We start from the raw sequence: 56,080 nt of genomic DNA, 5'->3' as shown, positions 1-56,080 counted from the left end.
GCACCACAGCCGCGGCCCATGCGGCGGACCTCGTGCTGGGCATTGAAAACCGCAACCGCATCCGCATCTCTACCGAAGGTATTGCCACGCTGGCCTTCCCCGCGGTGCTGCACAGCAACGATGAGGAAACTGACCGCTCGGCGTTGGCCTCCGCAATCTCTCTCCTGGTGGACTCCACTAGCCCAACACCGGAGGTGCTACAGGAGATCGCTGCCGACGCCGAAGAGGGCCAGGACTCCGATCTCGAGGACATCGCCCACCGCTTGGCGGTCTTCGCCGGCGACGGCGAGGACGGCGAGGAAACCCTCCAGGTACCGGTGGAGGAGACCCCGCGCAAGGAGGACCCGAGCCCTGCACCGGGCTTCGGCGGCCGCGGTTATTCTGGCTCCGGGATCATCGTGCTCGGTGTGCTGGCTACCCTCTTCGTCGTGGCGATGGCCGCACTCAGCGTGTGGATTCTCTCCCAGGTAGGTAATGAGAAAACTTCCCCCGTGGTGACGAAGAGCGAATCCACGACGGAAACGACCTTCCCCAACGTGCCGCCGGTGATCCTGAAAGACGTAAAGACCACCTCCGTTCCGGAGGGCAAGGAAGTATCTGGTTCATGGTCCACGAAAAAGGCAGACACTGGACTCCTGCTCAGCGTTGACAAGCCCACGCAACTCCGCGCGCTACCGCTTCAGCAGAGCAAGTCCACGGGCGCCAAGTACGAGGTCTATGGCGTTAATACCAAGGATTTTGACCCCACGGATCCTGACTCCGGCAAGCTGACCGAGCTCGCACACGGCACCTTGACGAGCGCACGCCAAGACATCGAGCTCAAGGAGAAGCCCGTGGCCTTCGACGGCGCCCTCATCGTTTTCACCGACATGCCCAAGTCCGGCTCCGTCACACTGAAGGAGGCCACCCTGGTGGGTATCCCGACTAACTAACCCACCACCTCACGCATTCCCCCAGACCTCGATCCCGAAACTCCCTGCTCGCTGACTCAGACGCACCACGCGCTTGACGACGCCCACCTGCAGGTTTCGGGTTCTAGGTCTGGGGCTTTATTGTTCTTGCGATTTCTTCCCTTTACAGATCAGACACGGAGCGTATAATTATTGTTGTCACATCAACAATCTAGAGAAACCTAGAAGAAACGAGGAACCCATGACTATCACCGCAGGAACCTACACACTGGACGCAGCACACACCACCATCGGCTTCGTCGCCCGCCACGCCATGATCACCAAGGTGCGTGGCAACTTCACCGAGTTCGAGGGCACCCTGAAGGTGGGAGAGAACATTAACGAGTCCGCAGCTACCGCCACGGTGAAGACCGCGTCCATCGATACCAACAACGCCGACCGCGATGCGCACGTGAAGAACGAGGACTTTTTCGACGTTGAGAAGTTCCCGGAGATGACCTTCACCGCAACCAAGTTCGACGTGAACGAGGCAGGCGAGGGCATGGTCACCGGTGACCTCACCATCAAGGGCACCACCAAGTCCGTTGACTTCAAGGTAGAGGAGACGGGCGTGGCCGAGGATCCCTTCGGTAACACCCGCCTGGGCTTCGCGGCTAAGACCTCCATTAACCGCCTCGACTTCGACATCGACTTCAACGCTCCGCTGAAGACCGGCGGCGTGCTGGTCTCCGAGGAGATCAAGATTGAGCTCGAGGTCTCTGCCATCAAGCAGTAAGCCATCAAGCGCGAAACCTCGCCGTAGGAAGTAGTTCTAAGTTGTTGCCCGTAGTGCCCATTCCGGTACTGCGGGCAACAACTTTTTAACAACTAAAGGCCCAAAACCGAGTAATAAACAACTCTGAAACAACTCCCAAACAACTTGAACAACGCTCTGGACTGCATGTTCTAGATTAATTCTGAGTCAGAAGCTGCCATATTAGCCAATAGTTGTTTATTAGTTGTTGCGGAGTTGTTTGAAACAACTCTGCTACACTACGGGACCATGAGAGAGGACGAACTCGAATTCATCATCCAGGCACTGCGCTCGATTGAAGCCGGCGCAACCGCCGATAGCCTGGAATCCGAAATTCTCGATTTTAAAGAGGATCCCGCCGTCCACCCTCGAAATCGCAATCCAGACGCGTCCCTTGTTGAATTCCTCATCGATGAAGCCGTGTGCTTTTCCAATGCCGATAACGGGAACGCTTTCATTGTGCTTGGAGTCGCAGACAAGAAATCTGGACCAGAGGCATTTACAGGCACCCAACGGGAATTGGACTGGCTCATAAGAAAGATCTTTGAAGGAACACAGCCCAACATCCACATCGAAGCAGAGGAGCTGGAGTGGTGCGGAGCCCGGCTCATCGTCTTACGCGTTCCCCGTGGCATCACGCTGTATCAACGCCCAAAGGGACAGGCGAGCAAGCGAGTTGACACTCGCTGCGTACCACTCACCGAGCATCAACGCCGCGCACTCTTCTTTGAACGCGCCAACCCGGATTACACTGCTCACCCCTCCCGGCGAGGGCTTGAGGAACTCGATATGACGGCCGTCGATCAGGCCCGACACCTCCTAGCCCAAGCGAGGGCAATGTCCGGTTCCCAGGAGCCTGTTCCCGCGACGGCCCGCAAACTCTTGGGAGAATTAGGACTGCTGGATGGCTCACTAAAGCCCACATACGCGGCCGAAATCCTTTTCATGCCTCCGGTATCCCAGCAGGTTACAGTTCGGCACCTCCTCCGTCTTGTCCCTGGCGGTGAGCCGAGAACAACAGAAATCTCTGCGCCCCTCATCACCACATACTTGCGGTTGAAAGAGCTAATTCGAGTCAATGCCCAGCAAGAAGTGGAGCGGATCGCCCTTGCCACGGGTCAAGAAGTATCGATCAAGGCTTTCCCAGACACCGCTGTCGACGAGCTTGTCTCTAATGCCTTAGCCCATCGCGACTGGGACGCATCGGCTGCAGTAGTCATCGACCAATCTCCCATAGCCTTCTCTGTATGGTCTCCCGGTGGTCTTCCCACAGGTGTACAACGCGATCGGGTTCTCACAACACAATCAATTCCCCGAAATCCCCGCCTTATGACGGCGTTAAGGATGCTGGGGTTAGCAGAGGAATCCTCCCGTGGATTCGACCGCATGTGGGCATCCATGCTGTCGAGTGGTCGCCATATTCCGGAACTTCGCGCCGAGGAATCCTTCGTCGAAGTTACTTTGTCCTCTGGGCGCGTTGACACCGCGTTCGTTAAGTCCTTGACCGAACTCAAAGGTGCTTTCGGCGCTGAGCCTTTCGACAGCGTCAATGGTCTCATCATTGCCCGTCACCTTATGGACAACCAGATCCTGCTGTGTCACACTGCTGCCCAACTCATGCAAGTCAGCGAAGATCAGGCTGCAGACACCCTACGGTGGTATGAGAGCCTCGGTTTCGTAGAACAACTACGTGAAGCGCGAGAGTGGATACTTACCACCAAGGCACGATCACTGATGGGGCTTCACATAGAGGGACACATTGCAGCAACGTCCGTTCAGGATTGGATCCTGGCTCAACTCAAAGAAGGAGCTGCGCTGAATACGCGTAAAGTCGCCGAAGAACTGGGAGTAGACCGGGCAATTGTCACAGGAATACTGCGCCACCTAAGAACTATAGGCCAAGCGCGCATCGATCCTGATGGCCCACAGCGCGGCCCCAACACGCGGTGGATTCTTTCATGACCACCCTGTGATACACACCGCAGCGAGGTTTAAGATGTAGCGCATGACTACCGCAAACCTCACCCATGCAGAAGCTTCCGCCCGCAGCGCCGCGCTGCGTTTGAGCACCTACGAGCTGCACCTCGACGTCACGAGTGCGCCAACCGACGCCGACTCTTACGAGGTCACCTCGCGCATTACGTTCACCACCACCGAGCACGAGACCTTCGTGGATTACTTGGGCAAGGCCGTGCATACAGTGCACGTCAACGGCGAGGAGGTGGAGAACACCTTCGACGGCGGACGGGTTTACCTGAGCAACCTTCCAGTGGGGGAGGAGCTCACCGTGGAGATCACCGGCTCCTCCTATTACTCCCGCACTGGCCAGGGTCTGCACCGCATGCACGACCAGGCCGATGACACCACCTACCTCTACTCGCACCTCGAGCCATCTGATGCCCGCCGCATCTTCCCCTGCTTTGACCAGCCGGATCTCAAGGCCAGCTACGAGGTGCACCTCACCGGCCCGGAAGGCTGGCAGCTGCTCAGTAACCAACCGGAGGTCAGCCGCGAGAAGACCGAGGGTGGGGAAGTAGCGCACTTTGCCCCGACCCCGCTGCTGTCGACGTACTTGACGGCGTTTGCGGCGGGGCCGTACGTCGCCAAGCACAGCACTTGGACTGCACCCGATGACTCCCTCACCGTGGAATTGCGCGCCTTCGCCCGCGCCTCCATGGCGGAGTACCTGGATGATGAAATCCTGCAGGTCACCGCACAAGGCATGGACTTCTTCCACAACAACTTTGGCTATCCCTACCCGTGGGGCAAGTATGATTCCATCTTCGTTCCGGAGTACAACCTGGGTGCCATGGAGAACCCCGGCCTCGTAACCTTTACGGAGCATTACCTCTTCCGTTCCGCCGCCACCCGCGCGCAGCATGCCGGGCGCACGAATACGATCCTGCACGAGATGTCGCACATGTGGTTCGGTGACCTGGTCACGCCGCAGTGGTGGGATGACCTGTGGCTCAAGGAATCCTTCGCGGAGTTCATGGGCGCGGATTCCTCAGTCCACGCCACCGACTACACCGAGGCATGGGTCAACTTCGCCGGCCAGCGAAAGAACTGGGCCTACCTGCAGGATCAGTTGCCCACCACACACCCGATCAAGGCCGAGATCCCGGACGTGGATGCCGCGCGTCAGAACTTCGACGGCATTACGTATGCCAAGGGTGCTGCAGTGCTCAAGCAGCTGGTGCACTACGTGGGCCGGGAGAATTTCTATGCCGGCGCGCGTGACTACTTCCAGGAGCACGCCTTTGCTGTCGCCACCTTCGAGGATCTCCTTAAGGCCCTGAAGAAGCACACCGACCGCGACCTCGACGCTTGGTCCACAGCCTGGCTGCGCACGTGGGGCCCGGATACGCTGACCCCGGAGTTACACGCGGACGGCGATAGGATTCACGAGTTAGCTATCGCTGTCGAGGCGGAGGACACCACGCGCCCGCACCGCCTCAACGTGGCGCTGTTCGATAACTCGCTGAAGAAGTACGCCACCCTCGACGTCGATCTGGAGGGCGAGCGCACTATCCTCGACGAGGCTTCTGGGCTTCAGGCACCGGCGTTGTTGCTGCTGAACGACGGCGACCACACCTACGCCAAGGTCCGCTTCGATGAGACCTCCTTGAAGACCATTCGCGCGCGCTTGTCTGAAGTTCCGGATGAGCTCTCCCGAGCGGTCATCTGGACCTCCCTGTGGAACCTCACCCGCGATGGCGAGTGGCCGGTGCGCTCCTACCTCGACACCGTGCTGAAGCACGCTCCGGCGGAGTCCAACCCGACGCTTCTGACCACGGCCTTTGCCAATGCCCGCTATGCCATCGACCACTTCGTTAGCCAGGAAGAACGCGAGGAGATTCGCTCCGATTATGCCGAGCGGCTGTGGGAGGTGCTGCAAGACGCCCCGGCTGGTTCCGACGCGCAGCTCACCTTCGCCCGAGCCGCCATTCAGGCGCTCGCGGCCACCCCGGAGGAATCCGGCACGCAGCGCCTGCGTGCGCTTTACGACGACTCCCTCGACGGCCTCGCCCTCGACCCGGATATTCGCTGGGCCATCCTCCGCGCCTTGGCCGCCCGCGATGCCATCAGCACCGAGGAGCTGGAGGCTGAGAAGGAGCGCGATAACACGCTCACCGGTGCCGCCGCCTACCTAGGCGCCTCCCACGCCTTCCCATCTGCCGAGCTCAAGCGCGAAGTCTTTGACCTCGTGCGCACGCCGGGCACGTACTCCAACGCGGAGGTGGATTCCCTGCTCGCAGCGTTCAACGCACCGCGCTCAGCCCACCTCACCGAAGCCTTTGCCCAGGAGTATTTCGATTCTCTGGCGAAGCTCTGGACGGAGCATCCCATCGAGATTGCCAACCGCCTCGTGCGCGGTCTTTACCCAGATCTCGCGATGGCCGACGCCGCCACCAGCGAATTCCTGAGCAAAGATCGTCCGCGCGCGCTGCGCCGCGTGCTGCTGGAATGCCAGGATGCACTGCGTCGTGCGTACCGTGTCCGTGCCGTGCAGTAAGCACGGCACGTTAAACGCGGCACGTGAGACGCTTCGCGTAGCGGATAGCAGAATCTTCCCGTAAACTCGCAACCACATCAACGGGGGGACAATCACAAACCATCGGCTTCGGCCGGGGACTGTGTTGACCCACTTGTCATTGCTCAAGTTTCCGGGGGGATTCTTAGTGTCAGCACAGCCGACCGATCGTGAACTCGTCGACGCCTTCATTGGTGGAGATACCAAGGCCTTTTCGGCAATCGTCGAAAAGCACCGCGCGCGCCTGACCGCCATGGCGCGACGCTATACGCGCAACGATGATGATGCGCAGGACATTGTGCAGGAGGCCCTGCTCAAGGCCAGCTGCAACATGGCCTCCTACCGGCACGATGCCACCCTGAGCACATGGCTGCACCGGCTGGTAATGAACTCCGGCTATGACTTCCTCAACCATCGATCGAACCGGGAGAACGCTTCCCTGGACGCGGAAATCATTGAGGATGACCGCAACTATGCACTCGCGCATAACCCCAGCGAGAACCTGGCGGAGCGCATCACGGTGGCTCAAGCGATGGAAACCTTGCGCCAGGACCAGCGCGAGGCGCTCTACCTCACCGACGTGGCTGGTTATCCCATCGATACCGTGGCCAAGGTGCAGGGTGTTGCGCCGGGCACGGTGAAGTCGCGCCGAGCCCGGGCTCGGCAAGTGTTGCGTGCGGCGATAGACTGAGGGCGAGTAGAATCTGAGTCTTACTTAAAAAGAATCGTTTCAAGGGAGTTTTTAGTGACTATCCACGATGTCGCCATCGTCGGCTCCGGCCCCGCCGGCTACACCGCAGCGCTCTACGCAGCACGCGCCGAACTCAATCCCATCGTCTTCGAGGGCTTTGAATACGGTGGCGAACTCATGAACACCACCGAGGTGGAGAACTACCCGGGCTTCCAGAAGGGCATCATGGGCCCTGAGCTCATGGAAGAGATGCGCGCTCAAGCCATCCGCTTCGGTGCCGACCTTCGCATGGAAGTTGTAGATTCCATCGAGCTCGAAGGCGAGGTGAAGAAGCTACACGTGGGCGACGAGGTTTATGAAGCCCGCGCTGTCATCCTCGCTACCGGTGCCGCTCCGCGCTACCTGGGTATTCCGGGCGAATCTGAGCTGACCGGCCGCGGCGTGTCGGCGTGTGCCACCTGCGATGGCTTCTTCTTTAAGGACCACAACATCGCCGTCGTCGGCGGTGGCGATTCCGCCATGGAAGAGGCCACCTTCCTCACCAAGTTCGCCGAGACCGTCACCATTATTCACCGCTCGGAGAACTTCCGCGCCTCCAAGATCATGCTGGAGCGCGCCAAGGAGAACCCAAAGATCAAGTGGCTGACCAACACCACCGTCGAGCGCGTCCTGGAGAAGGACGGCAAGGTCGGTGCCCTCGAAGTCAAGAACGTGCTGACCGGTGAGACCAGCGAGCTGGATTTGACCGCCATGTTCGTAGCCATTGGCCACGACCCGCGCTCCGGCTTCCTCAACGGCCAGGTAGAGACCGATGAGGCTGGCTACGTGGTGGTACAGCAGCCCTCCACTAAGACCTCGCTGCCAGGTGTCTTTGCCTGTGGTGACTTGGTGGATGACCACTACCAGCAGGCCATCACCGCTGCGGGCTCCGGCTGCCGCGCGGCCATTGATGCGGAACATTTCCTGGCTGAGAACCGTTAGTAATCACATGAGCAACATTAAAAACGTCACTACTGATTCCTTCCGCGCTGACGTCGTAGAGGCAGGCAAGCCAGTCGTCGTGGACTTCTGGGCCGAATGGTGTGGTCCGTGTAAGAAGCTGTCCCCGATCCTTGAGGAGGTCGCCGAAGAACTCGGTGAGGACGTCTCCGTAGTCAAGGTCAACGTGGATGAAGAACGCACTTTGGGTGCCATGTTCCAGATCATGTCCATCCCATCTGTGCTGATTTTCAAGGACGGCGAGAAGGTCGATGAGTTCGTTGGCTTGCGTTCCAAGGCCGACATCGTGGCGCAGGTAAAGAAACAGCTCTAACTGGTATTCTTTAACTCGTTGTTGGCGCACTGTAGTGCGCCTCCTTGATCACGAAAGGGGTAGGTGTGAACCGCGTTTTACGTGTAGGTGACCAGAGCGTTCGGGTCGCCGAAGCACGCGCAACCCTTGCCCGCCTCGGCCTGATGACTGACTACCAGGGGACGTTGTCCGACTGGAAGAAGCAAAAGTACTCCGAAGCCGATAAGCACTTTGATAGCGAGCTAGCGGAAGTACTTAAGGCCTTCCAGCAATCACGCGGCATTGTGCCCAGCGGCGATATCGATGAACTCACTTTGCGTGAACTGCGCCAAGCCTCCTACACCTTGGGTGCGCGCGTGCTGGCCTATGAGCCTGGCAACGTGCAGGTGGGCGACGATGTCTCCCAGTTGCAGCAACAGCTCCAGGAGCTCGGCTTCTACCAGGAGCGCATCGACGGCAATTTCGGTGCCCGCACCTATGCAGCGCTGGCGGAATACCAATTGAACTCTGGACTGCGCAGTGACGGAATTTGTGGCCCGGAGACCATCAACGCGCTCAACCTACTGGGTCGGCGCATCACCGGCGGATCAGCGCACAACATCCAAGAGCGCGAGCGCGTCCGCAACGCAGGGCCCCAATTGGCCGGCAAGCGCGTTGTCATCGATCCCAGCCTGGGTGGTTTCAACAAGGGCCGTACGGTCAAGGGCCGCTTTGGTGACATCACTGAGGAAGAGATCCTCTGGGATTTGGCCGAGCGAGTTGCTGGCCGCATGATTGCCGCCGGCATGGAGACCATCATCTCCCGCCCGCGTACCGATGATCCCTCTATTCATGATCGCGCCGACATTGCCAATGCCTTTGGCGCTGACTTGGTCATTTCGCTCGCCTGCGACGAGTACCCCACAGAGAAGGCCAATGGCGTAGCCACCTTCTACTTCGGTTCTGAGTCCGGTAACTCCTCGCTCATTGGTGAAACGCTCTCCGGCTTCATCCAGCGAGAGATCGTTGCCCGCACCGAGCTGGGCAACTGCCGCAACCACGGCCGCACGTGGGCGCTGCTGCGCCTGACCCAGATGCCGGTGGTGCAGGTCGTGCTGGGCTACCTAACCAGCCCCAAGGACGTGACTATTCTGACCAACCCGGATCGCCGCGATGACATCGCCGAGGCCATCGTCGTCTCCGTCAAGCGCCTGTACCTTCTTGACGATGACACTGCCGTCACCGGCACCTACCGCTTCGACGAGCTGCTGCGCGCGGAGCGCTCTTCCTAACGGGCTTAGGGGAACCATCCTGTATCTAGGCTAGGGCGCGGGCGAGGAGGTCCTCCACGGCGGCAGCCGTCAGCAGATCGAAAGCTGGGGGCAGCTCGAGTCGCAGGCGCGGGGTAATGGGGTGATCACGCTCCACCCTGAAACCGGCGGATTCCAGCGTTTCCACCGGTAGTAGGCCAATACGGCCGGGCTTAGCCCGCAGGAGATTCTCGGCGGCGCGAGCATCGCGGTAGCCAAAGGCCTCAACGGCGCTAGCTTCGCGGGAGGTGAGGTGCATGATGGTGGCATCGAGAAGCACCGCCTCCAGGCCCTTCGCCGCGCGGTGCGATTTCACGAAAAGCGAGGACACCAGCACGGCGTCCTCCGAGACGGGGGAGGTGGGTAGCTTCGCGGCACCGGGGGCAAGGTCGGGCGGGCAGAAGAACACTGTGGCCTCATCACCCACGGTAAAACCGCACTCGCCACAGCGCAGCAGCGTGGCGCTGATCCATGCTTCCTTCTCGAAAACAGGATCAGCGACCGTGGTCTTCAGCTCCCAGAAGATGGATCGGGCCGCCAAGGGGTTGATGGCAACACCTTCCTTGACGGCCTGAACGAGCATGGTCAGCTAGCTGCTTTCCTTGCCCTCAATGAGGGCCAGAATACGCTCAAAGTCTTCCTGGTCGCCGAATTCGACGACCATCTTGCCTTTGCGCTTGCCCATGGTGACGGTGACCTTGGTGTCGAAGCGATCGGCCAAGCGCTCAGCGGAATCAGTAAAGAATTGCGGCTGCGGGGCGGCAGGTTTCTTGGTTGGCTCGGCCGGCTTGCCGTCACGCTTGTACAGGGTGACGGCTTCCTCCGTGGCGCGTACGGACAGGCCCTCGGCCACAATGCGGTTGGCAATGAGCTCCATGGCTTCAGCATCCGGCAGGCCCAGTAGCGCGCGGGCATGGCCACCGGACAAGGTGCCAGCGGCAACGCGCTTCTGCACATTGACCGGCAGCTTGAGCAAGCGGATCATGTTGGTGACTTGAGGGCGGGAGCGGCCGATGCGATCAGCCAGCTCGTTCTGGGTCACGCCGAATTCTTCCAGCAGCTGCTGGTAGGCGTGAGCCTCTTCCAGCGGGTTGAGCTGTACGCGGTGGATATTCTCCAAAAGCGCGTCCCGCAGGAGGTCATCATCCTTGGTATCGCGCACAATGGCCGGGATGGTGGCCAGGCCCGCCTTGGAGGAGGCACGCCAGCGGCGCTCACCCATGATGAGCTCGAAGCCACCCTCCTCAGCGGGGCGCACAACGACCGGTTGCAGCAGGCCAAACTCCTTGATGGAGTGGACCAGCTCCGCCAGCTCATCCTCGTCGAAGACAGTACGTGGCTGCTTCGGGTTGGGCATGATATCCCCGACGGAGATCTCGCGGTACGTCGCACCAATCACCGAAGGCTTGGCCTGCCGCTTCTTCGAGCCAGAAGACTGCTGGATGGTGGGCGCTCCCTGCACCTTTTTCGGCGCAGATCCGTGAGCCCCGCCTGTCGAAGCGCCAAGGATAATGTCGGCCGCCGAATCCCCCAGGCGCGGTTTGCGGGAGGGCGCACCCGGGCCGGATGGAATGAGCGCGGCTAGGCCCTTGCCTAGGCCGCCCTGGCGCTGCTCCGGCTTCTGCTCTGCCTTCTTATCTGCCACGGTGTCCTATCCTTCCAATTCCGCGAAAATCTCTGGGCTCACGCCAATGGCACCCGTGGTGGGGTGCGGTGTGTAGTCTCCGCGCTTATCCAACTCGCGCGCGGCGGCGGAGTAGGCGCGAGCACCCGTCGACGACGGATCATAAGCGATAACTGTCTTACCATAGCCCGGCGCCTCCGAAACGCGAACGGAGCGCGGGATAACGTTGCCCAAAACGACGGCGCCGAATTGCTCGCGCACCTCATTGGCCACCTGTTCAGCCAGCTTGGTGCGGGCATCGAACATAGTCAGCAGCACGCCGGAAATGTGAAGGTCCTCGTTGAGGTGCTCCCGAATCATGGAAATATTGCCCAGCAGCTGGCCCACGCCCTCCAAGGCGTAGTACTCACACTGGATGGGAATAATAACTTCTTCTGCACACGTCATCGCATTGATGGTGAGCAGGCCTAGAGAAGGTGGGCAGTCGATAAAGACGTACTCAAAGCCGTGCTCCTCGAGGAAGCCGTTGTGCAGAGCGTCATAGAGGCGGAACTCGCGGCGAACTAGGGAGACCATTTCGATCTCTGCACCGGCGAGGTCGATGGTGGCTGGGATGCAGTAAAGGTTCTCATCGTCGGGGGAGTGCTGCATCGCATCCTCCGCGCTGCAGTCCCCCAACAAAACCTCATAGCTGGATTTAGTGCCGGAAGTGTGCTCCGCTCCTACTGCGGTGGAGGCATTGCCCTGCGGGTCCAAGTCGATCACCAGGACCTTCTTGCCGGCCTCAGCGAGCGCGGCGGCAAGGTTGACGGCGGAGGTGGTTTTACCCACGCCACCTTTCTGGTTCGCGATGGTGATAAGACGAGGATGAGTCATGCCGTCTACTTTAGTTCACGCGCGGGACACGGATAATGGTGGTGCCGTGGATGGTCATGACCTCGGCTTTTCCGCCGCCGGCGCGCTTGATATCAGCAGCATCGCGCTCCAGTTCCTCGTAGACAGAGGAACCCTTCAACGCGATCATCTCCCCGCCCTTGCGCACCAGCGGCAGGGACCACTTGGCCAGTTTGCCCAGCGGGGCCACGGCGCGGGAGGTGACGATGTCGGCACTCTTAACGGCCTTCTTGACCGGGCCCTCCTCGGCGCGGCCGCGGATGACGGTGACGTTATCCAGCCCCAGTAGGTCGACGACCTCGTTGAGGTAGGTCGAGCGCTTGAGCAACGGTTCGATGAGGGTGATCTTCAGATCAGGGCGCGCGATAGCGAGCGGGATGCCGGGCAGGCCGGCGCCACTGCCGACGTCGATAAGCGTGGCGCCCTGCGGCATGACTTCGGCGACCACGGCGCAGTTGATGAGATGGCGCTCCCAGAGGCGCGGGACCTCGCGGGGGCCTATAAAACCACGGGTGGACCCGTCCGTAGCCAGCGAATCGTGGTATTTCTGCGCGAGCGGCAGACGCGATCCGAAGACGTCAGACGGGTCCAGTGGCACAGTGTCGGACACAGATTCAGTCACTGTGAAAACTCCTGGGTTAAGTTCTAGTTATTGTTCTTGCGGCGCTGCTTCTTGGAGCGATTGTCCTTCTTGCGAGCACCCGGCTTCGGAGCAGAGGTGCGCTTGAGCTCAGCCTTGGCGGCTGCCTCTTCTTCTTCCTCGCGGTCCATCTTGGCGTAGACGATGCGGGTCTGGAAGAAGGTCCACACGGTGTTGGCCAACATGTAGAAGAGAAGGCCGATGGGCCAGATGAAACCGGAGAACACCAGCATTGCCGGCATAAACCACAGCATCATCTTGTTCATCATGGCCATCTGCTGTTGCATCATCTCCGCATTCTGACCCTGGGGTGCAGCAGTCTTGCCGGCGGCGCGACGCGCCTCCTGGCGGTTGAGCGTCATGCGGGCGTTGAAGTGCGTCAGCGTCGCAATGATGGCGATGAGCGGCACGATGATGACGGCCGCCTGGGCGGTGGTGGTTTCCTTAACAATTTCCAGCCCCGAATTGAGGCGCAGGTTGGCCACCAGCGGCACACCGAAGATCTTGGCATCGACGAACTCCTTCACCAGCGCGGGTTCGAAGATGTAGTTGGCGATGGAGGCGTTCATTTCCTCCGACATGGCGTCACCCGCCGGGTGGCCAATGCCACCGGCGACAGCAACAGTGCGGTCGAAGGAGCGCAGCACGTGGAACAGACCAATGAACATCGGGATCTGCGCGAACATGGGCAGGCAGCCCGCGACCGGGCGCACGCCAGATTCCTTGTAGATGCGCTGCATCTCCTGCGCCGCCTTGGTCTGGTCATTGGCGTACTTGGTGCGCAGTTCCTGGATTTGCGGCTGGATCTCCTGCATCTTTCGGGAGGAGCGCAGCTGCGTGATGGTCGGCTTGACCATGATGGCCTTGAGCGTCCACGTCAGAAGAACGATGGCAATGATCCAGGTTCCGCCCCATGCGGAATCAAGAACGAAGCTCAAGAGCCAATGCCAGAACCACAAGACGGCTGAAATTGGCCAATAGATGAAATTAAGCACGAGAGTTGTTTACCTCAGTTGTTGTTTGGTCGGTACCGGATCAAACCCGCCCGGGTGCCAGGGACCGCACTTGCATAACCTGGCAAGCGCCATGCCCGTCCCCTTGAAGGCTCCATGGATGGAAATGGCTTCGAGGGCATAGGCACTGCACGTCGGTTCAAAACGACAGGTGGAGACCATCTTAAGGCCTGACAAGTGCTTTTGGTAGAAGCGCACCCCGTGAACTAGGACTCTTCCGAAGCCGCGGGCTTCGGGAATCTCCTCACCTTGGGAGTTCAGATATCCCATGTGCGTAGCGCTTTGCGGATATCACGCTCAAGGCGCTCACTGGTGGCATCACCGCTGGCGGGCAAGGCGCGGATAACGATGTCAACATTAGCGGGCAATACGGTCCCGTTGACACCATCGCGCATGAGGGACATGCACACATGACGAAGCCGCCGGGAGGTGCGGTGGCGAACCACGGCATTCCCGACGGCCTTCGACACGATGAGGCCGAACCGCGGCCCAGTGGCCGCGATAGCGTCTTCACCGTCGTTAAAGCGCAAATGCACGACGACAGTGCGCGTGCCCGCCCGGCGCCCGCCCTTGATAGTCCTCCGAAATTGCCTCGGGGATGTGAGCTTGTGCTGGGCTGGAAGCATGAATTAAGCGGTGAGCTTAGCGCGACCCTTCTTGCGACGAGCGGCGACGATAGCGCGGCCTGCGCGGGTGCTCATGCGGGTACGGAAGCCGTGCTTACGGGCACGACGACGGTTGTTCGGCTGGAAGGTACGCTTACCCTTTGCCACGATTAACTCCTTGAAGTTGTTGGTGGATGGCACAGCTTCGCGCCACTGGTGGCGCTGGGCTTAAACATCCACTGATGAATGGTGTACGTGGGGATGAGGCTTCGCACTTTAAGCGCCGTAAGGCGTGGCGAGGCATTCCCACATGCAACATGTGCACCATGCACTGTTGCGATAGACCATCACAGGTTACGTGACAGATAGTGCGCGAAACAAATCGACACACTGGGTGTCCCCGAAATTACAAAGATGTTTTTATCCGCAGCTAGAACGCCACTTTTTGCCCACATGCTGCGCGGCAAGCGCCCCCTCCTGCTGTCCACCCACCGTGCTGGGCTCCACCGTGTCAAGCGCGCATAAAAGCGCGTTAGACAGCGCCCCCATAACGCGGTACAACTGAGGAATCTAATTCCACAGTCACCCACAGGATGTGGATAACTCTCAATCATAACTTGAGACTTTTGCTGTTTACGCAGGTCAACTGCATTAAGGAGCCGATGTAAAGTTATCCACAGCCATGAGATAGGCTGTGGATAAACCACCTATCCACACCTGTGGATAACTTTGTGGAAACCGAGGTTACGCGCTAAAACATCGTGTGGAATCTTCGGTGGAAATCACAAATTTCTTGTGATTTCTCGTTCCGTATCTCTTTCTTATCCATCCGTCCATCCCCGATTCTCACCCAGAGTCACGCAGTAAATATTTGGTTCTCAAGGCCACTTCTTCCCAGAATCAAATAGGTGTAGCCGCCTCTTCGGCAGCACCGCGTGAACTCTAACTACACAGAAGGTAGGCGTTGTGTCCGATCCGCAAGCAGCCCTCCGGGCCAGCTGGAAAGCTGTGGTCAGTGATTTGCTGGCTCAGTCCGAGCAACCAAGCTCGGATGTCCCCAACTTCTCCCATAGCCAGCGCCTCAACCTCCAACTCGTCGAGCCCATCATGATCGGTGATGGCTATGCGTTGATCGCCGCGCCACACGAGAACGCCAAAACTGTCATCGAAACTGAACTAGGGGAATACATCACCCGCGCTCTATCGCAGCACATGGGTCGCCCCTGTTCTTTGGCCGTGACCATTGCGGCACCTCCGCAGCCGGCACCACAGGAAGAGCCTCCAGCACCCGCACCTCAACGCCCTATCCAAACCGAGGCTCCCGAGCACGGCATGGGGCACCAGGCTCAGGCTTTCCAGCAGCCCACGCCGCCCGCTCCAACCTCCCAGCCAGAAACACCAAGCCACCATCAGCCGCGCTCATGGGAGACTGCGCATTCCCCAGCCAGCCTCGATGAATTGGCGCAACACTACAGCGAGCAACAAAGCACCGCACCTAGTGGCTACCCCGAAGCAGCCGGGGCACGGATCCCGCGGGAGGAGCCAGCGCATAACCCGAACCGAGAAAAGTCTCTCAATCCGAAGCACACCTTTGAGAACTTCGTCATCGGTTCCTCCAACCGCTTTGCTAACGGCGCCGCCGTGGCCGTCGCGGAAAACCCCGCGCGCGCCTATAACCCACTCTTTATTTGGGGCGGTTCCGGCCTCGGCAAAACGCACCTGCTGCACGCAGCCGGCAACTACGCCCAGGTCCTGCACCCGGGACTGCGCGTGAAATACGTGTCCTCGGAGGAATTCACCAACGACTACATCAACTCCCTGCGTGATGACCGCCAGGAATCCTTCAAGCGCCGCTACCGCAACCTGGACATCCTCATGGTCGATGACATCCAGTTCCTAGAAGGCAAAGAGTCCACGCAGGAGGAGTTCTTCCACACCTTCAATGCGCTGCACCAGGCCAACAAACAGATCATTTTGTCCTCCGACCGTCCACCGAAGCAGCTGACCACACTGGAGGATCGCCTCCGCACGCGCTTCGAGGGCGGATTGATTACGGATATTCAGCCGCCAGACCTAGAGACGCGCATCGCTATCCTCATGAAGAAGGCCTCCGCGGACGGCACAGACGTCGATCGCTCGGTTCTCGAGCTCATCGCCTCTCGCTTTGAATCTTCGATCCGCGAGCTCGAAGGTGCGCTCATCCGCGTCTCTGCCTATTCCTCTCTGGTCAACGAGCCGATCAGTTTGGAGATGGCGGAGATTGCTCTGCACGATCTGGCCCCGGATTCTGCAGATCGCCAAATCACCGCGGCAGCCATCATCGAGGTGACCGCGGATTACTTCAACATCGACGTGGATACCTTGCGCGGTTCTGGTAAGAAACGCGCCGTGGCTCACGCCCGTCAGCTAGCGATGTATCTGTGTCGCGAACTCACTGAGCTCTCCCTGCCAAAGATTGGTGACCAGTTCGGCGGCAAGGACCACACCACCGTCATCTATGCGGACCGCAAAATCCGTAAGGAGATGACTGAGAACCGGAATACCTACGACGAGATCCAGGCGCTGACCCAGCGCGTGAAGAACCACAACCAGCGTTAGCACCACGCAACGCTTGGCGACGCCCCTCCCACCTTCCCCGCAGCAACCTCCCCCGCGGGTGTGGGCAGGGGCGTCTTTGCGATCCGCCAAAAAGTTATCCACACCGTTATTCACAGCTGTGTAATTCCATTGTTGTAATTTGTAGATCCTTGTCACATTTTCTTCTTCCACAGCAGATCAGAGGGCACATCGCCCTTGTGGTTAACCCTGTGATCAGCAGGGATAGATCTGGGGATGGATTGTGGATAACTTTGACCCCGACCCAGTTACTCACATTTCTTGTCATTTGATCACAGTGATCCCACACCCTGACTCACAGATCGATTCGCGGCTCAGAGCTTGGCTTTTGCTAGGTTGTCCACAGATCCCACAGCGCTTATTACTACTCCTATTTTGTTTTCTCCCTAACTAAGAAGAAAAAGGATGTGTGTGATTCGTTGGCGCCCGGCCTGACCGCACGCCCTCATCGAGAAGCACAGACGGTAAATGACAAAATCCTGTGCTTCGGCGCCGATCCTGTAAGTTGGAGTGAGCTTGCAAGAATCTTCCATCCGCAACTAGAGGAGCGTCTCACCACCATGGAGCAGTCCGTGTCATTTCGCGTTGCCAAAGATGACCTCGCCAACGCCGTAGCGTGGGTCGCGCGCAGCCTTCCCTCAAAGGTCACCCAGCCGGTACTGCGCGCCATGCTGATCACCGCGGATGACAATGGTTTGGAATTCACCGGCTTCGACTACGAAGTCTCCACCCGTGTGCGTATCGCCGGCATGGTGGATGAGCCGGGACGCATCGCCGTGGCCGGTAAGTTGCTTTCTGACATCGTTGCTTCCTTGCCCAACAAGGAAATCGAGATGACCCAGGAAGACAACAAAGTTCTGTTGACCTGTGGTTCCTCCCGTTTCGAGCTGCCGCTCATTCCGCTGGATGATTACCCTCAGCTCCCTGTTTTGCCGGAGGTCACCGGCACCATTAACCCGCAGCTCTTCGTGGAGGCCATCAGCCAGGTCGTTGCGGCTGCCGGCAAGGATGACACCCTGCCGATGCTCACTGGTGTGCACATCGACATCAATGGTTCCCACGTGGAAATGACGGCTACGGACCGTTTCCGCCTGGCCATGCGCACCTTCGAGTGGGAGCCGGTATCTCCTGGTGTCCAGGCCAAGCTCCTCGTCCCGGCCAAGACGCTGCAGGAGACTGGCCGCTCCTTGGACACGCACCTCAACATCCCGGTAGAAATTGCCGTGGGCACTGGTGACAACATCGCTGCGGAAGGCCTTTTTGGCCTGCATGCGGATAACCGCGAGACCACGACCCGCATGTTGGACGCGGATTTCCCCAACGTGGCACCGCTGCTGCCCAAGACCCACAGCGCCATGGCCAGCATTGAGGTTGCTCCGCTCCAGGAAGCGATTCGCCGCGTCTCGCTGTTGACGGATCGCAACGCTCAGATCCGCATGGAGTTCAGCGAAGGTGAGGTGACCTTGGCGGCCGGTGCGGACTCTGGTCGCGCAAGCGAGACCTTGCCGTGCGCCTTCAACGGCCGTGAGGATTTTGTTATTGCCTTCAACCCGTCCTACCTCAAGGATGGTTTGGCTGTGGTTCACACGGACCGCGTGGTCTTTGGCTTCACCGAACCTTCGCGCCCGGCAATCATGATTCCGGAACCGGAAGAGCTGCCGGTAGCCAACGAAGACGGCTCTTTCCCGACCCCGGAGACTGATTTCACCTACCTCTTGATGCCAGTGCGCTTGCCAGGCTAGGCCATATGTATATTCGCGATCTCGATGTCAGGGACTTCCGCTCCTGGCCCGAGCTCACCCTCAGGCTGAAACCGGGAATTACCTTGTTTGTCGGCCGCAACGGTTTCGGCAAGACCAATATCGTCGAGGCCATCGGGTATACCGCGCATCTATCCTCACACCGTGTGGCCCACGATGCCCCCCTCGTGCGCCAGGGCGCACACAATGCTCGTATCTCTGCCACGGCGGTGAACCAGGGCAGAGAGCTCACTGCGCACCTACTGATCAAACCCCACGCGGCCAACCAGGCGCAGATCAACCGTACGCGCCTGAAATCCCCGCGTGAGCTACTAGGCGTGGTGAAAACCGTGTTGTTTTCCCCCGAGGATTTATCGCTCGTACGCGGCGAACCGGCAGCGCGCCGCCAGTATCTGGATGACATCATTGCCTCGCGCACGCCGCGTTTGGCTGGTGTGAAGGCCGATTATGACAAGGTGCTCAAGCAGCGGAATGCGTTGTTGAAGTCGGCGTCGCCAAGCTTGCGCCGCGGCTACAGCGACAGTGATGGTGCCTCGGCGCTGGCGACTCTCGACGTGTGGGATACACAGCTGTCTTCCCTCGGCGCGCAGGTGATTCAGGCACGCCTTGCGCTTGTCGACGAACTCCGCGAGCTCATCCCCGCCGCCTATGCCGGGCTTGCCCCGGAATCGCGGCCGGCGAATATTGAGTACAAGTCCACGGTGGATATTTCTGATCCTGAGGTCATCGAGGCCATGATGCTCACCGAACTCGCTAGCAAGCGCCAGCGCGAGATCGAACGCGGTATCTCGCTTGTTGGCCCGCACCGCGATGACCTGCTGCTTAATCTAGGAGCGAGCCCTGCCAAGGGCTTTGCCAGCCACGGCGAGACCTGGTCCTATGCCATCTCCCTGCGGTTGGCGGAGTTCAACTTGTTGCGCCAGGACGGCACTGATCCGATCCTCATCCTCGATGATGTCTTCGCTGAGCTGGACGCCAAACGCCGCGAAAAGCTCGTTCACCTCGCGGCAGGTGCGGAACAGGTGCTCATCACCGCAGCTGTGGATGAGGATCTGCCCGGCAACTTGCAGCCCATCGAACGTTTTACGGTCACGGTCTGCGATACCGATGAGGGCCGAATCTCCGAGATCGCTCCGTATACGGCGGGCGGTGACGAGGATGACTGAACAAGACTTTGATCCGGTTAAGGCGCTTTTTGAGCGCACGCGGAACAATTCCCAAAATCCGCCGAAGCTCAATAAGCCGGCGCCCAAAATGAACTTAGCCCAGACATCTTCAGAGAAGCAGCCAAAGCCCTATCAGCGTGGTCGGCCGAGCGGTCCCGATGGCCGTCGCAGGCGACGGAGCCTCGAGATCCCTAGCCTCGGCGCGCAGATCCAACGAGAGATTGGCAAGCGCGGCTGGGAACACGAATTGGCCCATGGCTGGGTCATGGGCAATTGGGAAAACCTCGTCGGCGAGCGCATTGCTGCGCATACGCAACCGCTCAACATCAAAGAGCAGGTTGTCTACGTGGCGTGTGATTCCTCCAGCTGGGCTACCGAGTTGCGCTACCTGCAGCGCCCCATCTTGCAAAAAATTGCGGATCGCCTGGGCCCAGACGTGGTGGTTAAGCTGCACATTCAGGGTCCTAAGCAGCACCGGAATTACGAGGGCCGCCAATGGGTCAAGCCGCAAGGTTCGCAAGATACCTACGGCTGATTTTCGGCGACCGCGAAATTCACGCAAATTTGGGGCTCTCACGGGCGTGCAGTGCCCTTGCGTGGGGGGACACAGTGTAGAATGGCTAGAGTCTTAGATTTAGCTCTAGCCAAAAGGAGAACACGAATCCGTGGCTGAACAACACGCATATGATGCGGGGTCAATCACAATTCTGGAGGGCCTCGAGGCCGTCCGTAAGCGCCCCGGTATGTACATCGGCTCCACCGGTGCCCGTGGCCTGCACCACCTGATTTGGGAGATCGTTGACAACTCCGTCGATGAGGCGATGGCAGGTTATGCCGACAAGGTCATCGTCACCCTCCGTGAGGATGGCGGCATCGAGGTCATCGATAACGGCCGTGGTATCCCGGTGGAGATGCACGCCTCTGGTGTTCCCACCGTCCAGGTGGTCATGACCCAGCTGCATGCCGGCGGTAAGTTCGACTCTGAATCTTATGCCGTGTCCGGTGGTCTGCACGGCGTGGGTATCTCCGTGGTCAACGCTTTGTCCACCCGTGTGGAGGCGGACATCAAGCGCGATGGCAAGCACTGGTACCAGAACTTCAACAATGCCATCCCCGATGAGCTTGTCGAAGGCGATAATGCTCGCGGCACCGGAACCACCATTCGCTTCTGGCCGGACCCGGAAATTTTCGAAACCGTCGAGTTTAACTACGACACCATCGCCCGCCGCCTGCAGGAGATGGCCTTCCTGAACAAGGGCCTGACCATTGTGCTGCGTGACGAGCGCGCTATCTCCAAAGAGCAGGCCGAGCTAGAGGAGATCGCCGAAGCCGGCGACTCCGCCGTGAGCCTGAGCTCCCTCGATGAGAAGGAAAAGTCTGACAAGGACGGCGAGGATAGCGAGGAGAAGACTTCCAAGAAGAACAAGGAAGTTATTTACCACTATCCGAACGGCCTGCAGGACTATGTTGAGCACCTCAACAAGACCAAGACCGCCATTCACCCCACCATCGTTGCCTTCGACGTCAAGGGTGAGGACCACGAGGTCGAAATCGCACTGCAGTGGAACCAGGGCTACAAGGAATCCGTCCACACCTTTGCCAACACCATCAACACCCATGAGGGTGGTACGCACGAGGAAGGCTTCCGCGCTGCGCTGACCTCCCTGATGAACCGCTACGCCAAGGAGCACAAGCTCCTCAAGGAAAAGGATGGCAACCTTTCCGGCGATGACTGCCGTGAAGGCCTTGCTGCCGTTATTTCCGTCAAGGTGGCGGACCCACAGTTCGAGGGTCAGACCAAGACCAAGCTTGGTAACTCGGAAATTCGTGGCTTTGTCCAGCGTTCCGTCAATGAGCACCTCAATGATTGGTTCGACGCCAACCCGGCTGAGGCAAAGGTCATCATCAATAAGGCCGTGTCCTCCGCGCACGCCCGTGTGGCCGCACGCAAGGCTCGTGAGCTCGTGCGCCGTAAGTCTGCCGGTGACCTCGGCGGCCTGCCGGGCAAGCTAGCGGATTGCCGCTCCAAGGACTCGAAGCGCACTGAGCTTTATATCGTGGAGGGTGACTCCGCAGGCGGTTCCGCTAAGGGCGGCCGCGATTCCATGTTCCAGGCCATCCTGCCGCTGCGCGGCAAGATCCTCAACGTGGAAAAAGCCCGCATGGACAAGGTTCTGAAGAACGCTGAGGTCCAGGCCATCATTACCGCCCTAGGCACCGGTATCCACGAAGAGTTCGATATTTCCAAGCTGCGCTACGACAAGATTGTGCTCATGGCCGATGCTGACGTGGACGGCCAGCACATCGCCACGCTTCTGTTGACTCTGCTCTTCCGTTTCATGCCGCAGCTGGTGGAGGATGGCCACGTCTTCCTGGCTAATCCGCCGCTGTACAAGTTGAAGTGGGCGAAGGGCCAGCCGGGCTACGCCTTCTCCGATGCCGAGCGCGACGAGCAGCTCGCCGAGGGCTTGGAGCAGGGCCGAAAGATCAACAAGGATGACGGTATCCAGCGCTACAAGGGTCTGGGTGAGATGAACGCCGCCGAGCTGTGGGAGACCACCCTGGATCCGACCACCCGCGTGCTCCGTCGCGTGGACTTGGAGGATGCACAGCGCGCCGACGAGCTCTTCTCTATCCTCATGGGTGATGACGTTTCTGCTCGCCGATCCTTCATTACCCGCCGAGCGAAGGACGTGCGCTTCCTAGACGTCTAAGCACTAGGTAAAACCCGCAAAGACCAGCACCTCATATGAGGTGCTGGTCTTTTTTCTTCGTCAAGTGCGTGCTCTTAGACAGTGCCCATGTGGCGCTGCAGAACGCGGCCGATGGTCGCAACATTGGGCTCCAAGATGGAGGAGGCTTTGCCGCGCAGGGACTTGTAGGTGCGAGCGATGCCAGGCGCATTAACGTCTTCAGCGGCTTTGTCCGCAGTAGTCATGATGACCTCTGTAACTTCAGCGCTGCGTCCGTCCAGGTAGGTGCCGAAGTCAGACTGCTCAGAGCCTTCGAATTCCTTCCAGTAGGAATCCAGGCTGTTGAGCAGCTCCGGGAGCATCTGGTTGATTCCCTTGGATAAGACCTTAGAATCTGCCTTCTTTGCGGCGGCTAGAGCGCCCTTGAAGGCCATTCCGGAAATGCCGGAAAGCGAAGAGACGGTGTCATCGGCGGCCGTGGCCAAGTCCGCCACCACGGCGTTGCGGGTAGGGGATTGGAGAAGCTGGGTGAGGTTTGTCATACAGGCGAGCTTACTGTGCCGGTGCGCTGGATCCTGCCTTGAGCGCGGCGAGCTGGTCAGCAATCTCCGGGAAACCATTGGTGCGGGCAAGGCGCTCGAGGTCAAAGTCGAGGCCACCTTCGTAGAGGCGGTTGTTCTCGGAAGAACCGGAGGAGCCGGCCATCCCGATTTGGGCGGCAAACTCGTCCACCTGGGCGCGCAGTGCCGGGACATTATCCACTACCAACTTGAGCAGTGCTGCTGCGGCGGCGATGCTACCGCCGATGATGAGCGTCATGTCGATCGGCGTGGAACCGGTCAGGGAGGAGCCTGCTTCGCCCTGCTGGAAGTTGGGGTTCTTGTTGTTTTGCCAGTCATTGTCAGCAGTCTTAGCACCCGCAGCCGGCGTCGCGGCAGTGGCGAGGGTGGTAGCCACGACACCAGCGGCTAGAAACTTCTTCAAAGACTTCGAAGGCATAGGGGATTCCTTTCTACAAGGGAATAGAGACTTCTTTATCATGTTTAACTTACATAACTTCTGCAACAGAAAGATAGACCTCCGTGCAAAATCGCGCGAATTCTTCGTTCCTTCCACTCAGAGCGGGGACCGCGCGCAAGACTGTTTCTAGTGATTCTGCCGCCGCAGAGCGGCTGCCATGAACGGAAATTCCCTCAATGGTGGCCGTGCTCGCAGCCGCCGCGGCGGCCAGGGCGGCAAAGTTTATAACCCGCACCCGATAGGCCTGGCAGAACTCCCGCGCGACGAGGAGCAGCTGTTCTGCGCTCATTGACGCCCTCCCCGAGCTTGGCGGATCTCCGCTTCTAATTCTGAACGTCCAGGCAGCAGCCGGCGCGCGGTGTCCTGCACGGCAGCATCCGAGAGGGTTCGCGCAGCCGCCGCAACTACGGCTCGCACCACCGCTTCATGTTTGGAGGTGCCTTGCGCGGAAGCCAACAAGGTCAGCGCATGGTCTTGGTCCGGGGTCAGGCGCAGCGTCATAGCCATAGAGGACATGGTATCACCGTGATACCACAGCTGTGCCACAAACGGCCTTAGACGGTCCTAGAAGGTAGGATAGGGCATTATGAGCGACAATAACGGTGATCTTTTCGATCGCATCCAACCAATTGACATCAATGAGGAGATGGAGTCGAGCTACATCGACTACGCCATGTCCGTCATTGTCGGCCGCGCCCTGCCAGAGGTGCGTGACGGTCTTAAGCCTGTCCACCGCCGCATCCTCTACGCCATGTATGACTCCGGTTACCGCCCGGACCGTGGCTATGTAAAGTCCGCCCGCCCAGTCTCGGACACGATGGGCCAGTTCCACCCGCACGGTGACTTCGCTATCTACGCCACCCTCGTGCGCCTAGCCCAGCCGTGGAACATGCGCTACCCGCTGGTCGACGGCCAGGGTAACTTCGGCTCCCGCGGTAATGACGGCCCGGCAGCTATGCGTTATACCGAGTGCCGTATGACGCCGCTGGCGATGGAGATGGTGCGTGATATCCGCGAAAACACCGTTGACTTTGCGCCGAACTACGACGGCAAGACGCAGGAGCCGACTATCCTGCCCTCCCGCGTTCCGAACCTGTTGATGAACGGCTCCGGCGGTATCGCCGTCGGTATGGCCACCAATATCCCGCCGCACAACCTTAACGAGTTGGCGGAGGCTATTTACTGGTTGCTTGATAACCCGAATGCTTCTGAGGAAGAAGCCTTGGCTGCCTGCATGGAGCGCGTCAAGGGTCCGGATTTCCCGACTGCGGGCCTCATCGTGGGCGATCAGGGCATCAAGGATGCCTACACCACCGGCCGCGGCTCCATCCGCATGCGCGGCGTCACCTCCATCGAGGAGGTGGGCAACCGCCAGACCATCGTTATCACTGAGCTGCCCTACCAGGTCAACCCGGATAACATGATCTCCAACATCGCGGAGTCCGTGGTCAACGGCAAGATCGCGGGAATCGCCAAGATCGAGGACGAGTCCTCCGACCGCGTAGGTATGCGCATCGTGGTCACCCTCAAGCGTGATGCTGTGGCCCGCGTTGTCCTCAACAACCTGTACAAGCACTCCCAGCTGCAGACCTCCTTCGGCGCCAACATGCTCTCCATCGTCGATGGCGTGCCGCGCACCCTGCGTCTGGATCAGATGCTGAACTACTACGTGGCCCACCAGATTGAGGTCATCGTCCGCCGTACCCAGTTCCGCCTTGATGAGGCTGAGAAGCGCGCCCACATTCTGCGCGGTCTGGTCAAGGCGCTCGACATGCTCGATGAGGTCATCGCGCTCATCCGTCGTTCCCCGACGGTGGAGGAGGCCCGCGAAGGCCTGATGCAGCTTCTCGGCGTCGACGAGATCCAGGCCGATGCCATCCTGGCCATGCGTCTGCGTCGCCTGGCCGCTCTGGAGCGTCAGAAGATTATTGATGAGTTGGCGGAGATCGAGGAGATCATCGCGGACCTCAAGGACATCCTGGCCCGCGAGGAGCGCCAGCGTCAGATCGTCCACGATGAGCTGGAGGAGATCGTCGAAAAGTACGGTGATGAGCGCCGCACCCAGATCGTTGCCGCTTCCGGCGACGTTAGCGATGAGGACCTCATCGCCCGCGAGAACGTCGTTGTCACCATCACCGCTACCGGTTATGCCAAGCGCACCAAGGTGGATGCCTACAAGGCACAGAAGCGCGGTGGCAAGGGCGTGCGCGGCGCGGAACTAAAGCAGGACGATATTGTCAAGAACTTCTTCGTCTGCTCCACGCACGACTGGATCCTGTTCTTCACCAACTTCGGTCGCGTCTACCGCCTCAAGGCCTACGAGCTTCCGGAGGCTGGCCGCACCGCCCGCGGCCAGCACGTGGCCAACCTGCTGGAGTTCCAGCCGGAGGAGAAGATCGCCCAGGTCATCCAGATTCAGTCCTACGAGGACGCTCCTTACCTCGTCCTTGCTACCCAGCAGGGCCGCGTAAAGAAGTCCCGCCTCACCGACTACGAATCTGCACGTTCCGCTGGTCTCATCGCTATCAACCTCAACGAGGGCGATGCGCTGATCGGCGCCCAGCTGGTCAACGAGGGCGATGACATCCTGCTCACCTCTGAACAGGGTCAGGCCATCCGTTTCACCGCGGACGATGACCAGCTGCGTCCGATGGGCCGCGCTACTGCCGGCGTGAAGGGCATGCGTTTCCGCGGCGATGATCAGCTGCTGTCCATGTCTGTGGTCAGCGACGGTCAGTTCCTCTTGGTGGCCACCTCTGGCGGCTACGGCAAGCGCACCGCGATTGAGGAGTACACCCCGCAGGGCCGCGGTGGCCTCGGCGTGATGACCTTCAAGTACACCCCGAAGCGCGGCAAGCTCATTGCGGCCATCTCCGTCGACGAAGACGACGAGATCTTCGCCATTACCTCTGCCGGTGGCGTTGTCCGCACCGAGGTCAACCAGATCCGTCCGAGCTCCCGCGCCACTATGGGCGTTCGCCTGGTTAACCTGGCTGATGACGTCGAGCTGCTGGCCATCGACCGCAACGTTGAGGACGATGGTGAGGAAGACGCCCAGGCAGTAGCCAAGGGTGAGAAGTCCGTGGAAGACGTCAAGCCTGAGCACCTCAAGTCTGGCGAAGACTCCCAGCAGGACGAAGCTGACAGCAAGGATGCCGATAAGGACGAGGAGTAACCCATGATTGGACGAGAGCTTCACCTCGCCCGGATTTCGCCCATGTCGGCGTTCCGCGTTGGCTTGGCCATGTCCCTCGTCGGCCTCGTGGCCTGGCTCATCGCCGTGTGCTTGTTGTACGTCGGCCTTGACCAGGCAGGCATCTGGGATTCCTTCAACAGCCTCGTCGGCGGTGTCGGCGGCGGCTTTGAGGTCTCCTTCGGATTGGTCGTCTCTGCGGCCGCACTGTTTGGTGCCATCATTGCTGTGCTGATGACCATCCTGGCGCCCATTATGGCTGTGATCTACAACGCCATCGTGGACGTCTTCGGTGGATTCAAGATTCGACTGCAAGACGAACCGATTAACTAGAGAATATCACCGCGAAAAACTACATATGACCTGGCGATTTGTAATAGATCGCCGGTCCTATGTAGAGTTACTACTCGTTCCGGTCAAGGGCCTATAGCTCAGTCGGTTAGAGCGCATCGCTGATAACGATGAGGTCGCTGGTTCGATTCCAGCTAGGCCCACCACGGAACAATGGGGCATTAGCTCAATTGGTAGAGCATCTGCTTTGCAAGCAGAAGGTCAGGAGTTCGATTCTCCTATGCTCCACAGCATAAGTGGAAGGCGCTCGGCGGAAACGCTGGGTGCCTCTTGCGTTGGCTCCTTGACCCTAGGGGGGTTAGGTCGGGTTAACCGCTTAAGGGACATTTCGTGTGGCTCGATGGGCTCCGGGATAAGCAGGCTTCGCCACCATATGCCGGAGACTCTCTCGAGCAGCCGGCTGGGTGAGCAAGGGGAAGAAAAGAACCCTAGAGCCGTTTATATGAATCGAGGGCTGCTGACCTTTGCTTCGCGAGTTTGGCATGAGCAGCGAGCTACCAATTGCTCCAGCACCCATCTTAATTCAAACATGCGTTCGACCTCCTTGCCTTATTCGTGTCATTGCTCTCTTGAAGGTCCGGTGGGCTATGTACAATCAGCGGCGTGCATAACTCGTTAACTTCTGTTGAAATCTGCGCTGGCGCCGGCGGTCAAGCTTTGGGTCTCGAAAACGCTGGTTTTGAGCATTTGGTTGCAGTAGAGATCGACGAGTTTGCCGTTCAAACCCTTCGCGTTAACCGACCGCATTGGAATGTTGTTGAAGCAGATGTCCTCGAATTCGATCCTGAGCCTTATGTAGGAGCGGATCTCTTTGCTGGTGGTGTCCCATGCCCACCCTTCTCTATCGCAGGACAGCAACTTGGTGAAGACGATGAACGTGACCTCTTTCCCCGCGCTTTGGAAATGATCAAGCAGATAGATCCACGCGCTGTAATGCTGGAAAACGTTAAGGGCCTAGGGCAAAAGCGGTTTGAAGAATATCGTGCTCGCATCATCACTCGTCTGGAGCAAATGGGGTACAGCGTCTTTTGGAAGCTGCTTCAAGCTGCTGACTATGGAGTTCCCCAGCTTCGGCCGCGGTTTATTCTGGTCGCAGTCAAAGAAGAATACGCTCCCTACTTCTTCTGGCCGCCAGCGAACTGGCAATGGAAGACCGTGGGCGAAGCTTTAGAAATACTTATGGGACAAAATGGTTGGACAGGTGCCGCAGAGTGGGCTAAAAAGGCGAACAAGGTAGCGCCAACTCTGGTTGGAGGGTCCAAGAAGCACGGCGGCCCCGATGTTGGACCCACAAGAGCCAAAGCTGCTTGGAAAGAACTCGGAGTAAAAGGAACTTCAATTGCCGAGACTGCTCCTGAAGAAGATTTCCCAACTAACCTCGACAAGGACTTACCACGTCTCACTGTTCAGATGGGCGGCGTGATTCAGGGATTCCCTCAAAACTGGATTTGGCAGGGGAAGAAGACCGCGCAATGGCGGCAGGTCGGTAATGCTTTCCCACCCCCTGTGGCTGAGGCCGTCGGCTCGCGGATCGCTGCGGCATTAAATAAAGAACCACTACCTGATGGTGTTTACGCTGCTGAACCAACTCGCGTACCAGATTCACTAAGGTTCTAACTATGACTCAACCAGCCTTAATTACAGCTACACGTAAACAGTTTCACCAGCAATTAATTGATTCGGGTGTGTTGGCTCTCACTGACACGCCAAGTGGAGAAAGGATCGCTTCCAATGCTGATAGAGGTCAGCGCGCCAGTAAAGTACTTTCGGCACACATTGCGCGTCAGCTCAATGTTCCTTTAGTTCAAGGTAAGGGCGCCGGACAATCGACGGGGGCAAATTTTGAAAAAGCTGTGCAAACGTTCCTAGCAGCGACATTTCCTTATATGCAAACAGTTCGTCCCGGGGATTGGATGGTTCAAAATTTAGGTAACTCTAGACGTCAAGACCATCTTGCCCGTTATGAGCCGTATCGTCACTTGGCTGAACTTGCCGAAGCCGTAAAGCAGCATCCGGAACTTGGCGCTGCGCTCGGAAATAGCTACGTCATATCTCCTGATGTTGTAGTTATCCGCAGTGCAGCCTCCGATAATGTTATTAACGCAGACTTGCCGATTGTTGATAAAGAACAAGCACTGCTGTCCCCTTTCCGTGCTTCCAACGGTGAAACACCCGGATTCATACATGCCGTGGTCTCTTGCAAGTTCACTATGCGCTCAGACCGCTCCCAGAACACCCGCTCTGAAGCTTTAAACCTAATACGCAATCGCAAAGGCCGAGCACCCCACATTGTTGCTGTGACTGCTGAACCAACAATGAGCCGTATTGCGTCCTTGGCGCTCGGCACAGGTGATGTAGACATGGTCTACCACGTAATGCTGCCTGAACTTCAACAAGCAGTCTCAGAGGTAGGTTCAGACGATGCTAAGGAACTCATGCGCACCTTGTTAGAAGGTAATCGACTGAGAGACATCGCGGATCTACCTTTAGACTTAGCTGTTTAAAGCTACCAAATCTTACCTAGCAGCTAAGGGGCAAGTGAACCGCATACTGCTGACGGCTTGAGTTACCTAATTGGCTGTTTCGTGCACTATCGCCTGAAGTACTGCCTTCCCGCCTGGGGATTGGGGATGAGGCGGTCGAGGCTTACAGGCTCGAGGCCCTTCGCACGTAGCCCGTCGATGACGCAGTCTGCGGCTCCTACGGTCGTGGCGTGGATGTCGTGCATGAGGACGATGGAGCCGGCCTGTGCGCCGTTGACTGCGGCCTCGCAGACGTGCTCAGAATTGCGGTCCTTCCAATCCACGGTGTCGACGGACCACAGGGCCTGTGCCTGGCCATTAGCCTTCGCAGCGGCCTCCACGGTGCCGTTGGTGGCACCGTACGGGGGACGCATCCAGCGAGGGTTCTCACCCGTCGCTGCCTTGATGGCGGCGGCACCGGCCTTGATTTCGCCGTCCACGTCGCTGGGGGAGAGCTTGTTGAGCTCACGGTGGGTTGCGGTGTGGTTTCCCACGGTGTGGCCCTCAGCCTTCATGCGGCGTAGCAGCTCCGGGTGCGTGGAGGCGCTGGGGGCTAAAACCATGAAGCTGGCGTGGGCGTCCTTGGCCTTCAGGGTATCGAGGAGCTGAGCAGTCAATTCACCAGGCCCATCGTCATAGGTGATGGCCACGCAGTTGGAACAGGTGGAATCAGCAACCGACTGCGACTGCTGTTTGCCGGTCGGCGCGGGCTTCCCAGCCGGCCGCGAGGAGCCTGCAAAGACTGGGCTGCTCTGAAGCTCCTTGGGAAGAGCATCGTAGGCGTCCTGTTCTAGTCGTTGAATGTCCTTCTGGACGTCGGGGAGTTGGGGGAGTGCGGGAAACTCCGCTGCCGCAGTAGCGGTGCCAGGCAGGGCCGTGGCTGCCGCAAGGGCGATGAGGGAGCGAACAAGAACACTTTTTCGGCGCATGACAACCTTCCACAGACTTTTTCAGACCCCTTATTGTCTGCCCGGTGAAGGTGGATTATCCCTAGTGACACGCAACTAGAGTGAAAGAAATTAACTCCTGAGGTTTTGCTAGACCCGTCCAGGGGTGATTTCGCTGCTTCTACTGGGAGGAGTACGCTCTACAGGTATTGGGGCATTAGCTCAGTTGGTAGAGCGTTGCGTTCGCAATGCAAAGGTCAGGGGTTCGATTCCCCTATGCTCCACAGGGCGCTCACATGGTGAGCGCCCTTTAGCTTTGCCGGGGGTTGACTTATTCGGCGGCCTTGAAGCGCTTGACCAGGATGATGTGGCCATCGCTTTCGCCCACCGGCTCGAAGCCAAGGTGCAGGTAGAGACGGTGGGCGCGTTCATTATCTTTAGCCACCGACAGTGAGATACCCGGGGCGCCCATCTCGCGGGCGAGTTCGGTGGCGGCGTCGATAAGCAGGGTGCCTACTCCCTGGCTGCGGAAGCGAGGTTCCACGGCTAGGGCGAGCTCCGGGATGCCTTCAATAACGTGGCCAAAACCATGGCGTTGCGCCGTTCCCCAGTTCAGCCACACGCCACCGGCAGGGACGTGGCCCTCCCAGGCGATGAAACCTCCACGGGAAGGCTCCCAACTGCCGAGGTAGTAGTCAAAGCCTTCCTCGAAGCCCGCAGGAAGCTCCTTGTGCTCATCGCCAAAGGTATCGGCGAGAAAGTTAATACGGGCCAGGTAGGTACGGTCAGCTTCAGTGAGGGAAAGAAGATGCATAGTTTCCATGGTAGGACGCGGCGCCGAACTACCTACTTCCCATGCTCCCACTGGGCATAGGCCGAGGCATAGCGCCCGCCCAGATCGATGAGCTCGGTGTGGGTGCCATCCTCGACGATCTGACCCTGTTCCATGACGATGATGCGGTCGGCCTCGCGGGCTTGGTCCAGGCGGTGGGCAACGACGAGCGCAGTGCGGCTCTTCGTGACTGCTCTAGCGGCGTCTTCGAGCACTTCTGCGTGCTCGGAACCGGCCTCGGAAGTCGCCTCATCCATGATGAGCACCGGCGGCTGGCGCAGAATCATGCGAGCCAGAGAAAGCTGCTGCTCGGCCTCCGCACCGATCTCCTCGTTGCCGGCGCCAATCTTCGTATCCAGGCCCTGAGGCAGCCACCGCGAATGTTCATCCAAGCCCACGGTGTTAAGCGCCTGCCATAGCTCCTCATCGCTGGCGTCAGGTTTGGCCAGCAACAGATCCTCGCGCAAGGTGCCGGAGAAGAGATGGACCTCTTGGGTAATGAGCGCGACGTGCTCTGTAATCCACGTGTTCGGCACGGTGGCGGTATCGATGCCATCGAGGCTGATGCTCCCCGCCGAAGGGTACTGCAGGCCCGCCACGAGGGCGGCGAGCGTGGACTTACCCGCACCGGACGTACCCACCAGGGCAGTGGTGGTGCCGGCGGTGAGGGTGAGGGAGACGTCGTCAAGCACGGGCGCCCCACCGGGATAGGAATAGGAAAGGTGATCAATGGTGATGGCCGGCGCGGAGGTGAGCCGGGGCGTGTCCTTGAGGTCTGGAGCGCCAGCGTTGTTCGCCAGGGTCGCCAGCGCCACCGCGCGGCCGAGAGACGTCACGGAATGCTGGATCTCGCCGGCGAAGAAGAGGATGTTGAAGACGTGGATCTCCAGCCGCATCACCAGCAGCACCGCGGCGGTGGCCTCACCGGGGGTCAACCATTCCCACATCACCATGGGCACGGACATGAGGACCGATCCCAAGAGCAACACCGCAAAGGCCAGGGCGCCTTGGCCCAGGATGCGGTTGATCAGCGGAACCTTATCACCCCAGGCCTGCACCGTGTCCCAGGAATAGCGCTCCATGCGTGCATGGGCCCAGTCCTTCAGGGAGAACTGGCGGAGGGTCTCCAATGCACGGATGGTGTCCAGCAGGACGTTGTTGCGGTAGGCCTCCACCGAGGACACCTCGTTGGCTACGGCGGGGATATCGCGCATGGTGCCGCGGATGAAGGGATAGAGCAGACAACTCACCGCGATGAAGAGGAGCGCATAGGCGGGGTGGATGAAGACCATCATGAGCGCGGTCAGCGGCAGCATGAAGAGTGTGAGTACGAGGCGATCACCCATCATGGAGATCGTCATAACCACGGTGTCGATGTCCTTGGACAGGCGCGTAATGATGTTGCCGGTGCCCAATTCCATGACGGCCGGCACGGGAGCACCGAGGGTGGAATCCAGCGCTGACGTGCGCAGATCCACCGAGAGCCGGCGGGTAGTGGAGGTAACCAGGTAGCGGCCCACGGTGCGGCCAGTGACCTCCACGAGGTAGCCCACGGCGATAATAACCAGCGCGCCCACCATGGCTGCGCGGCCCGTACCCAGGACGGGGACCTCCACGCCCTGGATGATATCGACGACGCGCCCGAGCACCTGGGAGACCAGGTTCATCATGATGACTGTGATGCTAAAAAGCACAAAGAAGAGGGCGATGCCCAGCCTGCTCGGGGCACTGGGCAGGGTCTTCAGAAAACGGAGGCACTCCCTCGGTGAGGCGGGAGCTAGGGCATCTGCGCGGTTGTCATTGGTGGTCTTGTGAGCAGGGCTCATAGTTCCACCACCTCATCGGCGTTGGCTGCCCACGTGGAGGCGGATGTAATGATCACGGTGATCTTGCCAGCGCGCAGCTCACGCACGCGCTTGGCCACGTCCGCCAGGGTCAACGAATCCAGCCCCGTCGTGGGGTTGTCCAGCAGGAGAACTTCTGGGTCCACAGCGAGCGCGCGGGCCAGCGCGACGCGCTGACGCTGGCCACCGGAGAGGTTGAGGCCGGCCTCACCAATGGGCGCGGTGGGCAGCTCGCCGTTGGGCCCAAGCCCACCGAGGCGGATAACAATATCCTCGCAGGCGGAGGCGTGGAGGGCGGCGTGAAGCTGTGTGGTGTTGACAGTGCGCAGCGGATCAACGTTGTCCTGCAGGGTGCCCTCCAACACGGAGATGCGGTGCGGTGGGCACAAGGCACCCTGCTCATGGAGGTAGCGCACCCAGGAATCCACAGTGCTGCGCCCCTCGTTGGTGATGGGCATCCACACGTGCAAGCCTGGGGAGAGGTCGATGGGCGTGCCGACGGCCTCGGTGGTGTTGGAAGAAAGCTGGCCGAGCAGTACGCCAACGCGCTCCACGGAGGCCCGAGCCCGCGCCCAGTTTTCAGTGAGCAGGCCCAGAGAGACACCTAATGCTGTGAGCGCGGGCGGGACGAGCATGGTAATCGCCATCATCCCGCCGGGGGCGATGCGTCCCTCGAAGGTTTTCCAGGAGGTCCAGGCAAGAATGCCCACAGCAAAGGACGCGGGAACCATCTGGCGCAGCCAGGCCATGAGGGCGGAAAGCTTGGCCTCGCGGAGCATGGCACCCAAGGAGTCCTGGGCGGCGTCGGAAAAGCGTTGGCGGGAAATCTCCTTGGCGCCGAGGCCCTTAATCACGCGTGAACCTTGCGCAAAGTCCGTGGCGAGTGACAACGCGGTGTTCTCCAGCTGGCGGCGGCGCGCGGCAATCTTAGTCAGCGGCTTCGTGGTGGCCCAGGAGGCTAGCGCGGTGGCGAGCGCGCCAACCAGCAGTACAGCTGAGACCTGCCAGGAAATCGGGGCGAGGCTGACCACTGCGCCTAAGAGGTAGCCCACCATGACCAGTGGGAAGTTGAGGATCTGCTTGAGCTGGCCAATGTAGTGCGAATCCTCATCCATCGTGTTGAGTAGCCGGCCGGGGCTTATGCCTGCGGTAGAAGCGGCCAGCAGCTTATCCAGCAGGTTCAGTCGCAGCGTATGCGTGGTGCGGGCCTGACTCAGATCAGTAAACGCATCTGCCGTGGCCTCGCAGATATAGGCGATGAAGAGGAGGATCGCCGTGGCCGCAAGCGGCAGGGCTACGGTGCGCCAGGAGGGATCGGAAAAGGCATACTGCGTGGTCTGGCCGATGATGACGGAGACTAACGCCCCCAGCGGGGCGTTGATGAGGGTGGCAACGAAGATGCCGATAACGCCGGTGCGCTGGGCACCAAGCAGCCGCCACGTGGCGGTGCCGGGCCGGGAGAAGTCGGTGGTCTCAGTGAGGGAGACCTCCCCGGAAGGGGGTTCATCGGGGAGGTACCACGACCACGTCCTCATGCGGGGGTAGTGAGTCATAAGAACTCATCCTATAGCGCACAACGCATGAGGGAGTGATTCAGATTACGCTTAATGAATCACTGGGGGGCTTAAGCCAGGTGATAGTTCTCCACGTCATAGCCGTTGAATTCACGGTCGACGCCATAGTCATCGATGGAGCTAAACTGCGTGCCGTTTTCGATGGCAAAACGTAGGTTATCTACGCGGGTGGACGGATCGCCGCTCACGGCACCTGCGGGAAAATAAAAGGTCTCCCCGCTCTTGAGCTTGACTACGAGCGACTCAAAGCTCATGCCTGATCTCCTTGGCTGCTGTTGATAGGGCTTCCCGCGCAAAACAGCGCGCGGGCACCGATCTTTAAAGATCGATGCCGATTATCCTTCAATTCAAGCAGGTCGGGCGCGCGGGGGCAAAGAAGTGAGATCAAGGCAACTAAACGTGCACCCCAAGGATGGGGGTTTAGTTCTCGTCCTCGGTCTGGAGGCGGTGCTTGCCCTCGGACTCGTGATCATCGGTGATGCGGGAGGTGTCGGCATCCTTCTTGTCGGCGTTGCTGACCTCAATTTCGGTCTCGACGGCGTCCTGAATAGCGGTTTCTTCCTCGCGGTGCTTGGCCAGCTGCTCATCCAGCGAGCCCAGCAGCTCTTCGTCGCGCTCGACGACGCCCTCCTCAGCCAAGTCGGAGCCATGCGTGGCATCGTCCTCGGTGGTGGAGGTGTAGACCAAGGTGGAGCCCTGCGGCGCGGACGGGGAGGAGAAGTCCTCAACGCGCGGCGGAACGGCGGATTCCTTCTCCTTCTTCTGGGTGAAGAAGTAGTAGATGCCACCGCCGATGGCAGCAATGGCGGCAATGAGCGCGGAGATCAGCCAGATCTTTGAGCCCTTCTTCTTGTCCTTGCCACCGAGGCGGCGGGCCTTCTTCTGCAACTTAGCGCTTTGCTTCTGCGCCTTCTTCTCAGCCTTGGACGCCTTCTTCTTGGCCTGCTTGCGGGCCTTGGAGGCCTTCTTTTCCGCCTGCTTGCGGGTCTTCTTCCACTGCTTGGAGGCCTTATCCTGGGCCTCTGATGCAGCCTCAGAGAGCTTCTCGGTGGTTTCCTCGCTGCGCTCCTTGAGCTGTTCGAGGGTGCGCTCGAGGCGGGCATGCGCGGCCTTGGTTACGGCGCCCGCTTCGCGGCGGGCCTCCGGGAACCACTCGCCATCTCGCTCTTCCATCCGGGCGGCGGCGGTCTCCAGGACGGAGTAGGCCTCACGGGCCTTCTCGTCGCGGCGTTCCTTGAGGCGCTCCACCAGGGCGGAGGTGGCGCTGATGGCGGTGGACAGGGCGGCGGGGTTCATGGGTTTAGGTGCTCCTTTACGTCAATACTGAAGTGACTTTTCGGCGGGGCACTGTATATGCGCGCCCGCGTTAGCGCTGGGTACTCCCTTTCAGCGTAGTGGTGGCGCGCAGGTCCCGCCACCAGATGCGCCAGGTGGCGAGCTGTCCAAAGAAAATAGACAGCTTTGTACGGATGGGCCGGGTTTTTATTCACTAGCGCTATGGGCTAACGGTGCAGCTGACTGGGTTCTAAAGGTATTACCAAAGAAAAAAGCCTTTCGCTCAAAATGGACAGCTTGGTACGTTTTGGGACATCAACATCGAAGATAAACAACGATAACCTGCAGAGGAGGTGAGCATGTCCCCGCGACTTTCCGCATCCGCACCACTAGACCAAATCAGCGAAGATACGCCCAAGGAGCTTAAGCGTACCGCTCTCTCCTTCGAGGTGATCCCGCCGCGTCATGATGCGGACGCTGCAAAGATTGACCGCTTGCTCGCCATGCTCGCCGCGTATAACCCTGATTACATCGCCGTCACCAGCTCCCAGCGCTCTGGGTGGCTGGAGGGAACCGCAGCCTTCATTGAGAAGATCTCACGCGATACAGCGATGCGTCCCTTGGCCCACCTGGCCTGCACCGCCGGCACAGAGGAAGAGCTCGTTGGCTGGATCGACACGCTGGTCGACGCCGGCGTGCGCGGCCTCCTTGCCCTCCGCGGCGACCTTCCGGAGGGCGGCATGCCCGAAGGTCACCTGCCGCACGCCGATTCCCTGGTCCGGCTCATCCGCCGCTGGGAATCCGACCGCGTGGCGCGCTTGGCAGCCGGCCGCTTGGCGGTGGGCGTGGCCTGCTATCCCAACGGCCACGCCGAGTCCGCCACGCCGGACGAGGACATCGACGTCCTTTTGGCCAAGCAGCGCCTCGGCGCAGACTTCGCCATCACCCAGCTTTTCTTCGACGCGGAGGATTACGTCCGCTTTGCCCAGCGCGCCCGGCTGGCAGGTGTGCGCATTCCGCTCATCCCCGGGATCATGCCGATGACGAGCCGCGCTCGGGTGGAGCGAATGTGCCAGCTGTCCGGGTTGGATGGGCCGACCAAGGTCCTCGACCAGCTCGCGGCAGCGACCTCTCCCGAGGAAGAGAAAGAAATCGGCATGCAGATTACGGCCAAGCTGGCGAAGTCGGTGATGAACGCCGGCGCCGACGGGCTGCACATCTACACGCACAACAATCCAGACATCACGACTGACCTGCTACATCGAATTGGAGTCATCCCATGACCGCATCCTTTCCTAAGGCCACGATTGAGGGCTACCCGCGCGTCGGTGCCCACCGCGAGCTCAAGCGCGCGCTGGAATCCTACTGGTCCGGCAAGATCGACGCGGAGACTTTCGAGTCCGCCGCGCACTCCCTGCGCCTTGACACCTATGCCCGCCTCAAGGAGCTGGGCCTCGCTGAGGATTACGCCATCCCGGCCGACGTTGCTTACTACGACCACGTCCTCGAGACCGCGCTGACCGTGGGCGCTGCCCAGGGCGAGAGCCTCGATGATGAGTTCACCCTGGCCCGCGGTAACAAGGACACGGCGCCGCTGGAGATGACCAAGTGGTTCGACACCAACTACCACTACATTGTTCCTGAGATCACCGATGACCAGACCTTTAGCGCCCGTCCGCAGCGCGTGCTGAAGATCGTCGAGGAGGCCCGCGCCGCCGGCCACACTGTGCGCCCAGTCCTCGTCGGCCCGGTGACCCTGCTGGCGCTGTCCAAGCAGGCTGAGGGCGCCACCAAGCAGCCCCTGGACCACCTCGATCAGGCAGTCGAGTCCTACCTCACCGTCCTGGCTGAGCTTTACGACGCCGGCGTTGAATGGATCCAGCTCGCCGAGCCGGCCCTGGTCGCCGACCTCGCCGCCGCTGACGACGCCACCTTGGCCGCCGCACTCAAGAGCGCCTATGGCCGCATCCTGGGCGCGGAGAAGCGCCCGCAGGTTTACCTGACCACGCCCTATGGTTCCCTCAACGCTGGCCTCGACGCCGTCGCCGAGCTGCAGCCGGAAGCAGTCCAGGTGGATCTTTCCGTCGGCACTCTGGCCCTAGACACCTCCTACCTCGAGCGTGTGGCCAAGCTCGCCGAGGTCACCCACCTCTCCGCCGGCCTGGTCGACGGCCGCAACGTCTGGGCCGCCAACCTCCGCGACCTGCGCGAGAAGCTGGAGTCCCTGGGCGCGGATGTCTCCGTGACCACCTCCGTGTCCCTGCAGCACGTGCCGCACACCGTGGAGGCGGAGACCTCCCTGCCGGTGGACGTCGCCACCTGGTTTGCTTTTGCTGATGAGAAGATCCGTGAGGTCGTAGCACTCGCCGCCGGCCCGCTCGACGCCCCGGAGGCATACGCGCAGGCCGACCGCGCCGTGCGCACCCGCGCCGAGTCCTCACGTATCCACAACCAGGCCGTGCAGGAGCGCACCGCGCAGCTGCCGGAGGGCCAGGTCCAGCGCCAGCCGGAGTTCGCGGAGCGCAACAAGGCACAGGAGGCCCTCGGCCTGCCGCAGCTGCCGACCACCACCATCGGTTCCTTCCCGCAGACCTCTGAGATCCGCGCTGCCCGCGCCGCGCACCGCAAGGGCGAGCTCTCCGACGCCGACTACACCGAGGCCCTGCGCAACGAGGTGAAGTCCGTCATCGAGCTGCAGGAGCGCTTGGGCCTCGACGTCCTGGTCCACGGCGAGCCGGAGCGCAACGACATGGTGCAGTACTTCGCCGAGCTTCTCGACGGCTTCGTCGTCACCGAGAACGGTTGGGTCCAGTCCTACGGCTCCCGCTGCACCCGTCCGCCAATCGTGGTTGGTGACATCTCCCGCCCGAAGGCCATGACCACCGAGTGGGCGAAGTTTGCGCAGTCCCTGTCCGAGAAGCACGTCAAGGGCATGCTCACCGGTCCGGTGACCATTCTGGCCTGGTCCTTCGTGCGCGATGACGTCCACCAGTCCGTCTCCGCCGACCAGCTCGGCGTGGCGCTGGCCGACGAAGTCCGTGACCTCGAAGAGGCCGGCATCGACATCATCCAGATCGATGAGCCCGCCCTGCGTGAGCTGTTGCCGCTGCGCGAGAAGGACCGCAAGGCTTACCTCGACTGGGCCGTGCGCTCCTTCCGAGTGGTTTCCTTGCAGGCGAAGCCTGAAACCCAGATCCACACGCACCTCTGCTACTCGGAGTTTGGCCAGATCATCGACGCCGTCGCCGGCCTCGACGCCGACGTCACCTCCATCGAGGCGGCCCGCTCCCGCATGGAGCTGCTCGAGGATATCGATGAGAAGTTCCACTCCGAGATCGGCCCGGGCATTTATGACATCCACTCCCCGCGCATCCCGTCCGTGGCGGAGATGGCCGAGCTCATCCGCGCGGCGCTCAAGAACGTGCCGGTCGAGCGCCTGTGGGTCAACCCGGACTGCGGCCTGAAGACCCGCGGCTACGAGGAGACCGAGGCCTCCCTGCGCAACCTGGTCCTCGCCCGGGACGAGGTCCGCGCCAGCCTCTAAGTTTAAATCTCTTGATTTAAACTTCTCTTGATTTAAACGAAGTCCATCGCCGTCAGCTCACTGAGCGCGGCGATGTCTCCGTTTCCGCCCCTATCGAAGTGCAGTGCCTTGAGACCCGCGTCACGGGCGCCTTCGACATCATTGGCCACCGAATCGCCCACCATGAGAGTGGCGCCCGGTTCCACCCTTAAGTGCCGACAAGCTTCGAGGTAGGCCTCTGGGTGCGGCTTCGGGTGGCCCATCTCCACGGTGGGAAAGAGCTCAACGCCTGGCAGGTCGAGCCCGCCCGCCTTGAGCTTGCCCTCCTGCATTTCACGAGCCCCGTTCGTTAAAACGCCCACTTTGAGGCCGCGGGACAGGACGTGCTCGAGGGTAGGGAGGGCGTCATCAAGCGCCTGCCAGTGCTTTTCATACGCGGCCAAATACTTGGCATATTCCGCCAGTGCCTCCTGCTCCGTCATCTCTGGGCGCCCCAGGAACTCGCGGCAGCGCTCCACGCGCTGGCCTTGGTGGGTGACCTCGCCGCGCTCGTAGGCGGCGAACCATTTCCTTTCAATCTCGGCGAAGCGCTTGTGGTGCCCGCCCGGCAGCCACTCCTCAACGGCCGCATGCATCGCGGCGGTGTGGTCCATGAGGGTGTCATCGAGATCGAAGAGAATGGCGCGAATCATGCTTGTAACCCTACGCAGATCGCTGACAGCGTCGCGCCGGAACAACGCATTGGTGGAAATTTCCATACAATGGCTGGCATGACTCAGAAGACCGCAACTGCAACGATGCACACCAACTACGGTGACATTGTTATCGACCTGTTCGGTAACCACGCACCGGTAACCGTTGAGAACTTCATCGGCCTGGCTAAGGGCGAGAAGGACTACACCACCCAGAACGCCAAGGGTGAGCAGTCTGGCCCGTTCTACGATGGCGCTATCTTCCACCGCGTCATCGACCAGTTCATGATCCAGGGCGGTGACCCGACTGGCACCGGCCGTGGCGGCCCCGGCTACCAGTTCCAGGATGAGTTCCACCCGGAGCTCCAGTTTGACCGCCCGTTCCTGCTGGCCATGGCGAATGCCGGCCCGGGCACCAACGGTTCCCAGTTCTTCATCACCGTGGCGCCGACCCCGCACCTGAACAACCACCACACCATCTTCGGTGAGGTCACCGATGCGGCTTCTCAGGAAGTCGTGTCCAAGATTGCGAAGGTCTCCACCGACCGCATGGACCGTCCGGCTGAGGACGTTGTCATCGAGTCCATCGAGATCGCCTAAGCGTTCTTAGCTTTTCATCCGAGCCCGCTGCCACGTGAAGTGGTGGCGGGCTCGTTGTTTTAGGAGTCTGCGTGAAGAACTATCTGAAATCAGCACCGGCCACCCTGGTGCTCATGGTGCTGTGCATCGGTGCTTGGTGTGCCACGGCCATTCAAGGCTCGTCCCTCTCCGCGCCCTACTATCGCAGCATGCTGGCCCAAGACTGGACGCTGTGGGGCCCTGACGTGTCCGCACACCCCACAACTGTCATTACCGCGGGCTTCATGCATCTCGACGCCGGGCACCTCTTGGTCAACATGGTGATGCTGTTCTTTGTGGGCAGGGAAGTAGAACGCGCCCTGGGCAGTGCTCTGTATGTGGCGGCCTATCTCATCTCCATCGTGGGCTCTTCCGCCGCAGTGCTGTGGATGGATTACGGCACACCTACGGTGGGCGCCTCCGGTGCCCTCTTCGCGCTCATGGGTCTACTCATTGGTGTGTACCGCAGCCGCGGTCTTGACCTGCGCGCGCCCATCGTCCTCGTGGTGGCCAACGTTATCTACAGCTTCGTGGCGGAGAATGTCTCCGTGTGGGGGCACTTGGGTGGCTTGCTCACAGGACTGCTGTTGGCACCATTCCTCTTTCGCCAACGTGCGTGGCTGCGGTGGCTGGGGATATGGCTTATTGCTGTCGTGGTAGCCGTGTTAGCGGCGCTGCGAGCTGGGCTTTGGGGATAACTCGGGTGTGTTATCCACCAAAACCTTTGTGCGAAAGAATTCCACATAAGTTATCCACATTGTGGATAACTACATTTTTGTAATTTACCGAACGTGTGCGCCAAGATAATCGCAGATCAGCAGCTTAATCGGTTGTATTCGAAGTTTTTGTGCGGGCTGTGGGAAGCGTGAAAACACTTATCCACAGGGTGTGGAGAAAAGCTGTGGAATTCGTTTTCCACAGAGTTATCCCCACCCTGTGGATAACTTTGTACCCAAGGTGTTAACAGTGCTCCGGTTGCGGGGTGTTTGGCATGTCTTAGGCCGATTTGGTGCGGGAAACCCGACCCCACCGCCGAAAACCACCAGGTAGCAGCGCTAAGAGTAGCGTTGCTCATCTACCCACGGCCTAAGTCGGGTCACAACTCATGGCCTGAGAGCATTGCACGTCTCTTCGCGAAACGGATTACCTTCTTCGTTCCCCTCGCAACATGCAACGTCTGTGTATCTCCATCAACATGCTGGAGGAGTTTGGCAAAAGGCATCTGACAAAAGGCATCAGTCATAAGGCGTCTTCACGGCTGAAAACGCCATTTACTCATTGCAGATGGCGTTTTTAGACCCAAAGATGTCTTTTGCCAGATGCCTTCTGTAGGACGCCTTCCTGGCTTAGATTGATTTAGTGCGGAACACCCCCACTCCGCCACCGAGAGTCGCCAGGTAGCAGCGTCAAGGGTGGCGTTGCTCACCCACCCGTGGCCTTGGTCGGGTCCCTACCTAACCAAGGTGTTAACCGTGCTCCGGCTGCGGGGTGGGAGGTGACCAAAAATCAGGCAGTTTGTAGTAGAGCCTGACTTTGAGCGCTAGTTGAGCAGAGCGCGGTACTGCTTGTGGGCCTTCATGGAATGAATGATGGCCTCGGTCCCATCGAAACCGAGACGAAGTTTCGCTATTCTAGGTGGCCTTTCTTAGTGCTTCACGGATTGCCTGTGACCTAGACCATCCATGGATTGCGGCATACTTATCCAGGTCCGCAATTTCATTGGGTGAAAGGCGAATAGAGACAATTTTTGCGGCTTTATTGTCGCGGGGCTTCCGCCCCCGAGTACGAAGAGTCTCCACGTCGTAACCCTTTTCGGCTTCCGTTACCCATTCATCAATTTGCTCTTCGCTGATCGGTTGTCCATTGATAGTTTTCATAACCGTAATCGTATTACGAAAAGGGGCTCTGCCGCTAGAGTGCAGTTCGGACTAGGAGCCAGCGCCACCCAGAATTTTGGTCACGAGGTTCAGGCGCGTGCTGGCGCCGAAGATGGTGATGAGGCGTGAGACGTGCTTCTTCACGGCGGATTCCGAATAGTTGGTGGCGGCGGCGATCTCTGAATTGGAGTTGCCGGCGAGGAGGAGCTTGAGGACGGCTATTTCGGCGTCGTGAAGCTCGTGGCTCTCAATGGCGGCGGCGACGGGATCGCGTGGGGTGGCGGGCTCACCGATGTAGTCGACCAAACGGTGCATGGCGGCGGGTGCCACGACGGTGCCACCCTCCACGGCGGCGCGGACCGCCTCAATGATGGAGCGCGGGCGTTGGTTCTTCAAGATATAGCCCGCGCCGCCCGCCCGCAGGATCTTTAGCATCGTGTCATCCGAGTCGAAGGCGGTCACCGCCAAAAACGTCGGGGGATTCGGTCCGGAGTTAAGGTGCTTGAGCAGCGTAATGCCGTCCATGTGCGGCATGTGAATATCGGCGAGGACGAGGTCCGGCTTGGCTTCTTCAAGCTGGTCTAAGCAATCGGCGCCGTTGGTTGCCTCACCGACCACCATGATGTCCTCGGTGGTCTGGAAATAGACGCGGAGCGTCGAGCGAACGAGCTCATCATCATCAACGAGGAAAACCCGAATGCTCATGGCAACAGTTTAGCGGCACCACCAGAGCTGGGGGTTGTTGGAGCAACGGAAGTGGTCGGTGAATTCGCCCGCGAAAGACTTGTAGAAGGTGAATCCGGTGGACTCAGTGCTCTCAGTAGCGGTGTCAACGGTGGTTTCAGCAGGAGCCTCAGCAGCGCTGGCGATTGGCGCGGAAAACAGCGCGAGAGCTGCGGCGGCAACGGCGAGGGAAGAACGCATGTCTACTAACCTTGTGGAATCTAAGAATCGGCGATTTACCGGGCAAGTTTACTATATTTTTCTTAGGTGGGCAGTGGGAAGAGAAAGGCGTGTGACCCAGAGATTGCCTTCTTTGCCACTGCCGAAGCTGCCGTGCATTCGGCGAACGCGGCGGGCGATTTCCCCCAAACCCAGATTCGTCGTCATGTATTGGCGTGATTGTTGCGCTGCAATCTCGGAAGTGATCACGAGGTCGATGGACTTGGAGCTGCCGGTGGCTTCGATGCTCACACGGGATTCAGGGCGAGCGTACTTGAGGATGTTGATGGCGAGCTCAGAGAACACGAGGGAGAGCTTTTCCGGTAGCGCAAGCTCACCGTTCTTGCCTACATTGATCTGTGCTTCGCAGTGGAAGCCGTGGCTGCTCAGGAAGCTAACCATGGTGTCGAGGTCTTCTTCCAAGGACTTAACTCCCTGAGTCACGCTCTCATTCTTCATCACGCGTAGCAGGTCGCGGACTTCGCCCATGGCTCGGCGGGCGTCGTTAGCAATCGCTTCCGCGGAGTCAGCCGCGGAGGGATCCGTTTGGGTTAACGCCAAGGTTTCGGAGCGCATGACCACGGAGGTCAAGGTCGCAGCCACCGAATCATGAAGGGCGGTCATCAGCGCCTCGCGCTGCTGGGCGGCGCGCTGCTCGGCGGCAAGACGCTGGTCCCGGGTTTTGCGTAGCGCGGCCCCAATGACGATGGACACCGCATACAAGATGAGTGGTGTCGACAGGTTTAACGGGTCGAAATCGGGCAGATAATTAATCGAAGGATCCGTTGTGACGAGGTATGTGTACACCACCGCTGGGGGAAGCGCCCACAGCCAGCGTGTACGAAACGCCACGATGCCCACGATGACGGGGCTCCACGCCAAGAGGAGGAAAGACCGCCAGTCGGGGCACCACATTGCGAGCGCAAAAAGCGCACCGTACCCGCAGGCCGCCGCAAGTGGGCGGCGGATGGCCAGCGGCGTCAGGGAAACGCCGAGGCCGGCAAGTACGAGTGCACCGGGAGTGAGGAAGTTTTTATCCACCGTGACGGTGAGCATCACCAAAATGATGCAGCCAACGCCAGCGATGCTATAGAACCTCGAGGAGCTCATCGGTGGCGATGAAAACTAACGCCAGCCCATCGTCATTAACAGACCGATGATGGCCAGGCCGAAGCCGATGCCGTAATTCCACGGTCCCAGCTCCTGCATGAACGGAATGGACTCACCCGCTAGGTAGTTGACCACCAGCCAGAGCAGGCCGAGGAGCATGAGGCCCAGCATGATGGCGATGTACCACTTCGGGGTTCCCTCAGAGTTGATCTTGACCGGGGTGCGGTTGGTCGCAGAGCTGGAGGACTGCGGGAGTGCGGAGCCCTCCGTCGTGATCTTGGACTTTGGCATTGTTACACCTTCACGAAGAATAGGGGTGGTTAATCTGTGAGATACCTTAGCAGCTGCGGCGTTGAGAGCTACTGCGGCAGCAACGCTGCCGGGTCAAACTCCCAGAAACGGACGTGGATGGTCTCATCCTTGCGGATGACATCGCCGCGGCTTGCCGACGCCCATCCAATCTTGTCACTATCGATCGGGTTCGACGTCGGGATGCGTTCGCCCACGTCGAGGGAACCGGACCAGCCCTTGGCGCGCAGCGCGGATTCAGCTTCCTGCTGCGTGGAATGCGTAATATCTGGTGCCTGGATGAGCATCGCGTTGGAGACCTCGAGGGTGACCTGGCTGCCCTTGGGTAGCTTCTGGCCCTTCTCGACAACCCTGAGCACCTGGTTCTCCGGCAGCTCAGAATCCACCGAATGCACGGTGACGTCAAAGTCCATGGAGGACAGCATGTCCACTGCGCGATCACGATCCATGCCGCTGACGTCTGGGACGCTGACTTCCTTCTGGCCCTTGGACACTGTGACGCGTACCTTCGAACCCTTGGATAGCTGCGCGCCGCCCGCTGGGTTCTGGGAAATGATCTCGCCCGCGGGTGCCTCATCATTCACCTGCTCCACGTCGGTATTCAGCTCTAAGCCGGCTTCCTCCAGCGCAGTGGTAGCTTCATCCAGCTTCATGCCGGTGATATCAGGGACCTCGGTGACCTCTTTGCCAGAGGATACTGTCAGCGTGACCGAAGAATTCTTCTGCAGCTCTGATCCTTCCGCCGGGTTGACGCGGATGACCTTGCCGCGCGGCACATCGGGGCTGGGTTCTTCGTTGACGGTCACCAGCAGACCAAGCTTTTCCAGCTCTTCGACCGCTTCATTGCGCGGGCGGTTGGCCACCTTCGGGACAGTGACCATGTTCGCGCGCTGAGCTGCTTCATGCTGCTCCTGTTCGCGCTCGCGGGCCTCTTGGCGGGAGCTATCCCAGAAATCCCAGGCAAAGTAGCCAATGATGGCGATGAGGGAAGCGGCGAGCAAGGCCGCCAGCCACTTCAAGCCCGATCCGGATTCCTCGTCCTCCGAAGGGCGGGTGGAGGCCACCGGCGCACGGTGTTGTGCGGCTACGGGTGCCACCATCGTGGTGGGGTGATCTTCGTCGTTGACGTGGGAGCGCGCCGCCTCCGGCAGCTGGCCCTGCGCCAAACGGTCAAGGTCATCGCCCATCTCCCAGGCGGATTGGTAGCGATCCGCCGGGTGCTTGGCCATTGCCGTGAGCACGACGGCGTCGACGCCAAGGCGCTCTCTCTCCGTGAGCTCTTCGTCGATGAGCTCTGAGGGGGGCGTTGGATCCTCCTGCACGTGCTGGTAGGCCACAGCGAAGGGCGTTTCACCTTCAAACGGGGTGCGCCCAGTGACCGTTTCATACATGACGCAGCCGAGAGCGTAGACGTCGGAGCGGGCGTCGGCAGGCTTGCCACGGGCCTGTTCCGGGGAAAGATACTGCGCAGTACCGATGACAGCAGAGGTTTGCGTCATCGCCGACGTGGAATCATCCAGCGCGCGGGCGATGCCGAAGTCCATGACCTTCACTTGGCCTGTGTTGGTCAGCATGATGTTGGCCGGCTTGATATCGCGGTGGATGATGCCGGCCTCGTGGGAGGACTGGAGGGCCTCCGCCACCGGCTTGAGCACGCGCGCGGCCTCCGCCACCGACATGGGGCCGTCTTCGCGGACGATGTCGCGCAAGGTGCGGCCCTGCACGTATTCCATGACGATATACGGCACCATCAGGCCGTCGACGTCCTTTTCGCCGGTATCGAAGACGGCGACGATGTTCGGGTGGTTGAGCTTGCCGGAGTTTTGGGCCTCGCGGCGGAAACGCTCACGGAAGTTAACGTCGCGCGCCATGTCAGGGCGCAGCATCTTGATGGCAACAGTGCGCCCCAAGACGGAGTCTTCGGCCTCGTAGACCTCGGACATGCCGCCGGAGCCGATGGACTGGCGGAGGTGGTACCGATCACTGACCATGGCGGGTTACTGGCCTCCCTGTAGTGCGGATTCTTCGGTGGGGTTGTTCTGTGAGTCTAGTTCGGGTTCGGGCAGTGGGCTGTCATCGACCTGCGGTTGCGTCTCCTCGGTAGGGAGCGCGGGTGGCTCCTGTTGCGTTGTGCGATGCGCAGTTGTGGGTGGGGAGGGGATAACCGAGTGCGTCGTGGTGACGGTGACTTGAGTAGGTTCCTCCTCCACGGTGGTGATCTCAACGGTCTCAGGGGCTTCCGTTTCCTCTTCTTCCGTTGTTTCCGGCTCCACCGTTTCGGTCACAATGACCTCCGTTGGTGTGGGCTGTGGGGTCGGTGTCGTGTTCCCCCACAGCCTATAAGCCATGAACCCGATCGCCACGAGGGCCGCGATAGCCACCGCGATGAGCAAACCTGTGCCGAAACCTCCCTGCTTGGCGGGGCGCTCCTCCGTCTGGGGTGCAGAAACGGCCGGACGCACCGTGGTGGGGTGAGCCATGTTGGCCAGCATTTCCGTGGACGCGGAGGGCGAAGGCTCGGCAGCGACGGGCGCGAGCGCCGCGGATTTCGGCTGCGGTGGACGCTGGCCTTGGCGCACGGCGGAGATCGCGTTGGTGAATTCGTTGCCATCGACGAAGCGGGTGTTCGGGTCCTTGCGCAGGGCCATGCCGATCAGTTCACGGGTGGGCGCGCTAATCGACGTCGACAAGGGCTCCGGCGCCTGGCTAATGTGCGCCAGCGCCACCGAGACTGAGGAATCGCCGCTAAAGGGGCGTTTTCCGGCTAGCATTTCATAGCCCACGACACCGAGCGAATAGACGTCGGACGACGGGCCAACCTCATAGCCTTGGGCCTGCTCGGGGGAGACGTATTGGGCGGTGCCGACGACCATGCCGGTGCGGGTGAGAGGCACAGCGGCGGCGGCTTTGGCGATGCCGAAGTCGGTGATCTTGACCTGCCCATTCTGGGTGATCATGAGGTTGCCGGGCTTAATATCGCGGTGCACTAGGCCCATGTGGTGGATCACGGACAGGCCGTGGGAGGCCTGCTCCATGACGTCGAGCGCTAGTGTCTCCGGGAGTGCTCCCTCGCGCGCCAGCAAGTCCGCCAGGGATTCGCCGCGAATGTACTCCAGGGCCATGTAGCAGAAGGTGCGGCCGTTGTCTTCGAGCTCGCGGTAGTCGTAGGTGGCCACGACGTTCTCGGAATCGATGGACTCTGCTGCCTTGGCTTCGTTGCGGAAGCGTGAGAGGAACTCATTGTTATCGGAAAACTCTGGGCGCAGGACTTTGAGGGCGACCTCGCGGTCGTTGCGCACGTCATCCGCCAGCCACACCGTGGACATGCCGCCGTGGCCGACGATCCACTGCAGCTGGTAGTCCTCGCCGATCAGCGCTTGGAGGTGCTCCTTGTTGTCAGCACTATTCACTACTGCTCACCTCCGTATGCGCGCAAGATGGCGCGACCAATCGGTGCGGAAACCTGGCCGCCGGTTGCGCCTTCACCAAGGTGTCCGCCATCTTTGACCACGACGCCGACCGCGATGTCCTTGTCTGGGTCGAAAGCCACGTACCATGCGTGCGGGGCAAGGCCCTCACCGTGCTCCGCGGTACCGGTCTTGGAGGCGAAACCGTTGCCGTCGAAGCCGAAGGTGTTGCGCTCGGAGGCAAACATGAGGTCCTTGATGGTATTGGCCGTTTCTTCATCCACGGCTTCAGCGGCCTGGCGCGGTGTGGTCGCGCGTAGTTCCTTCATCTGGGCATCAGTGATGCGATTGACCAAGTAGGGCTCCATACGCTTGCCCTTGTTGGCGACGGTGCCGGCCATGATCGCTGCCTGGAGCGCTGACATCGTCACGTCGCGTTGACCGATGGCGGATTGGGCGACTTGGGCGCCGTCGCTCAGCTCGCCGAGTGCGCCGGCGGACGTGCCTACACCCAATGAGTATTTCTCACCCACGCCGAAGCCTTCGGCGTACTTGCGCAGTTCATCAGCGCCGATGTTTTCCGACATCTGCACGAAGGCCGTGTTACAGGACAGTGCAAAGGCGGTCTGCAGGGTAACGCTTTCCGCGCCGCCACAAGATTGGTTGCCGTAGTTGGTTAGCTCCGTGACGGTATCGGGCAGCGTGATGGACGCCGCGCCGGTCAGCGTAGAGTTCGGCTCGAAACCGTTGTTGAGGCCAGCGGCGGTGGTGATGATCTTAAAAATTGAGCCCGGGGGCAGGGTGTCCTGCGCGGCGTGGTTAACCAGCGGCGTGCCCTCCTGGTTCTGTAGCTGTTCCCACCTCTCGTTGGCGTTATCGCCGAGGAGGTCGGACACGTTGAAGCTCGGGGTGGAGGCCATGGCCAGGATCTTGCCCGTCGAGGGCTGGATGGCGACGGCCGCGCCGTTATAGCCCGGTCCAGCGAGCTGATCGTAGGCGGCCTGCTGCAGGGCGGGGTCGATGGTGACCTCGACGTTCGCGCCCATCTGGGGCTTGCCGGAGAGCACATCGAGCCAGTTGCGCGCCAGCAGCGAATCATCCTTGCCATTGAGGATGTCATTCTGGGAGGCCTCCAGCTGTGAGGCTCCGAAGCGTTCCGAGAGGTAGCCCGTGATGTTGGCGAAGGCCGGGGAGTCAGCAGGGTAGGAGCGGGAGTAGTTGCCCTCGGCGTCGGCCGTGGACTGCGCCAGGACCGTGTTGCCGGCGAAGATCTGGCCGCGCGGAGTCGTGCGCATTTCCAAGAAGCCGCGGACGTTCTTGGGGTTGTGGGCGTATTTATCGGTGGAAAATGCCTGCACTACCGTGAGGTTCACGAGGAGTATGGCGGTAAGAATCAGAGAAAAAAGGGCCACGAGGCGGATCGATCGGTTCATCGGCTTGCCTCCTGTACGGCAGGAAACATGGACGTGTCAGTGGGTGCGTTTGAGCTCAGCTCACGCGCCGGGCGGCGGGCCGCGTTCGAGATACGCAGCAGAATAGCCAGCAGCATGTAGTTAGCCATGAGAGAGGAACCACCCGCAGACATGAACGGCGTGGTCAAGCCCGTCATGGGCAGCAGCGCGGAGATACCGCCGGTGACGACGAAAACCTGCACAGCCAAGGTGAGCGAGAGGCCTGAGGAAACCAGCTTGCCATAGGTATCACGGCAGGTCAGCGCGGTGCGGAAGCCGCGGGAGACGAGCATGGCAAACAGGACAAGTACCGCAGTAAGGCCAATGAGACCGAACTCTTCACCGATGCTAGCCAGGATGAAGTCCGAGTGCGCCACCGGAACCATGTCCGGATGCCCCTGGCCTAAGCCAGTGCCGGTGATGCCGCCGGAGGACATGCCGAAGAGCGCCTGGGAGAGCTGGTAGCCGGTGGAATCATAATTAGCCAGCGGATCCAGGAAGTTGGAGAAGCGCTGTTGGATCTTCTCCGATACCTGGTAGATGCCGAAGCCACCGACGCCCACGAGGATGACGCCAATGAGCAGCCAGCTCACGCGGTTGGTAGCCATGAAGAGCATGCCGAGCACGGTGCTAAACAGCAGCAGGGCCGGGCCGAAGTCATTGGAAATGCCCATGATGACAATGGCAATACCCCAGATCACCAGGATGGGAGCGAGATCTCGCAGGCGCGGCAACGAAATGCCAAGGAACTTGTAGCCAGCCACCGTAAACAGCGAACGCTTCTGGGTCAGCAGCATGGCGAAGAACAGGATCAACAGGATCTTGGAAAACTCACCCGGCTGGATGGAAAAGGGCCCGAGCCATAGCCAAATGCGGGCGTCCACGCCTGGCGGTTGCGGCCACACGAGGGGTAACGCGAGGAGGATGAGGCCGAGCGCGCCCAAGATATAGGAGTATCGGGTGAGCGAGCGGTGATCACGCAGGAGGACCAGCACCAGCGCGAAGAGGATGAGGCCCACGATGGTCCACATCACCTGCCGCACTGCCAGCCCGCCGCCATTCGCCAGGTCGAGGCGCTGCAATAAGATGAGCCCGGTGCCGTTGAGCACCGCGACGATGGGCAGCATGAGCTGATCCGCATAGGGTGCCAGGAAACAGAGCACCAAGTGAGCGACGGCAAAGACGCCGATGAAGCCACCGATCAGGTAGAGCACATCGAGGGTCAGCACGTTGCCCTGGGAGAGCTCAAGGCTGACCAAGGTGATGGCGAAGACCACGGTAGCCAGCACGAGCAGGCCGAATTCGGTGCCACGGGAGAAGAATTTACTCATCTACTTCACCTCCCGGCAGTTTCCTTTAGACGCGTCTTTATCTTTTCCGTCCTTCGGCGAGGTGGGACAGGGCTTGAGCGCCTTGTCCGAGAGCTGCGAAAGCTGCGTCTGTACCTCGTCATAAGAACCGGAGGGCAGGTTGCCCACGGCGGCACGTTCGGATTCGGGCAAATCCTTCAGCGTGAAGGGCGCGAAATCGCCGTCGCAGGCGCCGTGCCCCAGCTTGAGCGCGTTCTCCTTGCTCAAGCAGGCATTTTGATACGTGTGGTGCAGCGGGCGGCCAAACACTTCATAGTCCGCGCCTTCGTGGATGGCGAGGATACCGTCCTCGTTCGCGGTGACGTAGTAGTTATTGCTCAGGTAATTCTTCATCCAGAGCCCGCCGCTGATGACCAGCACGATGATGATGACCAGGCATGCAATGACCTTCCACCCAATCCGGCTTCGCTGTGGCCGCCGCTGTGGTTCTTCCTGGGGTTTCTCCTCAGCGGCTTGCGCTTTTGGGGGTGAGATCAACTTGGCAGCGCGGCTGGCGGAGGAATCCGGATGCGTGGGCTCCGGGACGACGCCCTGGATCGCGCCCACGGTCATGGGGACGTTCTCATCACCCTCTCCCTCCAGGACCTCCGCCACCACGATGGTGACGTTGTCCGGGCCGCCGGAGCGCAACGCCAGATCCCGCAAGGTGGTAGCGGCTTCTTCGACCGTGCCCTGCTTCAGCGCTTGCTCGATGGTAGAGGCCGTCACCGGATCCGAGAGGCCATCCGAGCACAACAGGAGGCGATCGCCCGGTTTAGCATCGAGCATGAAGAGCGTCGGCTCCACCGGGCGGCCCGTGTAGGCCTTGAGGATCAACGACTTCTGCGGGTGGGAGGACACATCCTCCGGATCGAGCTTTCCCTCATCCACCAGGGACTGCACATAGGTGTCATCCTTGGTGATCTGAGTCAGCTTGCCCTCACGCAGCCGGTAGCCGCGGGAATCCCCCACGTGGCACACGCCGAACTCGGAGCCGTTAAAGAGCAGGGCGGTCAACGTGGTGCCCATGCCCTCGGTCTCCGGGTGCTCGTCCACGTGCTTGCGGATCGCCGCATTAGCGTCTTCCGCCGCCGCGCCGAGCAGCGCCAGCATGTCATTATCGCCCGGATCCCGCTCGAGGGAGGCCATGTGCTCCACCATGGTGGTGGAGGCGACCTCGCCGGCGGCGTGGCCACCCATGCCGTCGGCAAGCACCAGCAGGTGCGGGCCCGCGTGGGCGGAATCCTCGTTGTTTTCGCGGACCAATCCGCGGTCCGTCACTGCAGTAAAAGTCAGGCTTAAAGTCATGCCATCAACCTCACGGTCGTTCGGCCAAGTTTGATATCGGAGCCGACTCCGACTCGTTCTGGCTGGTCAATGCGAACGCCACCAACAAAGGTGCCGTTGCGGGATTCGAGGTCCTCCACGAACCACTCGCTGCCCCTGCGGAACAGGCGAGCGTGGTGGCCGGAGGAGAAATCATCACCGGTGACAAAGTCACAGTCCTGCGCGCGGCCCATCGTACAGTCCTCGAGCGTGCCCAGTTCCATGTGGGAACCACGCAGCGGCCCGTCCACGATGGTGATCTCACGCGGCGCTTCGCGCCGCCTCTGGGATCCCTTCACCGGGGACGATGCCTGGTAGACGCCGGCAGCCTTATTGGCGTCGCGGCGCATGGCGTTGAGTGCGACCAAGATGAACAGCCACAATAACACCAGCAGGCCGATGCGCAGCGAGAGCAGCACGATCGAATCCATGGAAAATCCTTACGCTAAAAATCTGTGAACGTTGCCGGGGGTGGCTTAATAGCCTTGGCTCTCGAGGCCGGTGATGCGCACCTCGATGTGGGAGTGGCCGAGGGTGATCACGTCGCCGTCGGCAAGCAGCCAGTTCTCAATCGGGGTGTCGTTCACGGTGGTGCCATTCGTGGACTGCAGGTCCACCAGCACGGCGTCCTGGCCGTTCCAGGTGATTTCCGCGTGCTGGCGGGAGACACCGGTATCGGGCAGGCGCAGGTCCGCGTCGTTGCTGCGGCCCAGGATGTTGGAGCCTTCCTGCACGTGGTAGACGCGGGAGGAGCCGTCCTGCAGCATGAGTGTTACCGCTGGCCCCTGTGGTGCGGGCTGGTTCGGGGTGGGCGCCATAAAGGCGGTGGTTGCGGCCTCGTCGGCGTTGTGCGGCTGGGTCATAGAGTCCTCCTGACCATGGTCGTGGTGGAAAATCGCATCGAATCCGGTTTCTTCGGTGGGCTCGTGATCCAAAAAAGAGGACACGCGCAACTGCCCAGTCCGCAGCCCCGATTCCTCCGCGATGCGGACGATGACCGGCCCGGCGAGGGACCAGCCACTGTTACGGATGAAGCGGGTGAGCTGATCAGCTAGATCCTTGGGAACACCCCGGTCCTGGGAGAGGTTCTCGATGTCCTTGGAGGATACACCGACGGTCATGACGTTGGGGCTATACAGCTTGCCGTCATCACCGCGGGACAAATTGTCCTGCGCCTCCTGCTTGAGAAGCTCCTCAATCTCAGCGGGGACGACTTTTCCGCCGAAGACAAAGGCCATGCCGTTGTCCAGTCCGCGTTGCAGGGAAGAATCCAGCTTGGCGAGCTTATCTAGCAATGCCATAGGAAGAGCCGTCCTCCTTTCGGGATGTTTTCAGGGAGAGATATAGCAGCGATCAGTATAAGGTGCTTTCCTTGACTTAACGTAGACGCGCGCGGCAAAGTTCCCTGGAAAGTTTGGGTTTGCCAGCGGATTTGTAGAATTTGCTGGACTGCGTGCTAAGGTTAGCTAGTCGCCAAGACATCAATACCCTGCCCGGGTGGCGGAATTGGCAGACGCGCTGGCTTCAGGTGCCAGTGTCCTTATAGGACGTGCGGGTTCAAGTCCCGCCCCGGGCACGCTGAGCAGTTGAACAAACTGCACCACCGGAAGTAACAAACTCGAAAGGGTATGTTACCTCCGGTTTCTTTCATTTTTCAATCTTTGAGGTGCGAAGATTGCACGCGTGGGGATTGAGGGTGTGAAACCCACTGTCGTGGGTTTGATGAGGTAGTCGATGTTGCGGAAGCTTTGGCATCGGCGTGCGTTGTGCTCCGTACGTTGTTTCAAAAACGGGTTTCATCAAACGGAACAAAACCTGGGACACTTCATATCCCACCCCAGGCCTAATGACTTGGGTGCAGCGGCAACGCTCATCCGATTTAGGCAGAGTCGTTGCAGGATCTAGTGGGTCACCTGGTCCGTGGTCTTTGAATTGTCGGGCGCGCAGGCAAGGCCAGCACGGAAGATCTTCTGCAAGCAACGCTTGTTGGTGCACCGGTAGCGTGGAAGGCGCACATGAAGTTGTTGGGTGGCCGACGATGGGCAGATCGACCAGGCTGCGGATGACGTGGTCGCGGAATACTCCAGGCTGCCCGCAGGTAGGGCATTCATTGATCGGCTCGACGGGTTCGGCTTCAATAACAGTGACGTCACCGTTTTCTGTGGCACCGGTGATAGTAGTTCCTAGTTTTGCGGTGCGGCAGATGGTATCGACGATGACATTTCCGTTAGGCTGCACAGTAGGTCCTTAGTTTTGTACGGATGGATTAGATACCTTTTTCCTACAAAGCCAAGGACCCCAATATCTTGTGCCACGCCCGAACCCCCGGCGAACTAATCAATGCACTCTAAAACCGGAAGAGCCCTTTTAGTACTACTGGTGGATTTCGGTTTTGGTGGGGATTAACGCCGCCGGCTTCGGTTTTTCCGTTGAGGAGGTCGTTGACTACTTCCCGATGGTGAAATGGGTCGATGGTGAGGTAGAGAGGAACCAGTCACCTGGAAGAGATCGATCCAGTCGTTGGTGTGCAATCTGGGAGGTAGGGTCGCGGGGTCGATTCCTCGCGAGCGCAACCATGATTGTGTTTCTGAACGTGATGAAAACAACCCTGCCCTTCGGAGAATTTCCCCTATCCCGCGTCCCCGGGCAGTGAAAACGGTGTGCACCATCGCCTGAAAGGCTTTGCGCTGCTCTATCGGAATCTTCGGGTCACCCACCCGGCGGATCACTAAGATCCCCCCGTCAACGTTTGGCTGTGGCCGGAAAGCAGACCTTGGTACCCGAGAACCCAGGTGAAATGTGAACCATGGGGACCACTGAGCCGTCATCATCGTGCTTGCGCCTACCCCGGCCCGGCGGCGAGCGACTTCCCACTGCATGAGGAGTACAGCGTCAGTCCATGCTGGCGCATGCAGCAACTTTCGAAGAATGGCAGTGGTGAGGTGAAAGGGAATGTTTCCCACAATGACGCAGGGAGTGGCGGGTAACCGGAAGTTAAGGAAATCATCATGGACCACTTCGACCGCCGCCGAGGAGGTTTCTTGTGTGATTTTGGCAGCTAGTTTTGCGTCCACTTCAACTGCCGTTATCGCCCTCCCCAAGTGGGCCATCGGGTGAGTGAGGGCACCGCTTCCTGGTCCGATCTCAATGATGGGGCCGGAGGTTTGTTTCACAAGGTCGATGATGGAGTTGATGATCTTGTGGTTGGTGAGAAAATTTTGGCCATGCTCGTGACGGCCGTGTCCGTATGCAGACATCAGGTGTGCTCCTTGGATTTGAAAGGGAGCCGGGCATGACAAATAGCCGCCCGGCTAAAGGACCGGAGCGGTTTTTAACCTACGGGGTAGGAAACCGCCTTAGCGGTTGGTGCGCAACCGCAAGAAAGCGGTACCTGAAATCAACATGGGTCTAATTATATCCATTTTGGGGTTGCCCGCAAATCGTGGACACGTAGTGGA

The 56,080-nt window shown here is 60.0% G+C and carries 54 protein-coding genes, 4 tRNA genes and 1 pseudogene (1 of these 59 cut by a window edge); 25 read left to right on the top strand and 34 right to left on the bottom strand.

The annotated features are described in order from the left end of the window. The 8 genes from murJ to HMPREF2781_RS07675 form a co-directional block, all read left to right on the top strand. Positions 1–932 carry the 3' end of a murein biosynthesis integral membrane protein MurJ gene (gene murJ / locus HMPREF2781_RS07710; RefSeq protein ID WP_070645158.1) on the top strand. It extends 2,311 nt beyond the left edge of the window, so only the last 932 of its 3,243 coding nucleotides appear in the window; its start codon lies beyond the left edge, outside the window; its stop codon occupies positions 930–932. Positions 933–1,152: 220 nt separating this feature from the next. Further along, positions 1,153–1,686 carry a YceI family protein gene (locus HMPREF2781_RS07705; RefSeq protein WP_070444547.1) on the top strand — a complete coding sequence of 178 codons (534 nt, stop codon included), beginning with the start codon at positions 1,153–1,155 and terminating at the stop codon, positions 1,684–1,686. 267 nt (positions 1,687–1,953) lie between these two features. After that, positions 1,954–3,666, top strand: coding sequence for an ATP-binding protein (locus HMPREF2781_RS07700; protein ID WP_070645155.1), 1,713 nt, complete (start codon positions 1,954–1,956; stop codon positions 3,664–3,666). A 43-nt stretch (positions 3,667–3,709) separates the two neighbouring features. After that, positions 3,710–6,220: an aminopeptidase N gene (pepN, locus tag HMPREF2781_RS07695; protein ID WP_070645145.1), complete on the top strand. Its 2,511-nt coding sequence runs from the start codon at positions 3,710–3,712 to the stop codon at positions 6,218–6,220. A gap of 166 nt (positions 6,221–6,386) precedes the next feature. Next, the gene (locus HMPREF2781_RS07690; RefSeq protein WP_010188059.1) at positions 6,387–6,929 is read left to right on the top strand and encodes a sigma-70 family RNA polymerase sigma factor; all 543 of its coding nucleotides are present in this window, start codon (positions 6,387–6,389) and stop codon (positions 6,927–6,929) included. 54 nt (positions 6,930–6,983) lie between these two features. Then, positions 6,984–7,910 (top strand): thioredoxin-disulfide reductase, encoded by a 927-nt coding sequence (trxB, locus tag HMPREF2781_RS07685; RefSeq protein WP_070444543.1) that lies wholly within the window; start codon positions 6,984–6,986, stop codon positions 7,908–7,910. Between the two features lie 7 nt (positions 7,911–7,917). After that, the gene (gene trxA / locus HMPREF2781_RS07680; RefSeq protein WP_070444541.1) at positions 7,918–8,241 is read left to right on the top strand and encodes a thioredoxin; all 324 of its coding nucleotides are present in this window, start codon (positions 7,918–7,920) and stop codon (positions 8,239–8,241) included. Positions 8,242–8,306: 65 nt separating this feature from the next. Further along, positions 8,307–9,491, top strand: a complete 1,185-nt coding sequence (locus HMPREF2781_RS07675; RefSeq protein ID WP_070645142.1) for an N-acetylmuramoyl-L-alanine amidase — start codon at positions 8,307–8,309, stop codon at positions 9,489–9,491. A 25-nt stretch (positions 9,492–9,516) separates the two neighbouring features. On the opposite strand, the gene HMPREF2781_RS07670 is transcribed toward HMPREF2781_RS07675, so the two are convergent. Genes HMPREF2781_RS07670 through rpmH form a run of 8 tightly spaced genes read right to left on the bottom strand, consistent with a single transcriptional unit; the run spans position 9,517 to position 14,453 of the window. Further along, on the bottom strand, positions 9,517–10,092 hold the full coding sequence (locus tag HMPREF2781_RS07670; RefSeq protein ID WP_070444537.1) for a hypothetical protein: 576 nt from the start codon (positions 10,090–10,092) through the stop codon (positions 9,517–9,519). A gap of 6 nt (positions 10,093–10,098) precedes the next feature. Continuing rightward, complete coding sequence (locus HMPREF2781_RS07665; RefSeq protein WP_070444535.1) at positions 10,099–11,154, bottom strand: ParB/RepB/Spo0J family partition protein; 1,056 nt, start codon at positions 11,152–11,154, stop codon at positions 10,099–10,101. Positions 11,155–11,160: 6 nt separating this feature from the next. Continuing rightward, the gene (locus HMPREF2781_RS07660) at positions 11,161–12,009 is read right to left on the bottom strand and encodes a ParA family protein (protein WP_070444533.1); all 849 of its coding nucleotides are present in this window, start codon (positions 12,007–12,009) and stop codon (positions 11,161–11,163) included. A 10-nt stretch (positions 12,010–12,019) separates the two neighbouring features. Further along, positions 12,020–12,649, bottom strand: coding sequence for a 16S rRNA (guanine(527)-N(7))-methyltransferase RsmG (rsmG, locus tag HMPREF2781_RS07655; protein WP_070645139.1), 630 nt, complete (start codon positions 12,647–12,649; stop codon positions 12,020–12,022). Between the two features lie 23 nt (positions 12,650–12,672). Continuing rightward, positions 12,673–13,662, bottom strand: coding sequence for a membrane protein insertase YidC (yidC, locus tag HMPREF2781_RS07650; protein WP_070645137.1), 990 nt, complete (start codon positions 13,660–13,662; stop codon positions 12,673–12,675). 9 nt (positions 13,663–13,671) lie between these two features. Next, positions 13,672–13,950: a membrane protein insertion efficiency factor YidD gene (gene yidD, locus HMPREF2781_RS12245; RefSeq protein WP_070444526.1), complete on the bottom strand. Its 279-nt coding sequence runs from the start codon at positions 13,948–13,950 to the stop codon at positions 13,672–13,674. Continuing rightward, entirely contained in the window at positions 13,938–14,306 is a 369-nt protein-coding gene (rnpA, locus tag HMPREF2781_RS07645; protein WP_070645134.1) for a ribonuclease P protein component, read from the bottom strand. The genes yidD and rnpA overlap by 13 nt, the downstream gene beginning before the upstream one ends. A 3-nt stretch (positions 14,307–14,309) precedes the next feature. Beyond that, positions 14,310–14,453 (bottom strand): 50S ribosomal protein L34, encoded by a 144-nt coding sequence (rpmH, locus tag HMPREF2781_RS07640; protein ID WP_003847033.1) that lies wholly within the window; start codon positions 14,451–14,453, stop codon positions 14,310–14,312. Between the two features lie 798 nt (positions 14,454–15,251). Here rpmH and dnaA point away from each other — a divergent pair. The 5 genes from dnaA to gyrB all read left to right on the top strand — a co-directional run bounded on the left by dnaA (position 15,252) and on the right by gyrB (position 22,541). Further along, positions 15,252–16,883: a chromosomal replication initiator protein DnaA gene (dnaA, locus tag HMPREF2781_RS07635; protein WP_070444522.1), complete on the top strand. Its 1,632-nt coding sequence runs from the start codon at positions 15,252–15,254 to the stop codon at positions 16,881–16,883. Between the two features lie 578 nt (positions 16,884–17,461). Then, positions 17,462–18,643, top strand: coding sequence for a DNA polymerase III subunit beta (gene dnaN / locus HMPREF2781_RS07630; RefSeq protein WP_070645132.1), 1,182 nt, complete (start codon positions 17,462–17,464; stop codon positions 18,641–18,643). Between the two features lie 5 nt (positions 18,644–18,648). Then, the gene (recF, locus tag HMPREF2781_RS07625) at positions 18,649–19,827 is read left to right on the top strand and encodes a DNA replication/repair protein RecF (RefSeq protein WP_070444518.1); all 1,179 of its coding nucleotides are present in this window, start codon (positions 18,649–18,651) and stop codon (positions 19,825–19,827) included. Further along, positions 19,820–20,362, top strand: a complete 543-nt coding sequence (locus HMPREF2781_RS07620) for a DciA family protein (RefSeq protein ID WP_070645129.1) — start codon at positions 19,820–19,822, stop codon at positions 20,360–20,362. The genes recF and HMPREF2781_RS07620 overlap by 8 nt, the downstream gene beginning before the upstream one ends. Before the next feature lie 130 nt (positions 20,363–20,492). After that, a complete protein-coding gene (gene gyrB, locus HMPREF2781_RS07615) occupies positions 20,493–22,541 on the top strand; it encodes a DNA topoisomerase (ATP-hydrolyzing) subunit B (RefSeq protein WP_070512880.1) in 2,049 nt (682 codons plus the stop codon). Between the two features lie 74 nt (positions 22,542–22,615). Here the strand turns inward: gyrB and HMPREF2781_RS07610 are convergent, their stop codons facing one another. From HMPREF2781_RS07610 to HMPREF2781_RS07595, 4 genes are read right to left on the bottom strand one after another with little or no spacing between them, the layout of a single operon-like run. Beyond that, entirely contained in the window at positions 22,616–23,062 is a 447-nt protein-coding gene (locus tag HMPREF2781_RS07610) for a DUF6918 family protein (RefSeq protein ID WP_070444512.1), read from the bottom strand. A gap of 10 nt (positions 23,063–23,072) precedes the next feature. Further along, positions 23,073–23,519, bottom strand: a complete 447-nt coding sequence (locus tag HMPREF2781_RS07605) for a hypothetical protein (protein WP_070444510.1) — start codon at positions 23,517–23,519, stop codon at positions 23,073–23,075. Positions 23,520–23,568: 49 nt separating this feature from the next. Further along, complete coding sequence (locus HMPREF2781_RS07600; protein ID WP_070444508.1) at positions 23,569–23,829, bottom strand: cell filamentation protein Fic; 261 nt, start codon at positions 23,827–23,829, stop codon at positions 23,569–23,571. Continuing rightward, a complete protein-coding gene (locus tag HMPREF2781_RS07595; protein ID WP_070645234.1) occupies positions 23,826–24,047 on the bottom strand; it encodes a CopG family transcriptional regulator in 222 nt (73 codons plus the stop codon). The genes HMPREF2781_RS07600 and HMPREF2781_RS07595 overlap by 4 nt, the downstream gene beginning before the upstream one ends. 79 nt (positions 24,048–24,126) lie before the next feature. Between HMPREF2781_RS07595 and gyrA the strand changes: the two genes are divergently transcribed. From gyrA to HMPREF2781_RS12240, 6 genes are all read left to right on the top strand, one after another. After that, positions 24,127–26,715: a DNA gyrase subunit A gene (gene gyrA, locus HMPREF2781_RS07590; protein WP_070645125.1), complete on the top strand. Its 2,589-nt coding sequence runs from the start codon at positions 24,127–24,129 to the stop codon at positions 26,713–26,715. A 3-nt stretch (positions 26,716–26,718) separates the two neighbouring features. Next, positions 26,719–27,066, top strand: coding sequence for a DUF3566 domain-containing protein (locus HMPREF2781_RS07585; protein ID WP_070444502.1), 348 nt, complete (start codon positions 26,719–26,721; stop codon positions 27,064–27,066). Positions 27,067–27,153: 87 nt separating this feature from the next. Further along, a tRNA-Ile gene (locus tag HMPREF2781_RS07580) sits at positions 27,154–27,230 on the top strand. Positions 27,231–27,239: 9 nt separating this feature from the next. Beyond that, positions 27,240–27,312: transfer RNA gene (locus HMPREF2781_RS07575), tRNA-Ala, on the top strand. A gap of 375 nt (positions 27,313–27,687) precedes the next feature. Beyond that, entirely contained in the window at positions 27,688–28,701 is a 1,014-nt protein-coding gene (locus tag HMPREF2781_RS07570; RefSeq protein WP_118790703.1) for a DNA cytosine methyltransferase, read from the top strand. Between the two features lie 2 nt (positions 28,702–28,703). Beyond that, on the top strand, positions 28,704–29,588 hold the full coding sequence (locus HMPREF2781_RS12240; protein WP_083276418.1) for an NgoMIV family type II restriction endonuclease: 885 nt from the start codon (positions 28,704–28,706) through the stop codon (positions 29,586–29,588). Between the two features lie 86 nt (positions 29,589–29,674). Here the strand turns inward: HMPREF2781_RS12240 and HMPREF2781_RS07560 are convergent, their stop codons facing one another. Then, positions 29,675–30,535: a polysaccharide deacetylase family protein gene (locus tag HMPREF2781_RS07560; protein ID WP_070645122.1), complete on the bottom strand. Its 861-nt coding sequence runs from the start codon at positions 30,533–30,535 to the stop codon at positions 29,675–29,677. Positions 30,536–30,704: 169 nt separating this feature from the next. Here HMPREF2781_RS07560 and HMPREF2781_RS07555 point away from each other — a divergent pair. Then, positions 30,705–30,777: transfer RNA gene (locus HMPREF2781_RS07555), tRNA-Ala, on the top strand. A 47-nt stretch (positions 30,778–30,824) separates the two neighbouring features. Here HMPREF2781_RS07555 and HMPREF2781_RS07550 read toward each other — a convergent pair. The 5 genes from HMPREF2781_RS07550 to HMPREF2781_RS07530 form a co-directional block, all read right to left on the bottom strand. Then, positions 30,825–31,316 (bottom strand): GNAT family N-acetyltransferase, encoded by a 492-nt coding sequence (locus HMPREF2781_RS07550; RefSeq protein ID WP_070645119.1) that lies wholly within the window; start codon positions 31,314–31,316, stop codon positions 30,825–30,827. A 23-nt stretch (positions 31,317–31,339) separates the two neighbouring features. Continuing rightward, the gene (locus HMPREF2781_RS07545) at positions 31,340–33,151 is read right to left on the bottom strand and encodes an ABC transporter ATP-binding protein (protein WP_070645116.1); all 1,812 of its coding nucleotides are present in this window, start codon (positions 33,149–33,151) and stop codon (positions 31,340–31,342) included. Next, positions 33,148–34,722, bottom strand: a complete 1,575-nt coding sequence (locus HMPREF2781_RS07540) for an ABC transporter transmembrane domain-containing protein (protein ID WP_070645113.1) — start codon at positions 34,720–34,722, stop codon at positions 33,148–33,150. Before HMPREF2781_RS07540 ends, HMPREF2781_RS07545 begins: the two co-directional genes overlap by 4 nt. A gap of 71 nt (positions 34,723–34,793) precedes the next feature. Continuing rightward, positions 34,794–34,997, bottom strand: a complete 204-nt coding sequence (locus tag HMPREF2781_RS07535; RefSeq protein WP_070444488.1) for a hypothetical protein — start codon at positions 34,995–34,997, stop codon at positions 34,794–34,796. Between the two features lie 166 nt (positions 34,998–35,163). After that, positions 35,164–36,039: a hypothetical protein gene (locus tag HMPREF2781_RS07530; RefSeq protein WP_070645111.1), complete on the bottom strand. Its 876-nt coding sequence runs from the start codon at positions 36,037–36,039 to the stop codon at positions 35,164–35,166. A 338-nt stretch (positions 36,040–36,377) separates the two neighbouring features. On the opposite strand from HMPREF2781_RS07530, the gene HMPREF2781_RS07525 reads away from it, so the two are divergent. Both HMPREF2781_RS07525 and metE read left to right on the top strand, forming a co-directional pair. After that, entirely contained in the window at positions 36,378–37,301 is a 924-nt protein-coding gene (locus HMPREF2781_RS07525; RefSeq protein WP_070444484.1) for a methylenetetrahydrofolate reductase, read from the top strand. After that, entirely contained in the window at positions 37,298–39,562 is a 2,265-nt protein-coding gene (gene metE, locus HMPREF2781_RS07520; protein ID WP_070645108.1) for a 5-methyltetrahydropteroyltriglutamate--homocysteine S-methyltransferase, read from the top strand. Before HMPREF2781_RS07525 ends, metE begins: the two co-directional genes overlap by 4 nt. A 32-nt stretch (positions 39,563–39,594) precedes the next feature. Here metE and HMPREF2781_RS07515 read toward each other — a convergent pair whose 3' ends face one another. Next, complete coding sequence (locus HMPREF2781_RS07515; protein WP_070645105.1) at positions 39,595–40,233, bottom strand: HAD family hydrolase; 639 nt, start codon at positions 40,231–40,233, stop codon at positions 39,595–39,597. 69 nt (positions 40,234–40,302) lie between these two features. Between HMPREF2781_RS07515 and HMPREF2781_RS07510 the strand changes: the two genes are divergently transcribed. Next, a complete protein-coding gene (locus tag HMPREF2781_RS07510; RefSeq protein ID WP_039672975.1) occupies positions 40,303–40,833 on the top strand; it encodes a peptidylprolyl isomerase in 531 nt (176 codons plus the stop codon). A 71-nt stretch (positions 40,834–40,904) separates the two neighbouring features. Beyond that, complete coding sequence (locus HMPREF2781_RS07505; protein ID WP_070645102.1) at positions 40,905–41,549, top strand: rhomboid family intramembrane serine protease; 645 nt, start codon at positions 40,905–40,907, stop codon at positions 41,547–41,549. 933 nt (positions 41,550–42,482) lie between these two features. On the opposite strand, the gene HMPREF2781_RS12235 is transcribed toward HMPREF2781_RS07505, so the two are convergent. The 12 genes from HMPREF2781_RS12235 to HMPREF2781_RS07450 form a co-directional block, all read right to left on the bottom strand. Then, complete coding sequence (locus tag HMPREF2781_RS12235; RefSeq protein ID WP_083308541.1) at positions 42,483–42,728, bottom strand: ribbon-helix-helix domain-containing protein; 246 nt, start codon at positions 42,726–42,728, stop codon at positions 42,483–42,485. Positions 42,729–42,779: 51 nt separating this feature from the next. Next, positions 42,780–43,433: a response regulator transcription factor gene (locus HMPREF2781_RS07500; protein ID WP_070645100.1), complete on the bottom strand. Its 654-nt coding sequence runs from the start codon at positions 43,431–43,433 to the stop codon at positions 42,780–42,782. A 9-nt stretch (positions 43,434–43,442) separates the two neighbouring features. Beyond that, the gene (locus HMPREF2781_RS07495) at positions 43,443–43,652 is read right to left on the bottom strand and encodes a hypothetical protein (protein ID WP_070645097.1); all 210 of its coding nucleotides are present in this window, start codon (positions 43,650–43,652) and stop codon (positions 43,443–43,445) included. A 51-nt stretch (positions 43,653–43,703) separates the two neighbouring features. Further along, positions 43,704–44,780, bottom strand: a complete 1,077-nt coding sequence (locus HMPREF2781_RS07490) for a sensor histidine kinase (protein ID WP_070645094.1) — start codon at positions 44,778–44,780, stop codon at positions 43,704–43,706. Positions 44,781–44,795: 15 nt separating this feature from the next. Further along, positions 44,796–45,071, bottom strand: coding sequence for a cell division protein CrgA (gene crgA / locus HMPREF2781_RS07485; RefSeq protein ID WP_010188168.1), 276 nt, complete (start codon positions 45,069–45,071; stop codon positions 44,796–44,798). A gap of 68 nt (positions 45,072–45,139) precedes the next feature. After that, the gene (pknB, locus tag HMPREF2781_RS07480; RefSeq protein WP_070645091.1) at positions 45,140–47,080 is read right to left on the bottom strand and encodes a Stk1 family PASTA domain-containing Ser/Thr kinase; all 1,941 of its coding nucleotides are present in this window, start codon (positions 47,078–47,080) and stop codon (positions 45,140–45,142) included. A 6-nt stretch (positions 47,081–47,086) separates the two neighbouring features. Continuing rightward, the gene (locus HMPREF2781_RS07475) at positions 47,087–48,499 is read right to left on the bottom strand and encodes a serine/threonine-protein kinase (protein ID WP_070645088.1); all 1,413 of its coding nucleotides are present in this window, start codon (positions 48,497–48,499) and stop codon (positions 47,087–47,089) included. After that, positions 48,499–49,929, bottom strand: coding sequence for a penicillin-binding transpeptidase domain-containing protein (locus HMPREF2781_RS07470; RefSeq protein WP_070645085.1), 1,431 nt, complete (start codon positions 49,927–49,929; stop codon positions 48,499–48,501). Before HMPREF2781_RS07470 ends, HMPREF2781_RS07475 begins: the two co-directional genes overlap by 1 nt. After that, a complete protein-coding gene (locus HMPREF2781_RS07465; RefSeq protein ID WP_070645082.1) occupies positions 49,926–51,278 on the bottom strand; it encodes an FtsW/RodA/SpoVE family cell cycle protein in 1,353 nt (450 codons plus the stop codon). The genes HMPREF2781_RS07470 and HMPREF2781_RS07465 overlap by 4 nt, the downstream gene beginning before the upstream one ends. Then, the gene (locus HMPREF2781_RS07460) at positions 51,279–52,604 is read right to left on the bottom strand and encodes a protein phosphatase 2C domain-containing protein (protein WP_070645080.1); all 1,326 of its coding nucleotides are present in this window, start codon (positions 52,602–52,604) and stop codon (positions 51,279–51,281) included. It abuts the gene before it with no gap. Further along, positions 52,601–53,053, bottom strand: coding sequence for an FHA domain-containing protein FhaB/FipA (locus HMPREF2781_RS07455; protein ID WP_070645077.1), 453 nt, complete (start codon positions 53,051–53,053; stop codon positions 52,601–52,603). Before HMPREF2781_RS07455 ends, HMPREF2781_RS07460 begins: the two co-directional genes overlap by 4 nt. A 45-nt stretch (positions 53,054–53,098) precedes the next feature. After that, positions 53,099–53,923 carry a DUF3662 and FHA domain-containing protein gene (locus tag HMPREF2781_RS07450; RefSeq protein ID WP_070645074.1) on the bottom strand — a complete coding sequence of 275 codons (825 nt, stop codon included), beginning with the start codon at positions 53,921–53,923 and terminating at the stop codon, positions 53,099–53,101. 190 nt (positions 53,924–54,113) lie between these two features. Between HMPREF2781_RS07450 and HMPREF2781_RS07445 the strand changes: the two genes are divergently transcribed. After that, positions 54,114–54,198: transfer RNA gene (locus HMPREF2781_RS07445), tRNA-Leu, on the top strand. 244 nt (positions 54,199–54,442) lie between these two features. On the opposite strand, the pseudogene HMPREF2781_RS12555 reads toward HMPREF2781_RS07445, so the two are convergent. The 3 genes and pseudogenes from HMPREF2781_RS12555 to HMPREF2781_RS12810 form a co-directional block, all read right to left on the bottom strand. After that, a pseudogene (locus tag HMPREF2781_RS12555) lies at positions 54,443–54,860 on the bottom strand (transposase family protein); the annotation flags it as partial. 164 nt (positions 54,861–55,024) lie between these two features. After that, complete coding sequence (locus tag HMPREF2781_RS07440; protein ID WP_011117480.1) at positions 55,025–55,879, bottom strand: 23S rRNA (adenine(2058)-N(6))-methyltransferase Erm(X); 855 nt, start codon at positions 55,877–55,879, stop codon at positions 55,025–55,027. 99 nt (positions 55,880–55,978) lie between these two features. Further along, positions 55,979–56,026 carry an erythromycin resistance leader peptide gene (locus HMPREF2781_RS12810; protein WP_011116968.1) on the bottom strand — a complete coding sequence of 16 codons (48 nt, stop codon included), beginning with the start codon at positions 56,024–56,026 and terminating at the stop codon, positions 55,979–55,981. Positions 56,027–56,080 lie beyond the last annotated feature (54 nt).

The organism is Corynebacterium sp. HMSC062A03, from assembly GCF_001811145.1.
Lineage (GTDB): Bacteria > Actinomycetota > Actinomycetes > Mycobacteriales > Mycobacteriaceae > Corynebacterium > Corynebacterium aurimucosum.
This window is presented reverse-complemented; position numbering and strand designations above follow the sequence as displayed.

Excerpts from the sequence above, each read along its gene's own strand:
- rnpA (WP_070645134.1), bottom strand. The coding sequence starts at position 14,306 with ATGCTTCCAGCCCAGCACAAGCTCACATCCCCGAGGCAATTTCGGAGG.
- HMPREF2781_RS07610 (WP_070444512.1), bottom strand. The coding sequence starts at position 23,062 with ATGACAAACCTCACCCAGCTTCTCCAATCCCCTACCCGCAACGCCGTG.
- HMPREF2781_RS07560 (WP_070645122.1), bottom strand. The coding sequence starts at position 30,535 with ATGCGCCGAAAAAGTGTTCTTGTTCGCTCCCTCATCGCCCTTGCGGCA.
- HMPREF2781_RS07510 (WP_039672975.1), top strand. The coding sequence starts at position 40,303 with ATGGCTGGCATGACTCAGAAGACCGCAACTGCAACGATGCACACCAAC.
- HMPREF2781_RS07465 (WP_070645082.1), bottom strand. The coding sequence starts at position 51,278 with ATGAGTAAATTCTTCTCCCGTGGCACCGAATTCGGCCTGCTCGTGCTG.
- gyrA (WP_070645125.1), top strand. The coding sequence starts at position 24,127 with ATGAGCGACAATAACGGTGATCTTTTCGATCGCATCCAACCAATTGAC.
- HMPREF2781_RS07585 (WP_070444502.1), top strand. The coding sequence starts at position 26,719 with ATGATTGGACGAGAGCTTCACCTCGCCCGGATTTCGCCCATGTCGGCG.
- HMPREF2781_RS07525 (WP_070444484.1), top strand. The coding sequence starts at position 36,378 with ATGTCCCCGCGACTTTCCGCATCCGCACCACTAGACCAAATCAGCGAA.
- HMPREF2781_RS07495 (WP_070645097.1), bottom strand. The coding sequence starts at position 43,652 with ATGCGTTCTTCCCTCGCCGTTGCCGCCGCAGCTCTCGCGCTGTTTTCC.
- HMPREF2781_RS07535 (WP_070444488.1), bottom strand. The coding sequence starts at position 34,997 with ATGAGCTTTGAGTCGCTCGTAGTCAAGCTCAAGAGCGGGGAGACCTTT.
- HMPREF2781_RS07540 (WP_070645113.1), bottom strand. The coding sequence starts at position 34,722 with ATGACTCACTACCCCCGCATGAGGACGTGGTCGTGGTACCTCCCCGAT.
- HMPREF2781_RS07460 (WP_070645080.1), bottom strand. The coding sequence starts at position 52,604 with ATGACTTTAAGCCTGACTTTTACTGCAGTGACGGACCGCGGATTGGTC.
- HMPREF2781_RS07490 (WP_070645094.1), bottom strand. The coding sequence starts at position 44,780 with ATGAGCTCCTCGAGGTTCTATAGCATCGCTGGCGTTGGCTGCATCATT.
- HMPREF2781_RS07440 (WP_011117480.1), bottom strand. The coding sequence starts at position 55,879 with ATGTCTGCATACGGACACGGCCGTCACGAGCATGGCCAAAATTTTCTC.
- crgA (WP_010188168.1), bottom strand. The coding sequence starts at position 45,071 with ATGCCAAAGTCCAAGATCACGACGGAGGGCTCCGCACTCCCGCAGTCC.
- HMPREF2781_RS07670 (WP_070444537.1), bottom strand. The coding sequence starts at position 10,092 with ATGCTCGTTCAGGCCGTCAAGGAAGGTGTTGCCATCAACCCCTTGGCG.
- HMPREF2781_RS07470 (WP_070645085.1), bottom strand. The coding sequence starts at position 49,929 with ATGAACCGATCGATCCGCCTCGTGGCCCTTTTTTCTCTGATTCTTACC.
- HMPREF2781_RS07705 (WP_070444547.1), top strand. The coding sequence starts at position 1,153 with ATGACTATCACCGCAGGAACCTACACACTGGACGCAGCACACACCACC.
- HMPREF2781_RS07450 (WP_070645074.1), bottom strand. The coding sequence starts at position 53,923 with ATGGCATTGCTAGATAAGCTCGCCAAGCTGGATTCTTCCCTGCAACGC.
- yidD (WP_070444526.1), bottom strand. The coding sequence starts at position 13,950 with ATGGGATATCTGAACTCCCAAGGTGAGGAGATTCCCGAAGCCCGCGGC.
- HMPREF2781_RS07530 (WP_070645111.1), bottom strand. The coding sequence starts at position 36,039 with ATGAACCCCGCCGCCCTGTCCACCGCCATCAGCGCCACCTCCGCCCTG.
- HMPREF2781_RS07545 (WP_070645116.1), bottom strand. The coding sequence starts at position 33,151 with ATGAGCCCTGCTCACAAGACCACCAATGACAACCGCGCAGATGCCCTA.
- HMPREF2781_RS07550 (WP_070645119.1), bottom strand. The coding sequence starts at position 31,316 with ATGGAAACTATGCATCTTCTTTCCCTCACTGAAGCTGACCGTACCTAC.
- pknB (WP_070645091.1), bottom strand. The coding sequence starts at position 47,080 with ATGGTCAGTGATCGGTACCACCTCCGCCAGTCCATCGGCTCCGGCGGC.
- HMPREF2781_RS12235 (WP_083308541.1), bottom strand. The coding sequence starts at position 42,728 with ATGAAAACTATCAATGGACAACCGATCAGCGAAGAGCAAATTGATGAA.
- HMPREF2781_RS12240 (WP_083276418.1), top strand. The coding sequence starts at position 28,704 with ATGACTCAACCAGCCTTAATTACAGCTACACGTAAACAGTTTCACCAG.
- HMPREF2781_RS07660 (WP_070444533.1), bottom strand. The coding sequence starts at position 12,009 with ATGACTCATCCTCGTCTTATCACCATCGCGAACCAGAAAGGTGGCGTG.
- pepN (WP_070645145.1), top strand. The coding sequence starts at position 3,710 with ATGACTACCGCAAACCTCACCCATGCAGAAGCTTCCGCCCGCAGCGCC.
- HMPREF2781_RS07620 (WP_070645129.1), top strand. The coding sequence starts at position 19,820 with ATGACTGAACAAGACTTTGATCCGGTTAAGGCGCTTTTTGAGCGCACG.
- recF (WP_070444518.1), top strand. The coding sequence starts at position 18,649 with ATGTATATTCGCGATCTCGATGTCAGGGACTTCCGCTCCTGGCCCGAG.
- HMPREF2781_RS07595 (WP_070645234.1), bottom strand. The coding sequence starts at position 24,047 with ATGGCTATGACGCTGCGCCTGACCCCGGACCAAGACCATGCGCTGACC.
- HMPREF2781_RS07455 (WP_070645077.1), bottom strand. The coding sequence starts at position 53,053 with ATGGATTCGATCGTGCTGCTCTCGCTGCGCATCGGCCTGCTGGTGTTA.
- HMPREF2781_RS07500 (WP_070645100.1), bottom strand. The coding sequence starts at position 43,433 with ATGAGCATTCGGGTTTTCCTCGTTGATGATGATGAGCTCGTTCGCTCG.
- metE (WP_070645108.1), top strand. The coding sequence starts at position 37,298 with ATGACCGCATCCTTTCCTAAGGCCACGATTGAGGGCTACCCGCGCGTC.
- HMPREF2781_RS07515 (WP_070645105.1), bottom strand. The coding sequence starts at position 40,233 with ATGATTCGCGCCATTCTCTTCGATCTCGATGACACCCTCATGGACCAC.
- dnaN (WP_070645132.1), top strand. The coding sequence starts at position 17,462 with ATGGAGCAGTCCGTGTCATTTCGCGTTGCCAAAGATGACCTCGCCAAC.
- trxA (WP_070444541.1), top strand. The coding sequence starts at position 7,918 with ATGAGCAACATTAAAAACGTCACTACTGATTCCTTCCGCGCTGACGTC.
- HMPREF2781_RS07700 (WP_070645155.1), top strand. The coding sequence starts at position 1,954 with ATGAGAGAGGACGAACTCGAATTCATCATCCAGGCACTGCGCTCGATT.
- HMPREF2781_RS07600 (WP_070444508.1), bottom strand. The coding sequence starts at position 23,829 with ATGAGCGCAGAACAGCTGCTCCTCGTCGCGCGGGAGTTCTGCCAGGCC.
- HMPREF2781_RS07605 (WP_070444510.1), bottom strand. The coding sequence starts at position 23,519 with ATGCCTTCGAAGTCTTTGAAGAAGTTTCTAGCCGCTGGTGTCGTGGCT.